This window comes from Streptosporangium sp. NPDC020072 (assembly GCF_040631445.1).
Lineage (GTDB): Bacteria > Actinomycetota > Actinomycetes > Streptosporangiales > Streptosporangiaceae > Streptosporangium.
The window spans coordinates 1-56812 of the sequence record NZ_JBEYAB010000018.1 but is presented as its reverse complement, the minus strand read 5'-3'; the positions used below and the strand labels follow the sequence as shown (position 1 = coordinate 56812).

The following is a 56812-nucleotide window of genomic DNA, read 5'->3' as shown; positions in this document are numbered from 1 at the left end:
GCGGCATGACGGCGTGGACCGGAGACGGGATCCCCTCCGGCGTGCCCGCGCGGATCGCCCGCAGGGTCGCCGACGCCGTGCTGTACCGGGACCGGTCGCCCGCGGCCCCGGGGGAGCGGCCGGGAACGCTGGTGCCGCCGGGACGTCCCGAGGAGGAGGGCACCTCGTGGAGCATGACCGAGTGCCTGCTCGAACGGGCGCAGGACGCCTCGGTCCACCTGTGCCTGCGCTTCCTGCACCTCAGGAGGTGCGGTGTCGAGCGCACCCGGCCGGAGTCCGGGGAGGGGACCTTCCTGTCCTACGACGAGGCGACCGAGCGCGAGATCGGAGTGTCCTTCCCGCTGGCCGTACTGCTCGGCGGGGAGCGGACGACGGAGGTGAACGTCCCCGGGGACCGTTTCACCGAGCAGATCCGCGGCCCCCGCGGCGGACCGGAGGGGCGGGTGGTCTGCGAGCACCTGCCGTTGGACGCTGCCCTCACGATGAGCGCCGAACGCCTGGCCGGGCCGTGCGGGCTCATCCGGTTGCGTGTCGTGGCGCGCAACACCGCGCTCCTGATCGGGCGGGGGGTCTCGGGCGAGTACGCGCTGCGGCGGTCGCTGCTTTCGGCGCACCTGATCGTCGAGACAGACGGCGGAGGCTTCGTCTCGCTCGCCGATCCCCCCGAATGGGCCGGGCCGTTCGCCCGTGCCTGCCGTAACGAGCACACCTGGCCCGCGCTGGTCGGTGAGCCGGGGCACCGTGACGCGGTGCTTTCTTCGCCCGTGGTCCTGCCCGACCACCCGGACGACCCCGCGCAGGCGGGGGATGAGGAGGCCATCGCGTGAGGAGCTTCGCCATGGGAGGAGGACTGCCGCGACGGCCGCTGACCGCGGTGACGACAGCGGCGACAACGGTGGTGACGAGGGCGCTGGTGACGGGAGCCGGCTGGGTGGTCTACCGGGTCCTGCCCCGTCTCGGGCGCCGGGGCGGCCGCCCGGAGAACGGTGGGACGTGACACTCCGCGCGGCGGGAAGCCGCTGAGGAACAGGACAAACCGGGAACGAGGGAATCGGGCATGCACGAGTTCGGGGTCGCGGAGGCGATCCTCATCGCGGTCGAGGAACGCGCGGAGGGCCGGAGGGTGGGCCGGGCCAGGGTGCACGCGGGCGCCCTGCTCCGGGTGACGGAGCCGGAGATCAATCACGCCTTCGCCAAGGTCGCGGAGGGCTCGCTGGCCGAGGGGGCGAAGGTGGAGCTGCTCATCGTCCCCGCCCAGCTCATCTGCCGCAGGTGCGGCCAGACCGCGGCGGCGTTCGTCCCGCGCTCCGTCTGCGTCGAGTGTGACGGCACCGACGTCGAGACCGTGGGCGGCGACGACCTCTTCCTCGACTCCGTCCAGTTCCTGGAGTCCGCCCAGGCCGCCGGGCCCGCGGACGTGCCGGAGCACGCTTGACCACATCAGGGCGTTTTATGGCCTTTTTTGCGACTTCTTGCGTGATGGGGTGATTTATTGGCACGGAGCCCGGGGATGGATCGTCAGGGAATGCGATGATCATGGCCCATTCCGGCTCGCTCTCCGGTAGGCGCATCCGAATGCGGTTGCGGCTGCGAAGTTACCCCCAACAAGACAGAGGAGCGACGCCCATGGCCACCGTCACCCGCGAAACCGATCATCTTCGCGAGCGGATGAGCCGCTACCTGGACGAGTTCCTGGAGCGGGAGACAGCGGAGATGGCCTTCCTGGGTGAGGACCTCGACTTACTACGGCACACCCTGCTCGGTTTCGTCCGCCAGGGCGGCAAACGTCTCAGGCCCGCCTTCGTCCACTGGGGGCACCGGGCGGCGGGCGGCGAACCAGGGGACGAGGCCGTGCTCGCCGCGGGCTGCGCGGTCGAGCTCGTGCACGCGTGCGCGCTGATCCTCGACGACGTGATGGACGAGGCGGAGACCCGGCGGGGGAGGCCCGCCGTACACCTCGCGCTCGCCGAGCACCACGGCGGACGGGGCTGGCGGGGGGACGGGCGGCGTTTCGGGGAGTCGGCCGCGACCCTGTTCGGCATGCTCGCCTACACCTGGGCCGACGCGGCGCTGCTGCGCGCCGGGCCCCACCTCACCGACGCGTTCGAGGTCTTCACCCGGATGAGGACCGAGGTCGTCGGCGGCCAGTATCTCGACCTCGCCTACGCGGCCGGGGGAGCGAGCAGCCCGGTCGAGGCCGCTCGGGTCGCGACGTACAAGTCGGCCAAGTACACCATCGAGCGCCCCCTGCACCTCGGCCACGCCGTCGCGGGCGGCGACCCGAGGCGGCGCGCCCCGCTCAGCGCCTACGCCCTGCCCCTCGGGGAGGCGTTCCAGCTGCGCGACGACGTGCTCGGTGTCTTCGGCGACCCGGAGGTCACCGGCAAACCCGTCGGCGCAGACCTGCGCCAGGGCAAACACACCTGGCTCACCGCGACGGCCAGGGAGCGGGCGGGCCGGTACGACGCCGCGCTGCTCGACGACGTCCACGACGAGGCGGACGTCGCGGCGGCCCGACGGCTGATCGTCACCACGGGAGCCCTGGAGACGGCCGAGGAACGCATCACGGACCTGGTCTCCCTGGCCAGGACGGCCCTGGACGAGGCGGACCTGCCGGCGGAGGTCGTGCGCGGGCTCGGCGAGCTGGCCGACCTGGCGACGCGGAGGAGGGCGTGAGCCCGGTCGTGGTCGTCGGCGCCGGGCTCGGCGGCCTGGCGGCGACGGTCAGGCTGGCCGCGGCGGGCAGGGACGTCACGCTCGTCGAGGCCAGGGACGTGCCTGGAGGCTGCTGCGGCTCCGTGAGCCTGGACGGCTACCGCTTCGACACAGGTCCCTCCGTGCTGACCATGCCGCAGGTGCTGGCCGACGTCTTCGCCGCGGCAGGGCACGACATGGAGAGCCTGCTGCCGCTGCGGCGTCTGGACCCCTACTACCGGCTGCGTTTCCACGACGGTTCCCACCTGGACGTGGTCGCCGGCCGGGACGCCATGGCCGAACGGGTACGCGAGCTGTGCGGAGCGGCCGAGGCCGACAGGTATCTCCGTTTCAGGGCGAGGCTCGGCGAGCTCTTCACCGCGGAGTGGCACGACTTCATCGACCGTGACGTGACACGGTTGCGGAGCCTGCTGCGCCCTCTCGCCCTGGCGAGGCTGGCCTCTCTGGGGGGTCTGCGACGCCTCGACCGGCTCGTCAAGGCCCACCTCACCGACCCCAGGCTGATCAGGGCGCACACCTTCCAGGCTCTGTACGTGGGGTTGTCCCCTCGTCAGGCCCTCGGCATCTACGCCGTGATCGCGCACATGGACACCGTCGGCGGTGTCTTCTTCCCCGCAGACGGCGGCATGCACGCCATCCCGCGGGCACTGGCCGACGTGGCGCGGAAGGCCGGGGCGCGCATCAGGTACGGCACGCGGGCCGTCAGGGTCGAGACCGGCCACGACGGGGTCCGCGCGGTACGGCTCGACACCGGCGAACGTCTGCCCGCCCGGCACGTCGTGGTCGCCTGCGACCTGCCCGGCGCCCATCAGGGGCTGCTGCCGCCCGAGGCGAAGGACTGGCGCCTGCGCCGCCCCCGTTTCTCACCCTCGTGCCTGGTCATGCACTTCGGCCTCGACCGGAGGCTGGCCGACCAGGCTCACCACACGCTGCACTTCGGCAGCGACTGGGACTCCGGCTTCTCCGCCCTGCGCGCGGGCAGGCCACAGCCCGACCCCAGCCTGCTGGTCACCTACCCCGAGTCCGACTCCTCCGCCGCCCCCGAGGGCCACGCGACGCTCACCGTGCTGGAGCCGACCGCGAACCTGCGTGGCGAAGGAGACTGGACCCGTCTGACCCCGTACCTGCGCGAGCGTCTGCTCGGCAGACTGGCCGGCCTCGGCTACGGCGACCTTTCGCAGGACTCCCGGCTGACCTTCGACCCGCCCGCCTGGGCCGGGCTCGGCCACTCGGCGGGCACCCCTTTCGCCCTGGACCACCGCTTCACACAGACGGCCTGGTTCAGACCGGCGGGCGCGGCCGGCCGTGTCCCCGGCCTGCACTTCGCTGGAATGCACACCGCCCCCGGCGTCGGCGTGCCGCCGGTGCTGATCTCCGGCAGGCTGGCCGCGGAACGCATCCTGAGGACATCCCGATGACCCTGGCGCCTCCGGTGACGCTGACCACCAGCTACGAACTCTGCCGCAGACTCAACGCCCGCCACGGCCGCTCCTACTACCTGGCGACCCGGCTGCTGCCGGCCTGGAAACGTCCCCACGTACACGCCCTGTACGGTTTCGCGCGCCGTGCCGACGAGATCGTGGACTCTTTCGCGATGACCGGGGACCGGGCGGCCGCGCTGGACGGGTTCGCCGTACGTACGGCCCACGCCCTCGCGGGTGTCCCCCAGGATGATCCGGTGCTTCCGGCGTTCGCGCAGACCGTGCGCTCGTTCGGCATCGACCACGGCGACATCGAGTCCTTCCTCGCCTCGATGCGGGCCGACCTGACCGTCAGCCGCTACACCACCTACGACGACCTGCTCGGCTACATGGAGGGGTCGGCGGCGGTCGTCGGCACCATGATGCTGCCGGTTCTGGAGGCGCTGCCCGGCATGGTGGAACGGGCCCGCGAACCCGCCAGGCAGCTCGGGTTCGCCTTCCAGCTGACGAACTTCCTGCGTGACGTGTCCGAGGACCTGCGACGTGGCCGGGTCTACCTGCCGCTGGAGGACCTGGAGAGGTTCGGGGTACGGGTCGCAGACCTGGGGCGGCCCACCCCCACCCGCGCCCTGCGCGAGCTGCTGGCCTTCGAGACCGAGCGGGCTCGTGAGCACTACAGACGCGCGGCCGAGGGGATCGACCTGTTGATCCCCTCCTCCCAGCCGTGCGTCCGCGCCGCCCACGAGCTGTACGGCGAGATCCTCAGCCGTATCGAGGCGGCCCGCCACGACGTCCTCGGCGCCAGGGCGGTCGTGTCGCTGGGCCGCAGACTGGCCGTCTTCACCCGGCACCTGTACGCGGCCTGTGTGGCGGACAGGGCCGAACGCCGGGTGGTCACCCGGAGTCCCCAAGGAGGGCGCGATGCCTGATCCGGTGGCCGTCGACGCCATGGGCGGAGACCACGGCCCAGCCGAGACGGTCGGCGGTGCGGTCGTGGCCAGCCGCGAGTACGGCGTCCCCGTCGTGCTCGTCGGCAGATCCGGGGAGATCCGCCGGCACCTGGCGCGACACGGCGCCCTCGGGGAGATCGGCGTGGTGCACGCGGAGGAGGTGATCCCGATGGACGAGCCGGGCGCGGCGGCCACCGAGGCCGCCTCAAGCCTGAGGATCGGCTGTGAACTGGTCGGGCGGGGCGACGCCTCGGCGTTCGTGTCCTCGGGCCCGACCGGGGCCGTCGTGGCGTGCGCTGTCCGCGGCATCGGCAGGGCGCCGGGCGTGCTCAGGCCCGCCCTGGCCGTCGCCCTGCCCTCGGTGACCGGTGGCGCGACCGTGCTGATCGACGCCGGGGCGACCGCCGATCCGGTGCCGGAGATGGTCGCCCAGTTCGCGGTGCTCGGCACCTCCTACGCCCGGCTGGTCCTCGGCGTGCCGGACCCGTCCGTCGGCCTGCTGTCGATCGGCTCGGAACCCGGGAAGGGGAACCGGGTGACCCGTGGGGCGGGGGAGCTGCTGTCCAGCCTGCCCCTGCGCTTCCACGGCAACGTCGAGGGACACGATGTGCTGGCCGGGACCGTGGACGTGATCGTCACCGACGGGTTCACCGGCAACATCGTGCTCAAGAACGTCGAAGGGACGGTGCGCGCGGCGCTCACCCTGGTCGCGGAGGGGGGAATCGCCACCTCCGAGGCGTTGCGTGAGGTCACCCGCCGCTATGACCCCGAAACCCACGGCGGGGCGGCGCTGCTCGGTCTGCGCGGCACCGTCGTCGTCTCGCACGGCGCGTCCGGGGCAGCGACGATCGCACGGGCCTGCGTGCTCGCCCGTGCCCTGGCAGACGGCGGCGTCACCGGCCGCCCCGGGGACTGGCCCGCCGCCGAGTCCGTTCGATGAGCCGGGCGCTCCCCTCAGGCGATGGGGTCGGCGCCGTTCCAGGTCCCCTCACTGGCGTACGGCGCGAACCGGGCGAACAACTCCTCGGAGTACCACCGCTGTGCCCTGGTTCGCTCGATCACCTCCCGATGCGCCCGTCCCCGGTAGGCGAAGTCCCGTACCGCGCCCGTGTCGCGCCACAGCGAGAACGTCGCCTGTCTGGCCAGCGGCCACTCGCCGACGCCGACGCAGGCCAGACAGCCGTCCTGGCCCAGCAGGAGACGGTCGACCCGGGGAACGGACCGGTAGAACGCCACCAGCCGGGACGGCCGGATCGACGCCCGGGTGAGTACGGCCACCGGCCCGCCGCCCGCCGCGTCGTCTCCGCCCGCCTCCGGTATGCCGGAGCCGAACGGTTCGACGCCACCCCACCTCCCACGCGAGGCCAGCGGCCTCAGCCGTACCTGCCATGCCTCCACGGCCCGCCCGCGCCAGCGCGCCACGATCGGGGAGGTCGCGAGGAAGCCGTCGAGGGCGGCCTCGTGCCGCCAGACCGCGAACAGAGCCCAGCGGCGCAGGTCCGCGCCCAGGCTCATCGACGCGCCACGGCCGGTGCCGAGCAGCCGCCAGAACACCAGCCCGTCGGTGCCCGTGAGTGAAGGCCGGTCGAAGGCCATGTGACCGACAGCCCCCAGATCCGCATATCTGACGAGATGGAATGAGGCGATGACTCCCGGACCGCTCTGCGCGCTGGTGGCTCTCATCGGCGGCTACCTCCTGGGATCCGTGCCGGTCGCCGTACTGGTCGGGCGGATCCACGGCTTCGATCCCCGCGAGACGGGGGACCGCAACCCCGGCTTCTGGAACGTCATGCGAAGTCTCGGCCGGCGGGCCGCCGTACCCGTCTTCGCGGGCGACACCCTCAAGGGCACGCTCGCCGCAGGGCTGGCCCTGGCGGTGAGCGGCGCGCACACCACGGGGACCGGCGTGGTCGCCGGCGGCGGCGTCGTGCCGGTGTACCTGGCGGTGGCCGCCGCGATGGCCGGGCACGCATGGCCGGTGTTCGCCGGATTCAGGGGCGGCCGGTCCGTCCTCACCTTCGTCGGCGGCTTCGCCGTGATCTGTCCCCCGGCCTTCCTGCTGGGCGTCGTGGTCCTGGTCCTGGCCGCCCTGACCGCGCGTTCCTTCGCGGTCGGGGCCAGGGTCGCGGTTTTCGGTCTGCCGCTCCTCCAGCTGTTCTTCACCCCGATCGGGCAGGTGGCCGCGACGGGGGCGCTGATGTGTCTCATCGGCCTTCGTTTCGGACAGGCCGCCCGGTCCTCCCACGCGGGCCGGGCGGCGGACGGTACGTGAGAGCGCCCATCTCGGCGGCGGGGTAGCGGCGGCCACGCCACGAGCGCACGGGGCGCAGCGTCGCCTGCGTCAGCCGTACGGCCGTCAGCGGATCCAGCAGCGGAGAAAGCAGCACGCCGGGCCCCGGTACGGCGTAGTTGCCGCGCAACGCGCGGGCCAGCAGTGTCCGCGCGGCCAGCAGTCCCAGATCGAGACGGGTCGGCCTGCCGGAGAGCAGCCGCAGGACGGGCAGGGCGGTCGTCAGCCAGACGACCGCCAGGTCGGCGGCCTGCCAGCCGGGCCCGGTGACGTCGCGCAACGGCAGCGATCTGCCCCACTCACGCCACACCCCGGCGGCGGACTCGTGCATGTCCACCTCCAGCAGCCCGCCCGCGTCCAGGAAGGTGACCGCCCAGCCATCCGCCGCGAGGAGCCTGGCCAGCGCCACGTCGTCGGTCATGTGCCCGCGCACCCTGCCGAACCCGTCCGCCTCCAGCATCGCCGTACGGCGGAAGGCCATGCACTGGCCGTTGGCCACGACCCGGTGGGGAGGCGGTGGCGTTGACGGCCCGATCGGGCCGAACCGGTAGACCAGCGTCGCCAGGAAGGAGGCGTGCAGTGCCTGCTCGGCGACCCCGTCACAGACGAAGCGCGGACCCGCGCTGACCAGGTCGTGGTGCGCCAGGGCGGCGGTGAGCGCCCCGACCAGGCCGGGGGCGGGCCTGGTGTCCGCGTCGAGGGCCACCACGACGTCGTTGACCGCGGCCGTGACCCCCTGCCGCAGCGCCCACTGCTTGCCGACCCAGCCACGGGGCGGCGGCGTGCCCGCGACGACCCTGGCGCCAAGCCCTGCCGCCAGGGCGGCGGTGCCGTCCCGTGACTCGTCGTCCACGACGACGACCTCGGCCACCGCGGGATCGGCCAGGAGCGCCTTCAGGCAGGGACCGATGCGCTCCTCCTCGTCGCGGGCCGGTACGACCACGGAGACCGGCGTATCCGTCGTCGTGGGACTCAGCGGAGGCAGGCGGTCACGGCCGCGGGCGAGCCGCACCGCGGCGGTGACCGCGGCCGCCGCCTGGAGCACGGTCAGTGCCCTCATCGGAGTCCTCATCGGCGCGTCCGGATACGCGGACGGCGGGCGTCCTGCTTCAGGGAGAAGTCCTCCTCCACGAGCGAGGCCACGATGCGACCGCCCAGCGTCACCAGCGGCAGCCCGCCGCCGGGATGCGCGGAACCGCCGACCAGGTAGAGGCCACGTCTGGGCCCTCTGTTGCCCGGACGCCTGAAGGGCGCCAGCGGGCCGTCGTAGGCGCCGCCGTAGATCGCCCCGCCCCATGCGCCGTAACGGTCCCGCAGATCGGCGGGGGTGAACAGGTCGACGAAACGCAGCCTTCCCGACAGGTCGTGGCCACGTGCGGCCAGGCGTTCCAGAACCAGGTCCCGGTAGGCGGACGGCGACATCGGCCACCGCAGCGGATCACGGGCGGGGACGTTGACCAGCATCACCCAGTTCTCCGCGCCGTCCGGTGCCTGCGACGAGTCGTCGACGGCCGAGCAGCCGACGTAGACGGTCGGATCCTCCGCGGGCCTGTGCCGCTCGAAGATGTCGGCGAACTCCCGCCGGTAGTCGGCTGAGAAGACCACCGAGTGGTGCGCCAGGCCTTCGGTCCTGCCCTCGACGCCGGCCAGCAGCAGGAACGCCGAGGACGACCTGCCGAGCCTGGCGATCCGCCGCAGCCGCCGCCGGTCAGGCAGGAGCCGCCCGTACAGCGCCGCCGCGTCGACGTTGGCGATCACCACGTCGGCCCGCTCGCGTTCTCCCGAGGCGAGCCGTACCCCCAGGACCCGCTCCGAGTCGGCGAGCACGTCGGTGACCCCGGTGCGCAGTGTCACCTCGACCCCGGCCTCCTCAAGCCGTGCCCGCAGGGCGTCCGCCAGACGGGGCAGGCCGCCACGCACGTACCAGCCTCCCTGCCCGTGTTCGAGGGCGGGGACGCATCCCAGCGCCGCCGGAGCCCGGTAGGGGTTCGCCCCCGCGTAGGTCGCATACCGTCCCGTGTACTGCCGCAGGCGGGGATCGGTGAAGAAACGCCTGGCCAGACCGTCGAGCGTACGGCCTGGCGCGACCGCGAACAGGTCGGACAGTCGTGCTTGCGCGGGCGGCCGGTCGATCGGGCCCGCGAAGAACGTGCGGTGCGACGCCTCAAGACAGGTCCGTCCCCAGCGGTGGAAAGCCAGCCAGTTCCGGCCCTCCCCGGGCGCGAGCCGGTCGACCTCCGCGGCCATGGCGCCGGGATCACGGCGGGCCGTCAGCACCGAGCCGTCGGCGAAGCGGTAGCGGCACAGTTCCCGGGGTTCGACGAGGTCGAGGCCGAGCCCGGCGAACAGATGCGGCATGGTCAGCAGCGACGGGCCCAGGGAGAAGGCGAAGCCGTCACGCCGGTGCTCGGCCAGCTTGCCGCCGAGGCGGTCAAGCCGCTCGTACAGGCGCACCCGGTGGCCCCGCCCTGCCAGCAGAAGGGCGGAGACCATCCCGCCGACGCCGCCTCCCACCACGATCACGTCTGCCACGCGCGGCTCCTTCTTCTGACGCCCGACCAGGCGGCCACGGCGAAGCACCCCATGCAGACCCCTCCCAGGACGGCCACCAGGGGGTCGGGCGGGGTGAAGACCACCGCGAAGCCGACCGTCTCCATCAGGGCCATCACGGTGTAGAGACCCACGAGCCCCGCGCTCGTCATGGCGCCTGCCGCGGTGATTCCGTCGATCAGGACCATGACCAGCAGCGAGACCAGCAGCCAGCCGGCGAAGTTGCTCAGCGGGACACCGCGGTAGGGCCCGGGGACATGCCAGGTCCACAGGCCGAGCCGCGTCATCTGCGGGTCGAGGAACAGGTCCCAGGCGGTGAGCGCGCAGGCGCCGAGCACGATCCGTGTGACCCGGCCGCCCCTTGAAACCGTGGTGGCGGCCAGTGCCGTCGCGTGCGCGGCCAGTCCCATGCCGCCCCAGGCGAGCGCCACGATCACGGGAACCCCGCCCGGCTGCGGCCAAAGGACGCCGGTGTAGGCGTAGCCGCCGAACGGCAGCCCTGTTCTGACGCCGACCCACTCGGCGGCGTACCCCGCCGCGGCCGCGGCGCAGAGGGCCGCAGAGGCCCTGAACGGACCGTACGTCCCGGCGGCGAAGGCCAGGGCACAGACCGTGAGCAACAGCACGATCAGACCGGTCAGCCGGGCGGGCCGGGAGTCGAGACCGGACACGACCTGCGCCGCGACCATGGCGGTCAGCAGGATCCCGCCCGTCGCATCCGGAAGGGAGGGTCTGGCGCGCGGGGCGCCCCGGGCGTCCGTCGTCGCGCCAGGACCCGGCCGTCCGCTGCTCATCTTCTCGCTGTGCCCCACGAACGGTCATTCGAGCGTTGCCCCATGGTCAGATTCACTTTGGCCTCCCGGAGTCCGTCCCTGTTCCCCACGGTGTTCCCTCCACCCGTGCCGCTCGGTGCCGCTCCGTGCCGTTCCGCGCGGAGCGGCGCACCGGGTGCGGGAGGGGGAACGGCGGGTGTCGCGGCCGAAACTTTTTCGGAAATCCGGGACGAGGTTATCCGCCGCCATGAATACACATCAAAGGTTGGCGCGAAATATTAAGTTAACCAATGGTTTACATGGTTTGCACTGCATGCACCTTATGTCCATTACTTGCTCATGTAAAACCAGAAAGGGTTGTCCGTAAATCCGGTTTGGGGCTGAAAGAATAGATTATTAACTGCGCCCGCAAACCCGGGTTTCTGTCATTGCTTCTATGGGTTGAGGGTGGCCTGCAAAAAATCTGGTCCGCGTCATATTGATTCCGGTTGGTGCCTGTGGTTACGTCTGAATGTCGAACGATGGGGGATGAATTACCGCATTGTCCGAACATGGGAAAATTGTCGCCAGCCCAAATCTGCCCAGGTCAAAGCCATTTTGGAGTACTGTGACGTTGTCCGGACTCTTGATAGAGGGATGTCATGCGCGAGAGCGTCTTCGGGGGAGGGGGGGTGAAGATGACGGGCTTCGGGGGAGCTCTCCCGTTCCGCCGGAGGTCGCCGCCGTGATTTCCGTATCCGCCGTTCCTTTGACCGATTTGCGGTCGTTCGAGTCTTTTTAGGTGGATGCGTGGCATGGGTATTATGTTCGAACAAGTGTCGCAACGGCGGCGAAGGTTAAACAGTTTCACGTTTCCGGCGCGCCGTCTCGTGCGCCGTTGCGCCTACCCCGTCCTTCTCGTCGCCGTCGTTTCGACAGCCGTGGTGGCCATAGGCCGCCACCTGGATTTCGGTCAGGTCAGCGCTCTTTTCCTGGCCGGCACGATCGCATACCTCGCACTGCTCGAACGGGTGGTCCCCTACGAGCGTGGCTGGCATCCCGACCGCCGCGAATGGGGTTGGTACGGTCTCTACCTCGTGCTGACGCTCGCCACCAGCAGCGTGGCGCAGTTCCTGGTGACGACCCTCGTCGGCGTCCTGGCGGTCCGGGTCCCGATGATCCCCCTGTGGGCGGAGATCCCCACGGCCCTTCTCGTCGGCTCGCTGGCCAGTTACGTGGTCCACCGGCTCGCGCACACCCGCCCCCTGTTGTGGCGCCTGCACGGTGTCCATCACGTCCCCGAGAAGGTCAACGTCGCCAACAACGGCGTCAACCACGTCTTCGACGTCCTGTTCGAGCAAGGGATCGTGCAGCTGTCGCTGGCGCTGGCCGGCTTCTCCCAGGAGGCGGTCTTCGCGGTCGGCCTGTTCGTCGTCGCGCAGGGCTACTTCGTACACGTCAACGCCGACATCCGCATCGGCCCGCTCAACTACGTCTTCGCGAGTCCAGAGCAGCACCGTCTCCATCACAGCACCGACCTGTCGGAAGCCGGTCACTACGGCTCCGACCTGTCGATCTGGGATCTCATGTTCGGCAGCTTCACATGGCGTTCCGGCCGCACACCGGTCGCCGTAGGGCTGACGGACCCCGCGTCCTTCCCCAGGACGGACGCAGTCCTTGCCACCTTCTCCCACCCCTGGCGCCGACGCCCCGCGGTTTCGTCGCCGGAGGCCGGTGGCCCGGCCGCCTGACCAGGTCGGGAACGCGCGCCGTACGGGCGCGTCCACTGTTGTCCGCTTTCCCCTCATGCTCGCGCACAGCGCCATCACACAAGGATCAATCGTGACGGACCTCAGTAATGCTACTCTCCGTGACAAGATCGCCATTATCGGTATCGGGTGTAGATTCCCCGGAGGAGCCTCCGATCACCGCACGTTCTGGCAGAACCTGATCGAGGGCAAGGACTGCATCACGCCGACACCCGCCGACCGCTACGACGTCGCGACGCTCGGCAGCCGGGACAAGACGAAGCCGGGAAGGCTCGTCGGCGGCAGGGGCGGTTACATCGACGGCTTCGACGAGTTCGACCCCGCCTTCTTCGGCATCAGTCCCCGCGAGGCCGACCACATGGACCCGCAGCAGCGCAAGCTGCTCGAGGTGGCCTGGGAGGCGCTGGAGGACGGCGGCCAGAAACCCGGCGAACTGGCCGGGACCGACGTCGGAGTGTTCGTCGGGGCCTTCACCCTGGACTACAAGATCCTGCAGTTCGCCGACCTGAGCTTCGAGACCCTGGCGGCGCACACCGCCACCGGGACCATGATGACGATGGTCTCCAACCGCATCTCCTACTGCTTCGACTTCCGCGGCCCCAGTGTCTCCCTCGACACGGCCTGCAGCTCGTCGCTGGTGGCCGTGCACCTGGCGTGCCAGAGCCTGAGCAGGGGCGAGACCAGCCTCGCGCTCGCCGGAGGCACCCTGCTGCACATGACGCCGCAGTACACCGTCGCGGAGACCAAGGGCGGCTTCCTGTCCACCGAGGGGCGCTCGCGCACCTTCGACGCCTCGGCCAACGGCTACGTGCGCGCCGAGGGCGTCGCCGTGGTCGCCCTCAAGCGCCTTGAGGACAGCCTGCGCGACGGCGACCCGATCCACGCGGTGATCGTGGGCAGCGGGGTCAACCAGGACGGCCGTACCAACGGCATCACGGTGCCGAACCCCGACGCCCAGGTCAGGCTGATCGAGCGTGTCTGCGCCGAGGCGGGCGTCGAACCCGGCAGCCTGCAGTACATGGAGGCGCACGGCACATCGACACCGGTCGGCGACCCGATCGAGGCGGGCGCGCTCGGCCGCGCGCTGTCCATCGGCCGCAGACCCGGCGCCAAGTGCTACGTCGGCTCGGTCAAGACGAACATCGGGCACACCGAGTCGGCCGCGGGGATCGCCGGTCTGATCAAGACCACCCTGGCCCTGAAACACAGGAAGATCCCCCCGCACATCAACCTCGAACAGGTCAACCCGGCCATCGACCTGGAGTCGATGCCGTACGAGATCCCGGCGGAGCCGACCGACTGGCCCGAGCACGAGGGACCGGCGCGCGCCGGCGTGAACTCCTTCGGCTTCGGCGGCACGAACGCGCACGTCCTGCTTGAGGAGGCTCCGTCACGCCCGGCCGAGCCCGCCCCCGCGCGCGACACGGGACACGCCATCCTGCCGCTGACCGCGCGCGACCCGCAGGCCCTGCCCGAACTGGTCAGGGGCGTCAGGCAGGAGCTCGCGGCCGGTGTCTCGCCCGGTGACCTCGGCTACACGCTGGCCCGCCGCCGTCAGCACCTCGAATCACGGCTCTCCGTGGTCTACTCCTCACCCGAGTCGCTCGACGAGCGCCTGGCCGACTACCTGCGCGGCGAGCAGGGGCCGTACGTGCTGCAGGACCAGCGGCGCGAGGGACCGCGGCCCGAGCTGGTGTGGGTCTTCACCGGCATGGGCCCCCAGTGGTGGGCCATGGGCCGCCAGCTCCTTGAGAGCGAGCCGGTCTACCGCGAGGTGATCGAAGACTGCGACCGTGAGATCCGCCAGCAGGCGGGCTGGTCGCTGATCGAGGAGATGGGCGCGGCCGAGGCCGACTCCAACATGGCGGAGACCTGGCTGGCGCAGCCCGCCAACTTCGCCGTGCAGATCGGCCTGGCGGCGCTGTGGCGCTCCTACGGCGTGCACCCCGACGCCATCGTCGGGCACAGCACCGGCGAGGTCGCCGCCTTCCACGAGGCGGGCGTCTACGACCTGCGCGAGGCGGTCAGGGTCGTGCTGCACCGCAGCCGCCTGCAGCAGAAGCTGGTCGGCACCGGCACCATGCTCGCCGTGAGCCTGCCGGAGGACGAGGCGCGGAGCCGCGTCGCCCCCTACGGCGACCTGATCTCGGTCGCCGCGGTCAACAGCCCGACCGCGATCACGCTGGCGGGCGAGGAGGAGGCGCTCGGCAGGTTGCAGGCCGAGCTGCAGGCCGAGCAGATCTTCGCCAAGTTCCTCACCGTGCGGGTGCCCTACCACAGCGCGCAGATGGACCTGATCAAGGACGAGCTGCTGTCCTCGCTGGCCGGGCTCGAAGGACACCCCGCACGGGTCCCGCTCTACCTGACGGGCAAGGAGGGCCTCGCGCGCGGCCCCGAGCTGGACGCGGAGTACTGGTGGCACAACGTCCGCGACAGCGTCCGCTTCCGCGCCGCCGTCGACCGCCTCGCCGACGACGGCTACGGCCTGTTCCTTGAGATCGGGCCGCACCCGGTGCTGGGCCACTCGATCAAGGAGTGCCTGGAGGCCAAGGACGTCGAGGGCAGGACGCTGCCCTCCATCCGCCGCCAGGAGGATGAGAACGCGCGCTTCACCATGTCGCTGGCCGCCCTGCACAACCTGGGTGTCGACATCGCCTGGGACAGGCTCTACCCCTCGGGTGAGACGGTGACGCTGCCGCGCTACCCGTGGCGGCGCGACCGCTACTGGACCGAGCCCGAGCAGGTCAGGCAGGTACGGCTCGGCAGGCTCGACCACCCGCTGCTCGGCCGCCGCCTGGCCATGACCGAGCCCACCTGGGAGGTCAAGCTCGACACCGAGGCGCTGCCCTACCTCGACGACCACCGCATCCAGGGCAACGCGCTGTTCCCCGCGGCGGGCTACCTGGAGATGGCGACCCAGGCGGTGCTGGCGATGACCGGCGGCACGGAGGCGACCCTGGCCGACGTCGAGCTGCGCAAGGCGCTGTTCCTGCCCGAGGGCGAGGTCAGGACGGTCCAGCTGTCCTTCTCCTCGGAGGGGGCGTCCTTCACCGTGGCCACGGTGCCCGACGGCTCGGGCGACCGGGTCGTGCACGCGGGCGGCGTCGTGCGCGCGGGCCAGCACCGCAGGCTCAACCCGGCACTCGACATCGAGGGGATCAAGGCGCGCAGCGAACGCCACCTCCGGGGAGAGGGCTGCTACGCGGCGCTGGCGGACATGGGCTACCACTACGGCCCCGCCTTCCAGGGGATCGAGGAGGTCTGGATCGGCGGAGACGAGGCGCTCGCCCGCATCCGCCCGCCCGAGGCGCTCGGCGGCGACGCGGCCAACGCGCACTTCCACCCGGCGCTGCTCGACGCCTGCTTCCAGACCCTGCTGACGCCGCTGGTCCTCAGCCACACCGAGGGGACCGGCATCCGCCTGCCGCTGTCGATCGAGGAGGTGCGCGTCCGCCCCGTCGGCGACCGGCCGCTGTGGGTGCACGCGACCGTCGTACGGCGCGGCGGCGACGAACTGGTCGGCGACATCGCCGTCCACGACGCCGACGGCGCCTCGCTCGGCCGGATCAGCGGCTTCCGCGCCGCCGACGTCGAGAAGGCCTCGACGGCGGTCGGCAGGAGCACCATCGACGGCTGGCTGGCCGAGGTGACCTGGGTCCGCAGGCCGTACGGCGAGCCCGCGGCCGAGAGCGGCGAGGGCGCGGCGGGGAACGCCGGTGAGACAACGCGGGACTGGCTGATCCTCGCCGACTCGCGAGGGGTCGCCGACGAGCTCGCGGGCCTGCTGCGCGCCCGGGGCACCCGCTGCCACCTGGTCCGCCCCTCGGACGTCTACCGTCTTGAGGACGCCGACGGCGAGTCCGCGGTCGTCCCCGGCTCCGCCGACGACCTCGCCCTTCTGTTCGACGGCCTGGAGGCGAGCGGCACGTCGTTCGGCACCGTCGCGCACCTGTGGAACCTCGACCTGCCGTCGATCGAGGAGACCGACCGCGACTCACTCGCCGGGCACAACGGCCTCGGCGCCTACTCGCTGGTCGCGCTGGCCCAGACGCTTCCCGCGGGGCAGGACGACAGCAGGCTGCACGTCGTCACCCGGGGCGCGCAGGCCGTCACCGCGGACGAGGCGGCCGAGCCGCTCGGCGCTCCCGCGTGGGGCGTCACCCGGGTGCTGCGCCACCAGGAGCTGACCACCTGGCGCGGCAAGCTCGTCGACCTCGACCCCGCGGGCGGGGACGTCAAGGCCGAGGCCGAGGCGTTGCTGCGTGAGCTGCTGACCGACGACGAGGAAGAGATCGCCCTGCGCGGCGGCGAACGCCACACCAGCAGGCTCGCGCAGGCCGCGGACCTGACCAGCCCGCTCCCGCTGCGGCTGCGCGCCGACGGCGGCTACCTGGTGACCGGCGCGTTCGGCGCGCTCGGCAGGCTGATGTGCCGCACGCTCGTCGCGCGGGGCGCCCGCAGGCTGATCCTCGTCGGCCGCACCCGGCTGCCGGAACGAGACCGATGGCGCGAGACGGACCCGGACACCACCGCGGGCCGCAACGTGCGCTTCGTCAAGGAGCTTGAGGCGCTCGGCGCCCAGGTGATCCTGGCGCCGCTCGACATCACCGACGAGGCGGCCCTGACCGCCTGGCTCGACGACTACCGGCGCAACGACTCCCCGCCCATCCGCGGCGTGTTCCACCTCGCGGGCCACGTCCGCGACACGCTCGTCCCCGAGATGGACCGGCAGGCCTTCGACGCCGTCCACGGCCCCAAGGTCGCGGGCGCCTTCCTGCTCCACCGCCACCTGCGGGACGAACCGCTTGAGCACTTCGTGCTGTTCGCCTCGATCGCCTCGCTGCTGACGACCGCGGGCCAGACGAACTACGCGGCGGGCAACGCCTTCCTGGACGCGCTGGCGCACCACAGGCGCGCCAAGGGGCTGCCCGCGCTGAGCCTCGACTGGGGCCCCTGGGCCACCGGCATGATCGAGGAACTCGGCCTGATCGACCACTACCGCAACAGCCGGGGGATGAGCTCGCTGCCACCCGACGCGGGCATGGCGGTGCTCGAACGCGTCATCGGCCAGGACAAGGCCCAGCTGCTGGTCGCGACCGTCGTCGACTGGCCGGTCTTCATGGCCTGGTACGACTCGCCGCCGCTGCTGGTGACCGAGCTGGCCGCGGCCGCGGACACCTCCTCACCCGCGGAGAGCGGGGGCTTCCTCGACACCTTCCGCGAGGCCGACGAGGACAAGCGCAGGCTCCTGGTGACCGAGCGGTTCACCGCGCTGGTCGCGGGCGTGCTGCGGGTGCGGGCGGAGCAGGTCGAGCCCGAGGTCAGCCTCAACACCCTGGGACTGGACTCCCTGCTCGCGATGGAGGTGCGGGCCCGGGTCCAGGCCGACCTCAAGGTCGCGCTGCCGGTGGTCGCCCTGCTCAGCGGCACCTCCGTCGGAGACCTGGTCACCCAGCTGCACGACGGCCTGGCCGCCCTGGTCGCCGCGGACGCGGACGACGACGGCGCCGACGCCGCGGTCGAGGTGTACCTGGACGAGAACCAGTACCCCCTGACCCAGAACCAGAAGGCGCTGTGGTTCCTCAAGCAGCTCAACCCCGACGGCTTCGCCTACAACATCGGCGGCGCGGTCGAGGTGCGGGTCGAGCTCGACCCCGAGCTGATGTTCGACGCCGTCCGCGCGCTGATCCGGCGCCACCCCATCCTGCGCGGCAACTTCGTCCTGCAGGACGGGCAGGCGCTGCAGCGGATCTCCGCCGAGGCCAGGGAGGACCTCGCCCTGTTCGACGTGCAGGACGAGGAGTGGGACGACATCTACCAGATGATCATCCGTGAGTACCGCAGGCCGTACGACCTGGAACGGGACCCGCTCGTCCGCTTCCGCCTGTTCAAGCGGGGTGAGGACCGCTGGGTGATCATGAAGGCGGTCCACCACATCATCTCCGACGCCATCTCGACCTTCACCTTCATCGAGGAACTGCTGGCCATCTACGAGGGTCTGCGCCGGGGTGAGCAGGTCGAGCTGCCGCCGCTGACGGCCACCTACCTCGACTTCCTCAACTGGCAGAACCGCTTCCTTGCCAGTCCTGACGCGCGGCGGATGCTCGACTACTGGCGCGGTCACCTGCCGGCCGAGGTGCCGCTGCTCAGCCTGCCCGTCGACAAGCCCCGCCCGGCCGTGCAGACCAACAACGGCGCCTCCGAGTTCTTCGTGCTCGACGCCGACCTCAGCGCCCGCGTCCACGCGCTGGCCCGTGAGAACAAGATGACCGTGTTCATGGTGCTGCTGAGCGCCTACTACCTGCTGCTGCACCGCTACTCGGGACAGGACGACATCATCGTCGGCAGCCCGGTGACGGGCCGCACCCAGGAGGAGTTCGCCTCCCTGTACGGCTACTTCGTCAACCCGCTGCCGCTGCACGTCAGCCTCGCCGGTGAGCCGTCGGTCTCCGAGCTGCTGGCGCAGGTCCACACCACGGTGCTCAACGGCCTGGACAACCAGGAGTACCCGTTCGTGCTGCTGGTGGACAAGCTCGGCCTGCAGCACGACCCCAGCCGCTCGGCGGTGTTCCAGGCGATGTTCATCCTGCTCGCCCACAAGGTCGCCACCGAGAAGTACGGCTACCGCCTGGAGTACATCGAGCTGCCCGAGGAGGAGGGGCAGTTCGACCTGACGCTCTCGGCCTACGAGGACGAGGCCGAGCAGCGCTTCCACTGCGTGTTCAAGTACAACACCGACCTGTTCCTGCCCGAGACGGCACAGCGCCTGGCCTCGCACTACGTCAACCTGCTCGACGCGCTGACCCGCGCCTCCTCGGCGCAGCCCGCGACCCGCCTCGAACTGCTCGCCGCCGACGAGCGCGAGCGGGTCCTGGAGACCTGGAGCGGTGCCAGGCGCAGGACGCTGTACGAGACCCCCGTGCACGAGCTGATCAGCAGGGCCGCCGCCAGGAACCCCGGCGCGGTCGCGGTCACGGCCCCCTCGGAGACGGGTGAGACCGTCCGGCTGACCTACGCCGAGCTTGAGGAGCGGTCCAGGGCGCTGGCGGGCAGGCTGCGCGGCCTGGGTGTGCGTGAGGGCGCGGTGGTCGCGCTGTGCCTGGACAAGTCCCCCGACCTGATCGTCACCCTGCTGGCGGTGCTGCGGGCCGGTGGAGCCTACCTGCCGCTCGACCCCGACTACCCCGCCGAGCGCCTGGCCTACATGGTGCGCAACGCGGGCGCCGCGCTCGCCGTCGTCGACGAGTCGGGCCGGGAGAGCCTGGCCGGGGCGGCGGGGATGACGCTGACCCTGGAGGAACTGCACCGGGACACCGCGGAGGCGCGGGACGACGAGCCGGAGTCCGAGGTCGGGCTCGACGACCTCGCCTACGTCATCTACACCTCGGGATCGACCGGCAGGCCGAAGGCCGTGCAGGTCACCCACCGCAACCTGGCCTCCGTCAACGCCGCCTGGCGGGAGGCCTACCGCCTGGACGAGGACGTCCGGGTGCACCTGCAGATGGCGAGCTTCTCCTTCGACGTCTTCACCGGTGACCTGGTCCGCGCGCTGTGCTCCGGCGGCAACCTGGTCCTGGTCCGCCGTGAGCTGCTGTTCGACACCGCGCGGCTGTACCGGACGATGCTGGAGGAGAAGGTCGACTGCGGCGAGTTCGTGCCCGCGATCGTCCGTGGCCTGACGGCCTACTGCGAGCGGGAGGGCGAGCGCCTGGACTTCATGCGCCTGCTGATCGTCGGCTCCGACGCCTGGAAGGTCGAGGAGTACCGGCGCCTGCGCGCCCTGTGCGGCTCGCGGACCCGCCTGGTCAACTCCTACGGCCTCAGCGAGGCCACCATCGACAGCGCCTACTTCGAGGGCCCGGCCGACGAGCTCGACCCCAGCCAGATGGTGCCGATCGGGCGGCCCTTCCCCAACAGCGCGCTGTACATCCTCGACGAGCACGGCGAGCCGGTGCCGCCCGGCGTCCCCGGTGAGTTGTGGGTCGGCGGCGACGGCGTCGCGACCGGTTACCTCGGCGACCCCGAGCAGACCGCGCAGCGCTTCGTCACCGTGACCCTCGGCCGCGGGGACGGGGCCGAACCGTTACGGCTCTACCGCACCGGCGACCTGGCGAGCTGGGACGCCCACGGCGACGTGCGGCTCCTCGGGCGCGTCGACGCGCAGATCAAGGTGCGCGGCCACCGCATCGAGATCGGCGAGATCGAGACGCGGCTCGCCGCCTGGCCGACGCTGGCGCAGGCGGTGGTCACGGTCGTCGCGGACGCGCGCGGCGAGAACGCGCTGTGCGCCTACTGCGTGCCCGCCCAGGGCGAGTCCCTGGACTGGCGCGAGCTGCGCAGGCACCTGGCCGGGTACCTCCCGACCTTCATGGTCCCGTCGTACTTCGTCGAGCTGCCCGAGCTGCCGCTGACGCCCAACGGCAAGGTCGACGTCGCGGCGCTGCCCGCGCCCGAGGCGGACACCGGGGAGCGGGCCTACGAGGCGCCGGTGACGCTGTACGAGATGCGCATGGCCGAGCACTGGAAGGCGCTCCTCGGCCTTGAGCAGGTCGGCCTGCAGCACGACTTCTTCGAGGTCGGCGGCAGCTCGATCAAGCTGATCGAGCTCATCTACCGGCTCCAGGGCGAGTTCAACATCACGATCCCGGTCAGCCACCTGTTCAAGGTCACGACCCTGCACGGCATGGCCAAGACGGTCGAGCACATCATCACCGGCAGGCTGGGCGGCGCGCAGCCGTACCTGTGGTTCAACCCCGACCAGGACCGGACGATCTTCTGCTTCCCGCCCGCCGGCGGCCACGGCCTGGTCTACCGGCAGCTGGCGGCGCACCTGCCCGAGTACCGGTTCGTCGCGTTCAACTACGTGGCGGGGGACGACAAGGTCACCCACTACGCCGACCTGATCGAGTCCCTGAGGCCCGAGGGCCCCTGCGACCTGTTCGGCTACTCGCTCGGCGGCAACCTCGCCTTCGAGGTGGCCAAGGTGCTCCAGAGCCGGGGGCGCGAGGTGCCGAACGTGGTCATCATGGACTCCTACCGCATCTCCGAGTCCTTCGAGCTCGGGGAGGAGCACCTCGCGATCTTCGAGCGTGAGCTGAGCGAGCACCTGCTCAGGCACACCGGCTCGGAGATCGTGGCCGAGGAGACGCTCGGCCAGGCCAGGGAGTACATCGACTTCTCCAGCCGCACGCCGAACCTCGGAGTGGTCTCCGCCGCGGTCAGCGTGATCTCCGACGAGGAGAAGGTCTCCTTCTACGCCGCCGCCGAGAGCGGCACCTGGCACGGCAGCTCCGAGGTCCGCACCGAGGTCTTCCGCGGTTCGGGCACGCACGCCGAGATGCTCGGCCAGGACCACATCGCACGCAACGCGGACCTGGTCCGCGAGATCCTCGCGGGAGGCGCCACCCATGCCGGCTGAGACCGAACAGGACTGGAGCGTCCGCGAACGACCTCCAGGAGGCAGGCCCCGGGTCCTCGTCATCGGCGGGGGCGTCGCGGGCATGGCCACCGGCTGCTACGCGCAGATGAGCGGGATGGAGACCCGCGTCCTCGAAAGGCACGTCCTGCCGGGGGGCTGCTGCACCGCCTGGGCGCGTGACGGTTACGTCTTCGACTACTGCATCGAATGGCTGATCGGCACCGCCCCGGGCAACAACGCCAACCAGGTGTGGCGGGAGCTCGGCGCGCTCGACGGCAAGACGATCACCAACTTCGAGATGTTCAACAAGGTCACCGACGAGACCGGCAGGTCGGTGACGTTCTACAACGACCCGGACCGCCTGGAGCGGCACCTGCTGGAGGTCTCTCCCGCAGACGCCGCCCTGATCCGGTCGTTCTGCCGTGACCTGCGGCGCTTCGTGAACATCGACCTGTACCCGTTCCTGAAGCCGCCGCCGCTGCAGACGGCGCGGGAGAAGCTCGGCACACTGCGGACGGTCCTGCCCGCCTTCCGGCTGTTCTGGCGCACCGCGGCGACGCAGATGCACACCTTCGCCGACAGGTTCCAGGACCCGCTGCTGCGCCGGGCCTTCCGCAACATCTTCTTCCAGGACCCGGAGAGCTTCCCGGTGCTGCCGTACCTGTTCAACATGGCCAGCGCCCACAACGGCAACGCCGGCTTCCCGCAGGGAGGGTCGCTGGGGCTGGCCCGCTCCATCGAGGAGCGCTACACCTCGCTGGGCGGCACGATCAGCTACCGGGCGAGGGTGGACAGGATCCTGGTCGAGGACGGGCGCGCGGTCGGGGTCGAGATGCGGGGCGGCAAGCGGTACTACGCCGACCACGTCGTCTCGGCCTGCGACGGCCACACCACCGTGTACGGCCTGCTGGAGGGCAAGTACACCAGCCCGAGGATCGAGAAGCTCTACGACGAGATGCTGAACCGCCCCGGCATCCTGTTCCCCGCGGTGGTCTCGGCCTTCGTCGGCATCGACGGCGACTTCGAGCCCGGCGACGCGCACAGCACCACCTACCTGCTGCCCGAGGAGGAGGGGGCCAGGCTGCCCGGCGCGCTGCAGAGCAGCCTGGTCGTACAGCTGCGCTCGCGTTACTCCGAGGGGTTCGCGCCGCAGGGCAAGTCGGTGATCCACTGCACCTACTTCAGTGACTTCGGCTACTGGAGGACGCTGCGCACGGAGAACCGCAAGGAGTACTGGGCGCGTAAGCGGCAGGTCGCCGACTTCGTCCGGGACTTCCTGGAGCGGCGCTATCCGGGGCTCGGTGAGCGCATCGACCTGGTCGACGTGGCCTCGCCCGCGACGACCAGGCGCTACACCGGCAACTTCAACGGAAGCATCCTCGCCTGGAAGGCCTTCTCCGACGCCGACGACCTCGCGACCAAGCTGGTCAACGAGGACCGTATGCGGCTTCCGGGGCTGCGCGGCTTCTCCATGGCCGGTCAGTGGGTCGGCATGGGCGGCCTGATCCGCGCCGCCTCGACCGGGCGTTTCGTCGTGCAGTACCTGTGCGAGGAGCTGGGGATGGAGTTCAAGGCCTGGGAGAGCGACAACGACGAGGCCTGGCATCCGGGGAAGTTCGGCCACATGCCACAGCTCGACAAGCGGCTCGTGCGATAGGTGGCGACAGTGATCACCAAGGAGAACAGGGACGTGTCACGGCCCGGTCAGAACAGAGAGACGATGATCATCATCGGCGCCGGTCTCGGTGGTCTGTCCACCGGCTGCTACGCGCAGATGAACGGGTACAGGACCCAGATCTTCGAGATGCACGAGATCCCCGGCGGCTGCTGTACGGCGTGGGAGCGGGGTGACTTCACCCTCGACTGCTGCATCAGCTGGCTGCTCGGCAACGGGCCGGGCAACCAGATGCACCAGATCTGGCTCGAACTCGGCGCGCTCCAGGGCAAGCAGATGCGTCACTTCGACGTGTTCAACATCGTGCGGGGACGCGACGGCAGGGCGGTGTACTTCTACTCCGACCCCGACCGGCTCCAGGCGCACCTGCTCGACCTCTCGCCTGCCGACGCCAAGCTGATCAAGGACTTCTGCGCGGGGCTGCGGGCGTTCAGGAAGTGCCTGGCCGTCTACCCCTTCCTGAAGCCCGTCGGCCTGATGGGCCGGATCGAACGGCTGCGGATGCTGGCCTCCTTCGTCCCCTACTTCAACGTCATCCGCAAGTCGATGGCGGTGCTGATGACGGAGTACTCGGCGAGGTTCAAGGACCCGCTGCTGCGGGAGGCGTTCAACTTCATCCTCTACGAGAAGCACGCCGCCTTCCCGGTGCTGCCGTTCTACTTCCAGCTGGCCTCGCACGCCAACCTGTCGGCGGGCGTTCCCGAGGGCGGCTCGCTCGGCCTGTCCACCTCGATCGAGCAGCGCTACCTGCGGCTCGGCGGCAAGGTGACCTACAACGCCAAGGTCGAGGAGGTGCTGGTCGAGGACGACCGCGCGGTCGGCGTACGGCTCAGCGACGGCAGCGAACACCGCGCCGACATCGTGGTCTCCGCCTGTGACGGCCACACCACGATGACGAAGTTCCTCAAGGGGCGCTACCTCAACGAGGCCTACCGGAAGCTGTACACCACGACCATCAAGGAGCCGGGCATGGTCTTCCCCGGCTACTTCTGCCTGTTCCTCGGCCTGCGGCGCCCCTTCCCCGAGGGGGACCCCTGTACGACCTATCTGCTCACGGAGGAGGAGGCCGCCGACCTGACCGGCATCCGCCACCCGAGCATCAACGTGCAGTTCCGCAGCATGCACTACCCCGAGCTGTCGCCGGAGGACAGCACCGTGGTCTACGCGACCTACTTCTGTGACATCGCCCCCTGGCGCGCCCTGGCCGAGGGGCCGGAGCAGTCCAGCCGCAAGCACAAGGGAGAGGAGATCCACACCATGCCGGTACGGCGCGGCCGCGAGTACTCCGCGGCCAAGCGCCGGGCACGGCTGGCGCTCATGGAGTTCCTCGAACGGCGCTTTCCCGGCATCACGGACGCGGTGGCCGTACGCGACGTGTCGACGCCGCTCACCCAGGTCCGCTACACCGGCAACTACGACGGGACCGTCCTGGGCTGGCAGCCGTTCGTGGAGAGCGGAGAGACCCTGGAGGAACTGGTCAAGAAGCACGGCCCCGGCCTGCCCGGGCTGGAGAACTTCTACCAGTCGGGCGTGTGGGCCACCACCGGCGGCCTGATCCGCGCCGCCGCGGCGGGCAGGCACGTCATGCAGTTCGTCTGCCGTGACGACGGCAAGGAGTTCACCGCCTCCATCGACGACACGGCTCCGCCGCCGACCCACCTCGTGATACCGGTCGGGCCGCGTCCCGGCCGGGCGGACGCCCCGGCGGAACCCCGCAGGCAGGCCGTGCCCACCGGCCGGTAGTTTCAGGGGGCGGCCGGTTCTCCGGCCGCCCCCATGAGCGTCTCCGCGACGGCCCGGGCCCGCAGGGCGGGGACGGTGGAGCGTTCACGCAGGGCGGTGACGATGGCGCCGTCCATGAGCATGACGAGTTGCGGCGCGAGCGCGGCGGCGCGGGGGTGCCCGGCGGCGGTGAGCAACGACTCGACGTAGCCGGTCACCCGGTCCTTGTGGCCGGCCGCGACCCGGTGCGCGGCGCCCGCGGGGTCGGCGGCCTCCACCATCGTGTTGATGAACGCGCAGCCGCGGAAGTCGGCGCGGGCGAACCGTTCGGCGAGCGCGTCGAAGACCGCCAGCGGCCCGCCGCCGTGCGCGGCGACCCGTTCGGCCAGCCATTCGCGCCACCGCCGGTCACGGCGTTCGAGCACGGCCACGACCAGGTCGTCCTTGCCGGGGAAGTGGCGGTAGAAGGAGGCGCGCCCCACCTTGGAGACGGTCAGGATCTGCTCGACGCCGACCGCGCGCACCCCCTGGGCGTAGAAGAGCTCCTCGGCGGTGTCCAGCAGGCGTTCACGGGCTCGGGTCGGCACGTCGTCGATTCTATCCGCCGTTGACGCAAATGGAACTGATCGGTACCGTCTTCTCAAACGGAACCGACCGGTACCGTTTTGGGTTCTGATCACGGAGGACACCATGCCGAGGCTGCCGCAGCTGACCGAGGATCCCGACGGCCTGCTTGAGGAGACACGACGGCAACTGGGCAGAGTGCCCAACCTGTACGCCGCCCTGGCCAACGGCCCCGCCGCGCTCCGCGGCTATCTGGCCATGCGCGATGCGCTGTCCCGCGGCGTGCTCAGGGCCAGGCTGCGCGAGCAGATCGCCCTGCTGGTCGCCCAGGAGAACCGCTGCGTCTACTGCGTCAGCGCGCACACGCTGCGCGGCGGCCTGATGGGCATGGACGGGCGGCAGCTTGAGCGCACCCGCGACGCCCGCGACGACGACCCGCACACCGAGGCGGTGCTGCGCCTCACCAGGCAGGTCGTCAGGACGGGCGGCAGGGCGGACGACGAGGAGCTCGCCCTGGCCAGGAAGGCCGGGGTGACCGACGCCGAACTCGCCGAGATCGTCGCGCACGTGGCGCTCAACACCCTGTCCAACCACTTCAACCACCTGGCCCGCCCCGACCTGGACTTCCCCGAGGTGACCGTATGACCCTCACCTGGCGCACCGCCTCCGTCGAACTCGTCGAGGGATACCTGCTGACCGGCGAGGACGGCGCGCCCACCACCCGCGTGGGACAGGCCCGCGTCGCCTTCGAAGGGGGGTTCGCGCACGTCGAGGTGCCGGGCAGCGGTCGCGTCGAGGTGCTCTCCGCCCCGGCGATCCGCATGGTCACCTACCGTTCCGAGGACTCCTGCGCCGTGTGACGCCCGCCGTGAACCTTCCGGCGGGGCCGCAGTCCCTCCAGGTGGTCCAGTACGGCTCGCGCCACCTCGCGCTTGGAGGCCGAGGGACGCTGGAAGCGCAGGTCGGCGACCTCTTCGAAGAAGGCGGCCCTGCGCTCGTGCAGCTCGGTCGCCAGGGCCAGCGGCTCCATGCCGAACCGCGGCCGGTACGGCTTGGCGGCGATCTTCTCGGCGACGAACTCGGGGGCGGCGTCCAGCCAGACGACCAGGGCGGGCTTCATCTCGGTCCGGGCGCCGGGGTCGTCGAGCACACTGGAGGCGGCGGCGATGACCGGAGCGGGCCGCTCCGCGAGGCAGGCCCGCAGGTGCTCGACCTCCCTGGCGTGCAGGACCTCCATCCCCTCACGCTCGGCGATCTCCGCGGCCGTGGCGCCGTAGCGTTCCCGGAGATACTCGTCGCTGTCGCGCACGGGCCTGCCGAGGCTCTCGCCGAGCAGGCGCGAAACGCTGGTCTTTCCCGCCCCCATCAGGCCGACCACGACGATCGGGATGTCGTTCGTCATGCTGCCCTCCTCCTGCCGGCGCCCAGGTGATCCCCACCGTCGGCCCCTGCCCGGAAAACACCGTCCCATCCACCCTGGTTTCCCCTCTCCCATCGGCTTCCCGGCCTTGCGGGGGAACAGACCGGTTTGCTGCGTCCTGCCGGAGGACCGGAAAACGGGCACACGCGACGGTCCTCCACGGCGAACCTCTCGATGGAGGGCTGTTACAAAGCCGCAGGAAGACCGAGAAGTTTCCCTCCTACCGTCATCGTTGTGCCGGGCGGGGCGTGCTGAGACGCCCCTCGTCGGGTCCCGGCGCGTACGAGGCCCAAGGGGGAGACGATGAGAAGGATCACAACGGCCGTGGCCGTCACGCTGCTCGGGTTCGTGGTGGTGACCTGCGCGGCGGCCTGCGGGGCCGACGAGGTCAGGCGGCCGCTGGCCCAGACGTTGTCCCCGGAGGACGCGGAGCCGGTCTCCCACGAGGTTCCGCAGGAGAGCGGGGTCTACGTGATCAATCTGTACGGTGCCGAGGAGGGGCAGCCCGCCCGGCGCCCGGCGAACCTGGTCGCCTCCGAGTTCAGCACCCTCAAGGGGATCACCTGGCGGAGCTGGGGCCCCGAGAGGGCCGTCGGCGGCGGCAGGCTGAGCGGGACGTGGTGCCTGCCCGGCTGTCAGGCCAGGCCGTACGAGGCGACGATCACTCTCAGCAAGGCCAGGAAGGTCGGGGAGAGGCGCTACTTCACGAAGTTCGACATCACCGGTGACTTCCCCCGCCCTGACAGCCCCAAGGACACTCTGAGCGGGACGCTCCCGCTGCCGTTCTCCACCCCCTGAACTGCGGGTTTCTGAGCGGAGGGGTCAGCGGGTCGCATACCCTCCACACGATGATGACCGGTGTGAAGCGAGCAGCCCCCCTGAGCGCCGCCGTTCTGACCGCTGTTCTGACGATGATTCCGGTGGTGGCGGGGTGCGGAGCGGACGGCGGGGTGCGGGTGGAGGGGTCGGCGCCGCCCTCCAAGCCCCCCAGAGGGCCCGTCTACGTGATCGCCTACCTGGGAGATCCGCTGCGACGGCCGAGCAGGCTCGCGTTGGACGAGTTCAACAGCGTCACGGGGATTCGCTGGGAGTCCTGGGGAGGAGAGAGCGCCGTGGGAACGGGTGAGCTGAGCGGCACGTGGTGTCTGCCCGGCTGTCAGGAGAGGCCCTACCGGGGGACGATCACGCTCAGCGAGCTGATCTGGCACGAGCGGGCCGGATACTACGGCCGGTTCACGGTGAGGGCCGACGGCCTCCCTCCTGACAAGGCCAAGGAGCTGACCGGCGGGAAACTCACGGTGCCGGAGTCCTGAGACATGATCGACGTGCTCCTGGTCGAGGATGACCCGGTGATCCGCGAGGCCACTGGCATGGCCCTGGAGCTGTACGGCATGCGGGTGCGGACCGCGTCCGACGGACTGGCCGGCCTGGCCGAGTTCCGCGCCCGCCCACCGGATGTCGCGCTGCTGGACGTCATGCTTCCGCACCTGGACGGGGTCAGCCTGGCCAGGCGGATCAGGGAGGGCGGCGAGACCCCGATCATCATGATCTCCGCCAGGTCCGACGCGATCGACGTGATCAACGCCCTGGAGGCAGGGGCCGACGACTACGTCACCAAGCCGTTCGACGCCGCCGTGCTTCACGCAAGAATCCGCGCCGTGCTCCGCCGTGTCGCCATGCCCGGGCAGGCGAACGCGCCACTCGCCTTCGGCGACCTCGCGATCGACGTCGAGTCCATGGAGGTACGGCTGCGCGGCGAGCGGGTGGCGCTGACGCCGACCGAGCTGAAGCTCCTGCTGGAGTTCGCCGCGGAACCGGGGGTCGTGCTGTCGAGGGACACTCTGCTCAACCGGGTCTGGGACTACTCCTGGGACGGGGACACCAGGGTCGTCGACGTCCACGTGCAACGGCTCAGAGCCAAGATCGGTAACGACCGCATCGAGACCGTGCGCGGTTTCGGCTACAAACTGCGGAGATGACGCATGGGTCTGCGCGCGAAGCTCAGCCTGGTCATCGTGGGAATGTCGGTGCTCGTCGCCACGGTCCTGAGTCTTCTGGTCCACACACGTACGGCCGTCGTCACACTCGACTCCGCGCGGCGCGGCCTGGACGCCGAGCTGACGAGCACCCTGATCCGTCACCAGGAGGGGCAGGACACCCCGCTGGCGGCCGGAGACGTTCCCGCGCCGCTGGCCGCGGCCCTCGGCGAGGGGACACGCGCCACCTACCTGCAGGACGGCACCACTCTCTGGGCGGCGACCAGGGCCGACGGGCAGACGCTCTCGCTGCGCCGCTCCTACGAGGCGGAGAACGCGGAGCTTGCCCGGCTCGACCGCATCCTCCTCGGTTCCGGCCTGGCGGCGGCGCTGTTCGCCTCCGGTGTGGGGCTGGTGGTCGCGGGCGGGCTCAGCAGCAGGATCCGCGCGGTGGCGAGAACGGCCGCTCACATCGCCGAGGGGGACCTGTCCGCCCGGGTCGAGGCGCGGGGCCGGGACGAGATCGCAGCCGTCGGGGCGGCGCTCGACCAGATGGCCGACGCGTTGCGGGCCAGGCTCGAAGCGGAGCGGCGGGTCACCGCCGACATCGCCCACGAGCTGCGCACCCCCGTCGCGGGACTGGTCACGGCGGCAGGGCTGTTACCGTCGGGGCGCCCCGCCGAACTGGTCAGGGACAGCGCCGCGACGCTGCGCCGCCTGGTCGAGGACATCCTGGAGGTGGCCCGGCTCGACGCCTCCGCCGAGACGCCGGTCAGGGAGGTCCGCTCCTCGGGGGCGCTGGCCAGGCGGGCGGTCGTGGCCTCGGGGGTGCCGGGCGTCGAGGTGGTCGTCGCAGGTGAGGCCGAGGTGGAGACCGACCCGCGACGGGTCGAGCGGATCCTCGCCAACCTCGTCACCAACGCGGCAAGACACGGAGCCCCGCCCGTTCGGGTCAACGTCACCGGGTTCAGCGTGACGGTCAGGGATCACGGTCCCGGTTTCCCCGAACCGATGCTCGTCATGCTCCGTGAGCACGGCCCACAGCGCTTCGGCACCGGGTCGGCCGCCCGTGAGGACGGCGTCGGCCTCGGGCTGACCATCGCCGCGGGACAGGCCCGTGTCCTCGGGGCGCACCTCAGCTTCGCCAACGCCCCGGACGGCGGTGCGATCGTCCGGCTGGACCTCGCCTGACCCGGTGGTGCCTGCCGGGTCGCCGGGCACCATCTGCGAGACGACGGAACCGGACGCAGGCTCGAACACCGGGGCTGGAGATCGGCCCCGGATATTGTCTGAGCCCCGCGGTAGCGTCCCTGGCGACGCCGACGAGAACGGGGAACCCCATGAGTGACATCGCCACCCGCTATCGAACCCGTGCCGACATCTTCGCGGCCAAGATCGCCGCTGTGGAGCCCGGCCGCTGGTCCGACCCGTCCCCCTGTGAGGAGTGGACCGCGAGAGACGTCGTCGGTCACATCATCGACATGCACGCCGTGATGCTCAGGCCCCTGGGCCGGTCGCTGAGCCCCGCGCCGTCCGTCGCGCAGGACCCGCTCGCCGCCTTCACCGCGGCCCGCGCCGACGTGGAGGCCCTGCTCGACGACCCGGCCACCGCAGAGAGGAAGGTGGACACCCCGACCGGCAACGTGTCCGTCGAGCAGCACATCGACCAGGTCGTCAGCGCCGACATGGTGCTGCACGGCTGGGATCTGTCCCGGGCCACCGGGCAGGACGACACGATCGACCCGGCCGAGGTCGAGGCGATGTGGCCCCATGTCCAGTACATTCCCGATGAGATGCGCATCCCCGGTGCCTTCGGCCCCGGGGTCGTCGTCCTGGGGCCGGAGGTAGAGGTCCCCGACGACGCCCCGCTCCAGCACCGCCTTCTCGGCCTGTTCGGCCGCGACCCGAACTGGTCCGCCTGAACCGGGGAGGGCGGAAGCCCCGGTCCGCGCGTCCGGGCCGGGAGGAGGGCTCGCGGAGGCGTCCTGGGTCACGGTCCGCTTCATGACCCAGGCAGGAGAAAGAAGCACGCACACGGGTGGGAGAGGGGGTCCTCCGGCGGGGCGATCAGCCGGTGACGCCGGTCCTGGGGGTGAGGCCGCGTGAATAGTCCTTCGTCCTGACCTCGTCGTGCAGGCGCAACCCCCTGGCGCCCATGTCGGTCAGGGTGCGGGCGGCGGAGGTGGGGATGTGGTTGATCAGCCACATCCCCCACGTCAGGGTCCGCAGTGCCCCGGGGCTGGCAGGGATGAGCCGCTTGGCCGCGCCGACGGCGAAGGAGCGGCTGCGCCGTACGTAGTCGCCGATCTCCTGCTCGTAGGCGGGGAAGGCGCGGGTGTGGTCGCCGCCTGCCTCGGCCAGCTCGCCCGCCAGGACGTAGGCGCCGACGACGGCCAGACTGGTGCTGCCGCCGACCGCGGGGCCCGGGCAGTAGCCCGCGTCCCCGGCCAGGCTCACCCGCCCCCGTGACCAGGTGTCCATGCGCAGCTGGGTGATCGAGTCGAAGTAGAACGCCGTGGCACGGTCGAGCTCCTCACCCAGCAGGCGAGGGACCTCCCAGCCCATCCCGGCGAACTGCTCCCGCAGCAGTTCCTTCTGCCGGGCGACGTCCCGGTGGTGATAGTCGAGTTCGGCCGGAGGGCGGAACAGGAAGACGGCGCGGGCGTCGTCCAGGTGGGCGCCGCCGTACACGCCGACCATCCTGTTGACGCCGGTGATGCCCGATATGCGGTCGCGCAGCCCCAGATAGTTGGGGATCGACATGACCGCCAGGTAGGCCCCGATCCAGGCCGTGTAGCGCGACTCGGGGCCGAAGACCAGGCGCCGGACGTTGGAGTGCAGCCCGTCGGCGCCGATGACCAGGTCGAACCTGCGGGCCGGTCCCCGTTCGAAGGTGACCTCGACGCCGTCGGCGTCCTCGGTCAGGGAGGCGATGGAGTCGCCGAAGACGTACTCGGCGTCGTGCCGGGTGGCCTCGTACAGGATCTCGCCCAGGTCGTCGCGCATGATCTCGGCGTGCCGGTCGGACACGACGCGCATCAGCCTGCCGACGTCGAGTGTGTGCGGGCGGTCGCCGTTCTCCGCCAGGAAGGAGAGCCACTCGGTGCCGGTCTTCCTCGCCTGGACGGCCCCGGCCAGTCCCATCCTGTCGACGATGTCCATGGCCGGGCGGAACAGGTCGACCGCGTGGCCGCCGGCCTTGCGGGGGGAGGGGGCCCGCTCGACGACGGTGACGGCGAAGCCGTATCTGGTGAGCCAGTAGGCGAGGACGGGCCCGGCGACGCTGGCGCCGGAGATGAGGATCCGCATGCGCCGTCTCCTTACTTAACGGGAGGTAAGTTAATTACTTAACGATAGGTAAGCACGGTTGGCGGCGGGGCGCAAGTCTTACTGAACGATAGGTAAGCGATACTCTTGGCTCATGGCGAGGCCCTCGGACACCAAGATCCGCATCCAGGCGACGGCGCGTGAGCTCTTTCGTGAGCAGGGTGTGCAGAACACCAGCCTCAAGCAGATCTCCGACCGGCTCGGCATCACCAAACCGGCTCTCTACTACCACTTCTCCTCGCGGGAGGAGCTGGTCAGGAGCATCCTGCAGCCCGTCATGGACACCCTGGAGGCGTTCGTCATCGGGCGTGAGCCGGGGGAGGGGCGGCTACTGCTCGAAGACTACTTCGATCTCATCTGGCGCTACCGCGAGGAGATCTCGATGGTGCTGCACGCGCCGACCGTGCTCGCCGAGCTGGAAATGGTCGATCGGATGTGGCGCTGGCGCAAGGAGCTGACCGTGCTCCTGCTCGGCCCCGCTCCCTCGGACGCCGCCCGGATCCGCTCGACCGTGGCGCTGGGCGGCATGGCCGACTGTGTGGTCGAACACGCGGATCTCCCCGCGCAGGAGGTCAAGGCCGCCGCCGTCGAGGCCGCGCTCGCCGCCCTCGGACCGCTCGGCCAGGCGACCCCCTGAGGATCACCGAAAGGCGCTTTTCGGGCACCTAAAGTGACCGTATACCCTCCTTCGTACGAGTATGGGTGGTGTACGGGTGGGGACCGGTATCCGTTCTCCCAGATGGCCGTGTGGAATGTTGTGGGGTTCCTCCATGCGTGACCCGGCACCTCCTGGTGTGGGATCGACCTCATGACAGATGAAGGGAAGACGGTGTCACAGCAGGAAGGGACGGCGGGCTCCTCGTCGGGCCGAGGCTTCTCCACCGGAGATCTGGCCAGGGTCAGCGTGTTCGCCGCGCTGATCGCCGTGCTCGGACTGCCCGGGGCGCTGAACGTCTTCGGCAACGCGGTGCCCATCACCCTGCAGACGTTCGGCGTCATGCTCGCCGGAGCGATCCTGGGCACCTGGCGGGCCGGGCTCGCCGTAGCGGTCCTCATGGCGCTCGTCGCGACGGGACTGCCGTTGCTGGCCGGCGGCCGTGGCGGACTCGGCGTCTTCGTCGCGCCCTCCGCCGGGTTCCTGATCGGCTGGCTGCCCGGCGCGATGCTGACCGGCTGGATCGTCGAGCGCGGCGGGCGCACCCCGGGCATCGTCCGCCTGCTGACCGCCTGCCTCCTCGGCGGAGTCGGGATGGTCTACCTCCTCGGCATTCCCGTGCAGGCGGCCGTCACCGGCGTCTCCCTGGGACAGGCCGCGCTGCTCAGCCTCACCTTCCTGCCCGGCGACCTGATCAAGGTGGTGCTCGCCTCCCTGGTGGTCAGGGGGACGCAGCGGGCCTACCCCGACGCCGTCCCCGCCGTGCGGCAGGAGCGGCTCAAGGCCGCGGGGAGGCGTTGACCCGCCCATGCCGGTGGCCCTTCAGGTGGTGCGACACGCCTCGGAGCACCCGCGCCGGATCGCGCTGCGCGCTCCAGGAGGCGACCTGAGCTACGCCGGGCTCGCGAGGCGGACGGAGGCCGCCGCGGCGGCACTGCGGAGCCGGGGGATCGGCCGGGGCTCGCTGACGGCGCTCAGCCTGGCCGACCCGGCCGAGTTGCTCGTCGCCGTGCTCGCCGCGGACCTGGCCGGTGCCACGCCGCTGGTCTGCGACCACACCTGGGAGCGGGAACGGCGCGAGCGGATCATGGCGACGGTCCCGGCCCACGTCCGCGTCGAGGCCCCGCTGCCCTCGGACCCCGGCCCCGTCCCGGTGGACTCCGGGGCCTCGCCGCAGGACCGGGCGTGGGCCTGCTTCAGTTCGGGCAGCACCGGCAGGCCACGCGCCGTGGTACGAACCCGCGCGTCGTGGACGGGTTCGTTCCCGCACCTGAGCGCGCTCACCGGGATCGGCCCAGGCGACGTCGTGCTGGTCCCCGGTCCCCTGACCTCCTCCCTGTACGGCTTCGCGGCCGTGCACGCCCTGGCGACCGGCGCCACGGCCGTCGTCCCCGGCCGCTGGCCGGCGAGGCCGGCCGCCCACCTGGGCGACGTGACCGCGGTCCACGTGGTGCCGCACCGGCTGCCCGCCGTACTCGACGCGCTGCGGGAGAGCGGCGGTGCACGGGGGCGGCTGCGCACCGCGGTCGTCGGCGGGGCGGCGCTGGGCGCGGGCGTCCGTGACCTGGCGGCGCGAGCAGGGGTGGACGTGGTCGCCTACTACGGCGCGACCGAGCTCTCGTTCGTCGCCGCCGACACCGACGGCCACGGCCTGCGACCCTTCCCCGAGGTGGAGATCCAGGTCAGAACCGATCCGGGCCAGGAACTCGGTGAGGTGTGGGCGCGCTCGCCCTGGCTGGCCGAGGGATACCTGACGGCAGGGGCGGGCCCGCTGCGGATCGACGGCGACGGCTGGGCGACGGTCGGCGACGTGGCGGAGCCGTACCGGGCGGGGGAGGTTCTGCGGCTGCGCGGCCGGGGCGGCGGCGCGATACAGACCGGCGGCGCGACCGTGGTGCCGGAGGACGTCGAGGAGGTCCTCAGACGGGCACCGGGGGTCGACGACGTCGTGGTCGTCGGCTCACCGCACCCGGAGCTCGGCTCCGTGGTCACCGCGATCCTGGAGACGGACGGTCCCCGGCGACCCTCACGCGCCACGCTTGAGGAGGTGGCGCGCGGCGGCCTGGACGCCGCGCAACGGCCAAGGCGCTGGTACGCCGTCCGCAGCCTGCCGCGAACCCCGGCGGGCAAACCGGCGCGCGGCCTGCTCGCCGCCCGCCTGGCCGACGGCGACCCGGACATCAGGCGGCTCACCTGACATGAGACGGGACCCATCCTCACGGCCGGTCGTCGTCGCGGCCCGCCGCGGCCCCATCGGCACCGCCTTCCACGCCTTCAAGGAACTGACGGTCGAGGCGCTCGCCGCCCCTGTCATCGACGCCGTCGCCCGGGACGTCGCCCACCTGGGCCCGCCCGTCGAGGACGTCGTGCTCGGCAACTGCACCGGCCCCGGCGGCAACGTCGCACGGATCTGCGCGCTGGCCGCCGGGCTGGGCCACGGCGTCCCCGGCGTCACCGTGGACAGGCAGTGCGGCAGCGGCCTGGCCGCGATCCTGCTCGCGGGGAACGCGGTCGCCGCGGGGGAGACGGACCTCGTCGTCGCCGGAGGAGTGGAGAGCGCCTCGACCGCTCCGCTGCGGACCCGCCGCGGCACGGCCGTGCCGTACGAGCGGGCGCCGTTCGTCCCCGCGGGATGGCACGACCCCGAGATGGGGCCCGCCGCCGAGGCGCTGGCCGCCGCGCGCGGTGTGACCCGCGAACGTCAGGACGCCTACGCCCTGCTGAGCCACGCCAAGGCACTGGCCGCGCGGGAGGCGGGCCGGTTCGCCCAGGAGATCGTCACGGTCGGCGGCCGGGACGACGACCAGTGGCCGCGCCCGCTGCGCGCCCGGTCGCTGGCCCGGTTGCCCGCCGCGTTCGTGCCCGGCGGCACGGTGACCGCGGGCAACTCCTCCCCGGTCAGCGACGGGGTGGCGGCCGTCGCCCTCGTGCCGGAGTCGCTGCGGGCCGAGCTCGGGCTTGCGGGACTGCGGCTGCGGGCCGGAGCCGTCGTCGGCTGCGACCCCGCACTTCCCGGACTCGGACCGGTGCCCGCCGTACGGCGGGTGCTCGAACGCGCGGGGGCCGGCCTCGGGGAGGTCGCCGCGGTGGAGATCGTGGAGGCGTTCGCGGCGCAGGTGCTCGCGGTGACCGACGAACTCGGCCTCGACCCCCTCGGCGCGGACGCGGAGCGGGTCTGCGCGGACGGCGGCGCGCTCGCCCTCGGCCACCCGTGGGGCGCGACCGGCGCCGTGGTGGTCACCAGACTGTTCAGCAGGCTCGTACGGCAGGGCGCCCCAGCCGGGACACTGGGACTGGCGACGGCCGCGGTCGGCGGCGGCCTGGGCGTCGCCGCGTTGTTCGAGGTGGTGTAGATGATCGAGATGAACGACGTCGGGGTGCGGTTCGGGCGGCGTGAGGTGCTGCGCGGCATCACGGCCTCGCTGACCGAACGCAGGATCGGCGTGGTCGGGGCCAACGGCTCGGGCAAGAGCACCCTCGCCCGCCTGGTCAACGGCCTGGCCCTGCCGACCTCGGGCGGCGTCACCGTCTTCGGGCTCGACACCCGCCGTGACGCGGCCAGGATCAGGCGCCGGGTCGGGTTCCTGTTCAGCGACCCCGACGCGCAGATCGTCATGCCGACGGTCGCCGAGGACGTCGCCTTCTCCCTCAGGCGTGGAGGGCTGACACGGCAGGAGATCGACCTGCGGGTGCGGGAGGTCCTGGACAGGTACGGCCTGGCCGATCACGCCGACCATCCCGCGCACCACCTGTCCGGAGGCCAGAAGCAACTGCTCGCCCTGTGCTCGGTCATGGTGCTCGACCCGGAGGTCCTGGTCATGGACGAGCCGACGACGCTGCTCGACCTGCGCCACTCCCGCCAGGTCGCCGGCCTGCTGCGCGAGCTGCCGCAGCAGGTCGTGGTGGTCACCCACGACCTGCCGCTGCTGGCGGGTTTCGACCGCGTGCTGGTGCTGGACGAGGGACGGATCGTCGCCGACGACGAGCCGGAGGCGGCCATCGGCCACTACCGGAAGCTCATGGCGTGAACGCGCTCACCGGCGCCTACGTCCCCGGGAACTCGTTCCTGCACCGCCTGCCCGCCGGGGTCAAACTCCTTGGCCTGGCCCTGTCGTGCACCGTGCTCCTGCTGCTGCGCCCGCCCGTGGCGCTGGCGGGGGCGGCGTTCGCCGTGGCGCTGCTGTACGCGCTCTCCGGGGTCGGCGCCGCGGCGGCCTGGGCGCAGATCAGACCGGTCCGCTGGTTCGCCGTGGTCCTGTTCGCCATGCAGTACCTGCTGGACGGCTGGGCGGGGGCGCTGTCGTCCGTGCTTCGTGTCCTGCTCGCCGTCGCGCTGGCCGGGCTGGTCACGCTCACCACGCGTACCGCGGTCATGATGGCCACCCTGGAACGGCTGCTGGCCCCCGTCAGGTTCGTCGGCGCCGACCCCTTCCGCCTGTCGCTGCTGCTCTCCCTCACCCTGCGCAGCGTGCCCGTCGTCGCCGGGCTGGCCACCCGGGTCAGGGAGGCGCAGCGCGCCAGGGGCACCGAGTGGAGCGTGCGGGCCTTCGCCGTACCGCTGGTGGTGAGCGCCCTGCGGCACGCCGACACCCTGGGCGAGGCCCTCAGCGCCCGCGGCCTGGACGACTGACCACAGATCTCCATAAAAGCGGAAAAATCCAGATCCTCCTCGGTTATCGTGTGGACGATCTTGGCGGCGACCGTCACCACGCGTCCGGAGGGAAATGTGGCCGAGGGCTTTCCTGACCGTGGGTTCAAGGCCTACTGGTCGGCGATCGGGGTCTCGCAGTTCGGCACCGCCGTCAGCATGGTCACCATCCCGATGGTCGCCGTGCTGACCATCGGGGCCACGCCGGGGCAGATGACCTGGCTGGTGGTGATGGAGCTCGCGCCCGCGATGCTCGCCGGGGTTCCCGCCGCGGCCTGGGCCGACACGCTGCACCGGCGGTTGCCGCCGCTCATCGGCTGCAACGTCGTCCAGGCGCTGGTCGTGGGGGCGATTCCGCTGCTGTGGTGGCTGGGCTCGCTGAACTATCCGGCGCTGCTGGCCCTGGTCGGGGTCTCCTCACTGGTCCGCGGCCTGCAGTCGGCGCTGTCCAGCCCGATCCTGGTGCAGATCGTCCCCAGGGAACACCTCGTCGACGCCAACGGGAAGACGAACGCGACCCGCAGCGTCGCCGACATCGGCGGCCCCGCGGCCGGCGGGATGCTGATGGCGGTCCTCGCCGCCCCCCTGGTCGTCCTGGCCGACGCGTTGTCGTTCCTGCTCTCCGCGGCGCTGCTCACCCGGGTCAGGACGCCGCCACCCTCCGGGCGGGCCCCGAGGGAGAGATCACGCGGCACCCTCGGCGAGGTCGTACGGCTGGCCCGCGCTCTGGGCCGCCGCTCCGGAGTGCAGGCACTGGCCACCCTGTGCGTCGCCCAGGGGATCATGCAGCCGATCCTCGTCCTGTTCCTGGTGCGGGAACTCGGCCTGGGGCCGGCACCGATCGGGCTGCTGCTCGGTCTGGGCGCGGTCGGCGGCGTCGGCGGGGGACTCCTGCTGGGCAGGGTCATCGGGCGGCACGGCCCGGGACGGACGCTGGCGCTCGGCACCGCCGTCTCCATGTGCTCGCTGCTCGCACTGCCCTTCTCCGCCCCCGGCGTCTCCGGAGCCGCCGCGGTCGTCCTGTTCGAACTCGCGGGCAGCCTCGGCGGCACCGTCATGGCCGCCACGGTCTACGGAACCCTCCAGAGCGCGGCCAAGGACGGTGAGGTGGCCAAGGTGATGGCGCTGGCGGGCACCTTCCTGCAGGTCGGCGGCCTGGTGGGCTCCTTCGCCGGGGGAGCGCTGGCCACGGCGTTCGGGCTGCGCGCCGCCGCAGGAACGGCCGCCGCCCTGATGCCGCTGCTCCTGCTGCCCCAGCTCGTCCGCTGGTACACGGCCCGGTGGCGGATCGACACGGCCACCATCGGGTGAGTCCACGGTCGAATCCACGGTCCCGCCCCGGGGCGCTGCGGGACCGTGGATGTGTCACCTGGTCTCGACGGGCATGACCGAGGAGAGGCTCCGCTCGACGCGCTCGGCGTCGCCGAGCAGCACCGCCGTGGCCCGGCCCGGTCCCATGTAGGTCGAGGCCACGCGGTGCACGTCCTCGACCGTGGCCGCGGTGAGCCGTTCGACACGCCGCGCCAGGTGGTCCAGCCGCAGGCCGAACCCCGCCAGCGTCCCGGCGAACCTGGCCAGCCCCGCCTGGGTGGCCGTGGCGACCTGCAACGTGCCGATGGCGTACCGCCGGGCCTGCTCGACCTCCTCCGGCTCCGGCGGCAGCGTGGCGATCCTGCCCAGCTCGTAGAGGGTCTCGACCAGCGCGGGAGCCGTCACCTCGGTGGAGACGTCGACGGAGAGTATGACGGCGGAACCGCCGAGCGAGTGGTCGACGATCGAAGCGGGACCGTAGGAGTACCCCTTGTCCTCGCGGATGTTCTCCGTCCAGCGGGAGGAGAAGTAGCCACCGAAGATCAGGTTGGCCAGCTGCATGGCGGCGCTGTCCGGGTGGTCACGGCCGGGGGCGGGCAACGCGAACCGTATCGACGACTGGAGCGTGCCCGGCCGGTCGACCAGCAGCAGCGGCCCCGGCACCGGTGACGGTGCGGGCGGCATCGTCACCTTGTGCCCGCTCCCGGCCCACCCCCCGAGCCTGCGCCCGGCCAGTTCGATCGCCTCGCCGGGGTCCAGGTCGCCGACCAGCACCAGGACGGCGCCGTCGGGACGCATCCGCCGCTCGTGCAGGGCGCGTACCCGCCCGGCCTCGACCGCGCCGACCCGCTCGGGATCGGGCGTCTCCACCGCGTACGGGTGCGTGCCGTAGACCCGCTTCAGCAGTTCGGCCCTGGCCAGCGCGGGCGGCTGGCTCAGCGTCACCCGGAACCGGTCGGCGAGCCTGTCCCGTTCGACGGAGAACTCATGGTCGGGGTACCGGGCGTCGCAGAGCGCGTCCGCGAGCACCTCCAGCAGCCGGTCGAGACCGGAGGCCAGGCAGTCTCCGCTGACCAGCCACCGGTCGGGGCTCGCCCCGCAGTCGAGACTGCCGCCGATGGCCTGCGTCTCCTCGGCGATCACGGCGGCCGAGCGGGTCCCCGTACCGGAGAACAGCGTCTGCGCCAGCAGGGCGCCCTCGGCGATGTCCACCTCCGCCATCGGCACCCACAGCCGCGCCTCGACCAGCGGCGTGGTACGGCGGGCGATCGCCACCACCGTCAGCCCCGAGGGCAGCACCGCCTCCGCCTGCGGTGGCAGGACCAGAGGAACGGCGGGCTCCAGATCGGGCAGGGGCCGTACGGTCTGGGCGTTCATCGGCCCCTCCCCGCCACGACCTCGACCGAGGCCCGCCGGTCCGGGACCAGCCTGGCCGCGGCCGCTCCGACCTGCTCGGCCGTCACCGAGGACAGCAGCGCGGGCAGCTCGTTGAGCAGCGCCGGATTTCCTCGTTGCAGCTCCAGCACGGCCAGCCGTGTCGCCCGGTCGATCATCGTGTCCCCCTCGCGCAGCAGCAGAGCGGTCATCCGCGCCTGGACGCGCGACAGTTCCTCGGGAGCCGGGCCCTCGGTGGCCAGCCGCTCGGTCTCCTCGCCGATGACGTCGAGCACGTGCCCGGCGGACCCGCCCGCGGGCAGGTTGGCCTGCAGCAGCAGCGCCGTGGGGTCGAGGACGTCGAAGGGGTCGCCCATGAAACCCACGTAGCCGCTGACGCCGGTGGCCAGACGGTCCCCGAGCACGAGCCGGGAGACCAGACGCGAGGAGGCGCCGTCGGTGAGCACCTCCGACAGCACCACGTACGGCAGATAGCCCGCCAGGTCGGAAACCGGGTCGGGCACCCGCCACGCCGCCGCGACCGCGGGGGTCGGCGCCGCCGCGTCCACGTAGGAGTGGTGCCGGGCCGCGGTGAGATCGGGCTCCGCCAGGACGGGCGCGGGCGGCGCCGGGCGCGCGGGCACGTCGCCGAAGTGCCGCCGGACGAGCACCTCGGCCTGTTCCACGGAGAAACCACCGGTGACGCACAACACGGCGTTCCCGCAGGCGTAGTACCGGTCGAAGAACTCCTCGGCCTCGTCGACCCCGGCCGCGTCGAGGTCGGTGAAGGAGCCGTAGCCGTCGTGCGCGTTGGGGAAGGTGTCGAACATCACCGGGGGGAGCCGCAGCCACGGGAAACCGCCGAAGGGACGGTTGAGGACGTTGACCCGGATCTCCTCCTTGACCACGTCCACCTGGTTGCGCAGGGTCTCCGGGGTGATCCGCGGCGCGCGCATGCGGTCGGCCTCAAGGAACAGCACCCGTTCGAGGGCGTTGGCGGGAACCGTCTGGATGTATCTGGTGTAGTCCAGATGGGTCGAGCCGTTGAAGGTGCCTCCGGCTCCCTGGATGTGCCGGAAGTGTGCGAGTTTCTCCAGGTTCTCCGACCCCTGGAACATGAGGTGCTCGAACAGGTGGGCGAATCCGGTACGGCCCTGCGGCTCGGACCGGATGCCGGCGCCGTACACGACGGCGACCCCGGTCACGGGGCAGTCCGGCTCGGGGGCGAGCACGACCCGCAGCCCGTTGTCCAGGGTGAGGCGCTCGACCCGGTAACCGGTGCGCGGCCGGATGAGGTTTGACGTCGGCATTCGCGGCTACCCCCCGACCTGGGGCGCGTGCCCGAAGAGGGGGATCAAGCCGTCCTGGCCGATCGGTTCTCCCACTGCCATGGTGTCCTTTCGTGATCGCCGGGCAGATGCCTCCCCAGTCTTCCCAGTCGGAGCCCGGGGCGGAAGTGGGTCCCTGATCACGTCTGGATTGTCCGTTTCCTGGACAGTCGTGCGAGACTTTCGAGAGCGAGGTCCGCCAGCTGCTGGGCGGCACGTGAGGAAAGAAGGTCCGGGATGGTCAGGAAGGCTCCGCGAGAGGACGTCAACGAGGACGGGCTGGAGGTCGGCCCGCCCAAGGAGTGGGCGGCGGGCATCCCCGGGGTGACCCGGTCGCTGCTGACGTCCTACGCCCAGATGGGCGCGGGCCGTACGTTCCTGACCCTGGCCCGGGTCAACCAGAAGGACGGCTTCGACTGCCCCGGCTGCGCCTGGCCGGAGGGCGGGCACCGCAGCCCGGCGGAGTTCTGCGAGAACGGCGCCAAGGCGGTCGCCGAGGAGGCCACGACCCGCAGGGTCACCCGTGACTTCTTCACCGCCCACACGATCGGCGACCTGGCCCGCCACACCGACTACTGGCTGGGCCAGCAGGGGCGGCTCACCGAGCCGATGTACAAGCCGGAGGGCGCCGACCACTACGAACCGATCACCTGGGAGCGGGCCTTCGGCGTCGTCGCCGAGGAACTGCGCGCGCTCGGCGGCCCCGACGAGGCGGTCTTCTACACCTCGGGCCGCACCTCGAACGAGGCGGCGTTCGTCTACCAGCTCCTCGTGCGGCGCTTCGGCACCAACAACCTGCCCGACTGCTCCAACATGTGCCACGAGTCGAGCGGTTCGGCCCTCACCCAGACCCTGGGCATCGGCAAGGGCACGGTCTCACTGGAGGACCTGCACCGCGCCGACCTCGTCTTCGTGGTCGGCCAGAACCCCGGCACCAACCATCCGCGCATGCTGTCGGCGCTGGAACGGGCCAAGCGCAACGGGGCGCGGATCGTCGCGGTCAACCCGCTGCCCGAGGCGGGACTGCTGCGCTTCAAGAACCCGCAGCGCCCCTCGGGGCTGGCCGGGCGCGGCACGACACTGGCCGACCGGTTCCTGCAGATCCGCCTCAACGGCGACCTGGCGCTGTTCAAGGCGCTGTCCCGGCTGCTGCTGGAGGCCGAGGACGCCGCCCCCGGCACCGTGGTCGACCACGCCTTCGTCCAGGAGCACACCCACGGCTTCGAGGAGTGGGCGGCCGACACCCGTGCCCTGGACTGGGCGGAGGTCGAGGAGGCGACCGGGCTCGACCGCGGGGCCGTCGAGGAGACCGCCCGCGACGTGCTCGGCGCGAAGTCGGTGATCGTCTGCTGGGCGATGGGTCTCACCCAGCACAGGAACTCCGTCGCCACCATCAGGGAGGTGGTCAACTTCCTGCTGCTGCGCGGCAACGTCGGCCGCCCCGGGGCGGGGGTCTGCCCGGTCAGGGGCCACTCCAACGTCCAGGGCGACCGGACGATGGGCATCTACGAGAAGCCCTCCGCGGCCTTCCTCGACGCGCTCCGTGACGAGTTCGGCTTCGAGCCGCCCCGCGAGCACGGCCTGGACACCGTCGAGGCGATCAGGGCGCTGCGCTCGGGCGCGGCGAAGGTGTTCTTCGCGATGGGCGGCAACTTCGTGGCCGCGACGCCGGACACCGAGGTGACCGAGGCGGCGCTGCGCCGCGCCAGGCTGACCGTGCAGGTCTCCACCAAGCTGAACCGCTCCCACGCCGTCTGCGGCGAGCGGGCGCTGATCCTGCCGACGCTGGGCCGTACCGAACGCGACAACGACCGGTTCGTCACGGTCGAGGACTCCATGGGCATGGTCCACGCCTCCCGGGGCAGGCTCAGGCCCGCCTCGCCGGACCTGCTGCCCGAGGTGGCGATCGTCTGCGGCCTGGCCCGCGAGCTCTTCGAGGACGACCCGCATGTGCCCTGGAAGGAGTTCGAGGCCGACTACGACGCGATCAGGGAGCGCATCGCGCGGGTCGTGCCCGGCTTCGGCGACTTCAACACCCGGGTCCGCGCTCCCGGCGGATTCGCGCTGCCCAACGCGCCCCGCGACGAGCGGCGTTTCCCCACGGCGACGGGCCGGGCGACCTTCACCGTCAACCCGCTTGAGGTGCTGCGGGTCCCCGAGGGACGGCTGCTGCTGCAGACGGTCCGCAGCCACGACCAGTACAACACCACGATCTACGGCATGGACGACCGCTACCGGGGCGTGAGCGGCGGGCGCAGGGTCGTCTTCGTCAACCCGGACGACCTGGCCGAACGCGGCCTGGCGGACGGTGAGACGGTGGACCTGGTGAGCGAGTGGCCGGACGGCGAACGCAGGGCGGAGCGGTTCCGCGTCATCGCCTATCCGACCGCTCGGGGGTGCTGCGCGGCCTACTTCCCCGAGACCAACGTGCTCGTGCCGCTGGACTCCGTCGCGGAGACCTCCAACACCCCGACCTCGAAGAGTGTGGTCGTCAGGCTCGTCCGGCCCAACTGAGCACCGGGCGGCGGACGTGGACCGGCTCCCCGGGGCGGAGCATGCGAAACAGCGGTATGGCGTTGTGCAGCGGCACCCGCACGCACCCGTGGGAGGCGGGACGGCGCGGTACGAGCGTGGAGCCGTGCACGGCGATGCCGCCGTTGAAGTAGACCGGGTAGTACATCGCCCCCAGGGGGCCGGTCGACCAGCCGCGCACCCGCTCGCCGACCGTGAAGTCGCCGGGCGGCGTGTCGGCGAACCCGCAGTGTCCCCGGTCGCAGTAGGACTTGCGCGCGCCGGTCGAGACATGGCTGACGAGTACGGCCTTGCCGTCCCGCCACATCGTGAGCAGCTGGCGGGTCAGGTCGATCTCGACCCGTGAGGGGCTTCCCCCGGGCACCAGCGGCCTGATCCGCGCGGGCCTGGCCATCGCCCGCCGGGTGGCCGTGTCCACCCGGTCGAGGGCGGGCAGCCCGTTGGCCTTCTGGAAGGCCCACACGGCCATGCGCAGGGCGGAGTCGTACTCGGGGCCGGGAGCGCCGGGGGCGAACCCCAGCTCGCGCAGGCGCCTCTTCACCTGGCGGACCTCCTGCAGCCGGACGCCGAAGCGCAGGGTCTGCGGTGGCTGCCCGGCCGCCGAAGGAGGCGTGGCGTCCGCGTGGGCGGGCCCCGTGGACACGAGCGCGGCCGGGGTGAGAGCGGTGAGCACGACCAGAAGACAGCGGCCGACGGTACGCATGGTTCACGCCTGTCCGTTGCCGGGAGCGGATGTTCCCGGTGATCTTCCCGCAACGGCATGGAGTTGACGGGCTTTCCAGTGGTGTTCGTGCCGGGAGGGACGTGGCCCGGCGGGGAACGCCCGCCGGGCCCGTGGACCTCTACGACAGGAAGCGGGAGGTCATCATGCGAAGGAGCGGACGCTTCTCATGGATCGCCCCGGGACCCCGGCCGTGGCACCCCGGCCGGTGGCAGCCGAACCAGTGACGGCCGCCGTCGAGGTGGTGCCGGCTGTGGGTCCACACCTTCCCGGCCTGCCCTCCCGTTCCGCCCTCCACCGGAGGCTTGGGTGGACGCGGGGTCCGGGTGGGACTGGGTGTCGGGGTTGGTGTGGGAGTCGGGGTTGGTGTGGGTGTGGGTGTGGGAGTCGGGGTTGGTGTGGGTGTGGGTGTGGGTGTGGGTGTGGGTGTGGGTGTGGGTGTGGGTGTGGGTGTCGGGGTTGGTGTGGGTGTCGGGGTTGGTGTGGGCGTCGGTGCCCCGCAGTCGGGAAGGTCCCCGTTGAAGGGGTAGGCGTGGATCTCGTATCCGCCGTTCCCCGTGTGCGTGAGAGAGCCGTTGACGAACAGCCGCCCGTTGAAGCCCGGCATGCTCAGCGTCGTGGTGCTGGCCGGGTCGGCCACCAGGACGCTGCCCTGGAAGTTGCCGCCGCCCTGCAGGTTCACCGTGGTCGCGTCGGGGAAGTTCCACAGCGACCGCTCACGCAGCGCGTTCCACGGGTCGGCGTCGGCGATGTCGCCGCTGAAGGTGTTGATCGTACGGCTGGTGCCCAGCATGTTGATCAGGACGGTCGCGTTCGCGGGGATGCCCTCGAACACGATGCCCTGCGTGGAGCCCCCGGGGCCGGTCAGGTCGAAGTCGACGTTGAAGACCTGGAGCGCGGAGGTGCCGTCACCGGTGAACAGGGTCTGGGCGCCCTGGTTCACCGCGGTCCCCGTCGGCGTGCTCGGAGGGTTGCCGGTCGAGTCGGCGTAGCACCGGCTGGCCTGCTGCAGCGCGGGCACCAGGTCCAGATAGGGGGTCGCCGCGTCCGGGTCCTCGACGAGGGTTCCGGTGACCGTGCCCGTCAGGGGACCCGCGTGCCGTACCACCCCGCCTTCGGCCAGGAGGCGCTGGCCCGGAGCGACGGTGACCGATCCGCCGGTGGTCAGGAAGTCGGCCCCCTCGGGAGGCGGCACCCGTGAGCCGACCCCCGCGATGCCCACGTTGTAGGCGGGGGAGGCGGCGGCGTCCTTGTTCTGGTCGAAGTCGCCCAGCACGACCGCCCGGCCCTCGGCCTCGGCCGCGAAGCCCCGGACCAGGAAGTCGCCGCCGACGAAGGTGTTGATGGCGTTGTCACGGCCCGCGAAAGGCCTGTTGTTCACCGGAGGGAAGGGGGAGGGGCAGCTGCCCGGTACGCAGGGGCCCAGGCCGAAGGGCAGTGTCGCGGCCATGACGGCGGGAAGGGCGATGACGCCTCCCACCACGACGGCGAGGACCCCGGCACCTCCCGTCAGCAGCGAAGGGCGGCTGAAAACCCGGTATTTTCCGGGCCGTCGCATCTTTTGGAGCATGATCGATTCCTTTTTCCGAACGAGTCCTCCTCATCCTGAGCGGGAACATGATCATTTCCGTGATGGAAGCCCCCTGGTTGGTCACTGTTTGCGATCTACGGGGAAAAGCAAGGCGAAGATCAGTGCGGGACCGTGGCGAGCAGGTGCCGCAGGTGGTCCCGCAGGACCACGGCGTTGTTGTGCTCGGTGTCCCGTGCCGAGTACAGCAGGGTGACCGGCCCCTTCCTGGCGGCGTCGAGCAACGGCCGTACGGCCTCCGGGTTGGCCTCGAGCTCCCGCAGGTAGCGGTCACGGAACTCGGCGAACCGCTCGGGGCGATGCCCGAACCATGTCCTCAGCTCCGGCGAGGGCGCGACGTCGCGTGTCCAGCCGTCGAGCCTGAGGTCCTCCTTGCGCACGCCCCTCGGCCACATCCCGTCCACGAGGAAGACCGCCCCCGTGGTGGGTTCGGGATCGTACGCCCTGCTGATCGTGATACTCCCCATCCTCCGGACCTACCCGTCGACGGTGCCGTGAAGCCGTACGAGAGGTTATGAGGATTTTGTGAGGGATCTGCCAGAGGAGGTTCCTAGATTCGTCCTCGCCTCACCGAAACGCCTCACCGAGACAAGAAAGACGAGGACGAATGGACATGACCATGTGTGCCGTCACGCGGGGACCGTCGGACCCGGCGCGGACGTTCGCCGGGCGCGGGGGCGCCGGCCACGGGGACGCGGTGCGGGACGACGGCGTCCGCATCACCCGTGGCGTTCGCATCACCTGATCCGGGCCGGGGAGGGGTGGACGGGGGTGTGCGCCCCTCCCCGGTTCTCAGCCTCGGCCAGGCGCAGCCGTACGGCCGCCGCCCGGTCGTCGTCGAGCTCGGCGAAGATCTCCGCGGCCTCCCGCCAGTGCGCCCGCGCCGCCTCGTGGTCGCCGCAGTCGCGCAGGACCTCGCCGAGCAGGTCCAGGATCTCGGCCTCGTCCAGACGGTCGTCGAACTCCCGCATCACCCGCAGCGCCTGCGACAGCAGGACGCAGGCCTCCTCGTGCCGGCCGAGCCCGGCGTTGGCCGTGCCCAGCACGCGCAACGCCTCACCCACGCGATAACGGTCACCGAGCTCGGTGTAGCCGTCGAGCGCCGCCCGCGCGCCTGCCAGCGCCTCGTGATGGCGGCCGAGTTCGTTGTCGTTCCTGGCCAGGTCGTTGAGCGCCTCGGCCTCAAGACGCCGGTCACCGCTCAGCCTGGCGATCTCCAGCGCCCGGCCGTAGCACGACGCCGAGTCGGCGAACCTGCCGAGCCTGAAGTAGGTGGCGCCCATGTTGACCAGGACGTCCCCCTCAAGCCCCGGCTCCCCGATCCGTCGGGCCACCGCCAGTGCCTCCTCGTAGTGCGCGACGGCCTCCTCCGGCCTGCCGAGCAGCGCGCTGACCCAGGCCAGGTGGTTGAGGGCGAACCCCTCCTCGTACGGCTCACCCGCCCGTCCGCTCGCCTCGGCCGCGACGCGGAAGACGGTGGCCCAGGCCTCTCCGGGCACGTGCAGGTCGAGGAAGGAGGCCAGCAGCCGGGGAATCCGCCAGGCGGCCTCGTGCCGGTCGAGCGACGCCGCGCGCCGGGCGGCGGCCATCAGGTTGGGCAGTTCCTCCTCGTACCAGTCGACCGCCTCCTCGGGACCGCCGAAGCTCGGCAGGCTGAGCCCGGGCGGAACCGGCCCGTGTCCCGAGTCCCACACGGTCGGCGGCAGGTGTTCGGCGGCGGCGCGGGCCGCGTGCAGGTACCAGTCGAGCACCCGGCCGAGCGCGGCCTCCCGCTCCCGCCGATCCTCTCCCTCCCCGGCCCGTTCGGCGGCGTAGTCGCGCAGCAGGTCGTGGAAGTCGTACCGGCCGGGGAAACGGGACCTGAGCAGATGGTCGGCGGTGAGCCGGTCGAGCAGCGGGGTGACCTCCGCGAGGCCCGCGCCCATCAGCGCGGCCGCGGCCCCGGCGCTCACCTCGGGTCCGGGGTGCAGGCCGAGGAGCCGGAACAGCCGTGCCGCGTCCTCCTCAAGGGCGCCGTAGGTCCACGAGAAGACCGTGCGCAGGTCGGTGTGCCCGCCGTCCCCGGCGTCGAGCGCCGACAGCCGGGTCGCCTCGTCCCGCAGGTCGGCGACGAGCCTGCCGAGCGGCACGGCGGGGAAACGCGCCGCGCGCTCGGCGAAGATGCGCAGCGCCAGCGGGAGACGGGCGCACCGTTCGACGGCCTCCGCGACCGCCTCCGGCGCGGCGGCGACCCGGTCCCGGCCGAGGACCCCGGCCAGCAGTTCCGTCGCCTCCCGCTCGGACATCTGGTCGAGTACGACGCGCCGCGCGCCGTACTCGACGACGAGGCCGCGCAACTGGTTGCGGCTGGTGACGACGACCACCCCGCCGGAACCGGGGATCAGCGGGCGGACCTGCTCGCTGCTGCCCGCGTTGTCGAGCATCAGCAGCGTCCGCCTGCCGCTCAGCAGCGTCCTGAACAGGGCGGAGCGCTCGTCGAGACCGGCGGGAATCCGGCCCGCCGGGGTGCCGAGGGCCCGGAGCAGCGTCTCCAGGGCCTTGGCAGGGTCGACGGGCGGTTCGGGGCCGTAGCCGTGCAGGTCGAGGTAGAGCTGCCCGTCGGGGAAACGGTCGGAGATCCGGTGCGCCCAGTGGACGGCCAGCGCCGTCTTGCCGGACCCCGCGGTCCCCTGGAGGGAGACGATTCTCGGCCCCGTCGTGGGAACGTCCTTCCCGAGCAGCAGGTCGAGCGCGGCCAGCTCGGTCCTGCGGCCGGCGAAACCCGGCGTGTCGGGCCGCAGCTGCCGGGGGACGGGAACGGGGGCCTCCTCACGCGGCGCGGCGGCGGGCGCCCGCGGAGACCGGTCGGGCGACTCACCGGTCAGGATCGCCTGGTAGGCGGCGCGCAGCGAGGGGGCGGGATCGACACCGAGCTCCTCGGCCAGCAGCTCACGCAGTGAGTGGTAGGCCTGGATCGCCTCCGCGTGACGCCCGCAGCGGTGCAGCGCGAGCATCAGCAACTCCCAGAACGGCTCCCGCAGCGGGTGGGCACGGGTCAGCTCGCGCAGCGTGGTGACCAGCTCGGCGTGCCCGCCGGTGCGCAGCCCGATCTCCAGGCGTTCCTCCTGCAGGCGCAGCCACTCCTCGGTGAGCGGCCCGACCTCCTGGTCGTGGAGCACGGCCGAGTCCACGTTGGACAGCGCCGGGCCCCGCCACAGCCCCGCCGCCTCGGACAACGCCCGCGAGGCCGCGGCCAGGTCGCCCGCGGCGGCGGACCGCCGCCCGCTCTCCGCCAGGGAGCGCAGCCGCAGCAGGTCCAGCGACCCGGCGTCGACCTCGGCCCGGTAACCGTCGGGAAGGGTACGGATGACCTCACCGGGTTCCAGTTGCCGCCGCAGCCGGTTGACGTAGCTGTGCACGGTCGCCCGGGCCCTGGCGGGGTCGTCCGCCTCCTCCTCCCACAGCCAGGAGACAAGCCGGGAGACCGGGACGGTCTCACCGGGGCGCAGCAGCAGACCGGCCAGCACGACACGCAGTTTGTTGCCGCCGACCGGCACCTCCCGGCCCTGGGAGATTACGGTCAGCGGGCCGAGTACACGAAATCTCACACCATCACCTGTGACGCGGAACCGACGAGCCCGCCGTCCGGTCCTGGGACGGCGGAGGCGGCGCGCCACACGCTACCGCCGCTCGGCCCCACATGCCTCCTCGTACGGCGGAGGCGGGCGGCTCAGGCGTCCCGGGCGAGCAGTTCCTTGAGCGCGTCGTCGATGAAGGCGGTGTCCACCGGGTTGAGGCCGCCACCCGCGAAGTGCCCCCACGAGCCCGGGATCACCCGCAGTTCGGCCGAGGGCATGTGGGAGACCTCCCACTCGTTGTCCTCCGGCGGGAAGTAGAGGTCCTGCCGGCCGGGCATGATGATCGCGGGCATCCTGATCGAGGACAGCGCCTGCTCGGTGCCGCCGGCCCCGGGGGTCTTGCCGATGTCGGCGTTCTGCCAGGTCCACAGCATCGTGAGCAGGTTGTTCGCGTCGCGTTTGACGAACAGCCCCTCCCAGAAGCCGACGAGGAAGTCCTCAAGCGAGCCGTAGTCGAACGGGTCCCGCTCGTAGGTCCTCTCCCGGTAGAACTGCTGGGAGAAGCCCCAGCCCGCGTAGACCCGCGCCAGCGCCCGCAGGCCGGTCCAGGGCTCCTCGGTGTACCAGCCGTGCTTCCAGGCGGAGTCGGCGGTGAGCGCGGCCTTGACCCCCTCAAGGAAGACGATGTTGTGCAGGCTGGTCCTGGCCGAGCCGCAGAAGGGCAGGATGCGCCGCACCATCTCGGGATGGCTGACCGCCCACTGGTAGGTCTGGCCCGCTCCCATCGACCAGCCGGTGACCAGCGCGAGACGCTCGATGCCGAACACCTCGGTGACCAGGCGGTACTGCGCCTCGACGTTGTCGTACATCGTCACGTCGGGGAAGCGCGCCCTGTCGTGCGGCGGCGGGGTGTTGCTCGGCGACGACGACAGGCCGTTGCCGAACATGTTCGGGATGATGATGAAGTATCTCGACGGGTCCAGGGCCATGCCCTCGCCGATCAGCCACTCGTTGTCGTAGTGCTGGCCCGAGTACCACGTGGGGTAGACGATCGCGTTGCCCTTGTCGGCGTCGAGCTCGCCGTAGGTCTTGTAGGCGAGCTTCGCGCCGGGTAGCGTCGCGCCGTTCTGCAGCCGCACGTCCCCGAGTTCGAACACGTCGTAGTCCATCGTGGCCTCCCTCGCCGACCACCGGTCCCGGCCGTCCCAACCCCCTCATGGTAACCGGGACACTTCGGACAATCAGGAGGTAGGCAGGGATCTGACCTGCCCTTTCCTCCCGCCGTACCCGCCCCCGCGCCCACCGCGCCACAAGCCCACGGCGCGGTCCGGGGTCACCTGGGGCGGAGCCCGTCGAAGACGACGGCGAGGGTACGGCGCCGCAGGTCGGCGTCCCAGCCCGCGTGCAGCGCGCCCTGGCAGAGGGCGGTGAGCAGGGCGAGCACCTCGTCCGGGCGGGCGTCGGCGCGCACCGCCCCGGCCCGCTGCGCGCCGGTGAGGAGCCTGCCGACCTCCTCGCCGAGGAGCCGCACCGAGTCGGCGATCCCGACGGCGGTCCCGGACTCGGCCAGGAGGGCGACGACCGTCCTCTTGCCCGCGGCCTGCTCGACGATCCCCGTGACGAAGGAGAACAGCGCCGTCGCGGGGTCGGCGCGCTCGGCGAGTTCCCCGGCCTCCGCCGAGAGCCGTGACAACAGGTCCTTCATGATGGCCGCGAGCAGGTCACGTTTGGCGGGGAAGTGCTTGAAGACCGTGCCGACCGCGACCCCGGCACGGGCGGCGACCTCCTCGGTCGAGGCCGAGGGCCCCTTCTCGGCGAAGACCTGCTCGGCGGCGGCCAGGATCCTGGCCCGGTTGCGGCGGGCGTCGGCGCGCAGCCCCCTGGCGTCCCCCGGTGGTTTCGGCGTGTTCATCGGGTCGGTGTCCCTCCGGCGTCTCCGGCGTCTCCGGCGTTGACAAAGTGAGTCTCGACTCACCATATTGAAAGTGAGTAGAGACTCATCTTATCCGCCGTAACGGAGGGAGAACCGTCATGTCCGGTCCCCACGAGCTGTTCGAGCGCATGCGGGCACACTGGTTCGGCCTCGCGGAGGGGGAAGCGGAGGGGGACCTCCTGGCGGACGACGTCGTGCTGGAGATGCCCTTCGCGCCGCCCGGCACCCCGGGGCGCGTCCAGGGGCGTGAGGAGGTGCTGGCCTTCGTCACCCCTCGCAGGGCGGCCCTGCCCGCGCGGCTCGACGGCTTCCGTCTGCTGGCCGTCCACGAGACCGCCGACCCCGAGGTCATCGTCGTCGAGTACGAGCTCACCGGGGTCGCCACCCGTACCGGGCGCCGCGCGAGTCTTCCCTTCGTGGGGGTTCTCGGGGCGCGCGACGGCCGGGTGGCGTTCTGGCGGGAGTATCAGGACACCGCGGGCATCGCGCGGGCCCTCGGAGCGGGCTGACCCCGCGCGGGGAAGGGCGCGCTCAGTGCGCCCGAGGCAGGACGGGGAGCAGGTGGACCTCGGCGGCCGGGGGGAGGGCGCAGGCGAGCCCGCCGAGCCCCCTGGCGTTCTCGCCGCAGACGAACACGCTGATGTGACGGCGCATCCGCCCGTGGTCGTCGCGGAGCCTGCGCTCAAGCGACGGATGGGTACGGCAGAGCGTGTCGAGGGCGGCCCCCAGGGTGGGGCGGCCGCCGTCGCGGTCGGCGACCGCGAAGACGCGAAGCTCGACCATGTCGCCCGCCCAGCGCCCCAGGGCTGAGGGGAACACGAAGGTGACGAGTGTGGCGGACCTGGTCAACGTTCTTCCTTTCCGATGCGGCCTCATGCTGTCACGGCGCGGGACGCCGCGTCCCGCGCTCAGCCGGTCAGGTATGGCAGTGGGCACCCCGGCGCCGTCCCTCCTGGGGACGGTCCCGGTGGATGTCCGCGGGCGGGACCCCACCGCGCTGGAGCCTGAGGATCGTCTCCTCGACCATGTCGTCGGGTCCGCAGACGTAGACCTCGTGCCCGGCCCACGGCCGCAGGCGGTCGACGACCTCGGGCAGCCGCCCCCGTTCACCGCCGTAGCGGGGCTCGTCGGAGACCACGGGCACCACTTCGAGCCTGGGCACGCGTGAGCGCATCCTCATCAGGTCGGGCAGGTCGTAGAGCTCGCGCGAGGTGCGGGCGCCGTACAGCAGGCGGACGCGGGGCGGGGTGGGGTCCGAGGTGATCACGTGCTCCACGATGGCCTTCAGCGGGGCCAGGCCGGTGCCCCCGGCGACGCACAGGATGTCACGTCCGCGCTCGGGCGGCGTCATCGTGCCGCCCGGCGCGCCGAGCGTCACCGTGTCCCCGATCCGGGTGTGCCCGACAAGGGCGGAGGAGACCCAGCCGCCGGGGACGGCCCTGACGTGCAGGCGGACGGTGTTGTCCCGCCTGGGCGCGTTGGCGATGGAGAACGGGCGCCACACCCGCGGCCAGCGCGCGGTCTGCACGTCGACGTGCTGGCCCGGCAGGTACGGCAGCGGCTCGCCGGGCCGCAGGGTTATCACCGCGATGTCCGGGGCGCGCAGTTCGTGACCGATCACCTCGGCGGTCCACCAGGCGGGCGAGGTCCGGGCGTCCTCCTCGGCGGAGGTGATCATGATGTCGGCGGCGGCGGTGTAGGCGGCCAGCCACGCGGCCTCCATCTCGGGGCTCCACACCTCGGCGGCGAAGCGCCGCACCGTGGCCAGCAGGGCGTTGCCGAGCGTGGTGTAGTGCTCGGGGAGCACGCCGTACCTGCGGTGGCCCCGGCCGAGCTCGCCGAGGAACGACGACAGGCCGTCGAGGCTGTCGAGGCTCCACACGATCCTGGTCAGCGCGCCGAACAGGCGGTCGCGCTGGGTGTCCATCGCCGGGGGGAACATGGCCCGCATGTGCGGGTTCTCCGCGAACAGACGGCCGTAGAAATACGCGGCGGCCTTGTCCGCGACGGGTTCGATGACGGCGAAGCTTTCCTTCACGAGACGCGGATTCAAGGACATGGACGGAACCCACCCTAATTGACCGGATCGAATGTCCGATCACGCAGACCTACCTCCTGACGAATCCGGGTGATGAGCGTCCTGCGGCCCCGGCGCACCAGAGCGCTCGCATTTGAGTCTTCCATCACCATGTGAGGCTCACAACGTGTTCTCAGCAATATGGCGGGAATTCAAACTATCTGTAATTGCGAGACTATTTTTGGCGATCGTGCTATAGGAGTGACCTGGGTGGTCACAAATCGTATTTATCCGAACTTTGTTATTTATCCCTTGTGTGGGTGTTTGCCGTGTCGCCTGGTGCGGCTCGTCCCGTCCCTGCGTGGCGACGGCGCGGTGAGACGACACTGAGACCTTCAAAAGCGTGACATAACCGAAATAGGGTGCGCCATGATAGGGAAGTTGCTGAAGACGGGACGGGTGCCGCCCGGAACGGGGACGCCGCCGTCGCATGGCCCCCTTGGAGTTCCACATGCCCCGACCCCTGATCGGTGTCACCGCTTACCTTGAGGCCGCCCGCTGGGGCGACTGGGTCCGCGAGGCCGTCCTGTCGCCCCCCTCCTACGTGCGCGCGATCGAGAAGGCGGGCGGGATCGCCGTACTGGTCCCGCCGACGAACCCGGCCGCGGCCGGCGACCACGTGCGGCGTCTGTCCGGGCTGGTCCTCGCGGGCGGTGGCGCGCTCGACCCCTCCCTGTACGGCGCGTCCCCCGAGGGCCGCGCGGGCGCGCCCCAGCCCCACCGCGACCGGTTCGAGCTCGCCCTCGCCCGCGCCGCCGTACGGGAGGGTCTGCCGTTGCTGGCCGTGGCCAGGGGCATGCACGTCCTCAACGTCGCCCAGGGCGGCTCGCTGATCCCGTGGCTCTCCGACGAGGTCGGTCACGACCGTCACTCCGCCGCGGGCCGGGAGCACCTGATCCAGATCAGCGTCTCAAGCGGCCTGGGCAAGGCGGTCGGCGACCACGCGGAGGTGACCGCGCCGCACCACCAGGCCGTCAAGAGGCTGGGTGAGGGGCTGCTCGCCGTCGCGTGGGCCGACGACCAGATCGTCGAGGGGGTCGAGCTTCAGGGGCACCCCTTCTGCGTCGGCGTCCAGTGGCATCCGGAGCGCGCCGGCGACAACCGGCTGTTCGAGGCGCTGGTCCAGGCGGCGCGCTGAGGTGCCCCCGAGGTGTCACAGGTCGCAGGCGCCTGCGGTGTCGAGGGTCCGGGGCCTGCGCACGTGGTAGACGAAGGCGGGGGGAAGGTTGCCCCAGACGGTCCTGCCGACGACGACCTCCTCGAAGGTCTCGTGCAGACGGCGCCGGAAGCGCTGCGCGGGCCGCATGCGCTTGGCGAAGCTGTAGGCGAAGGTCGTGAAGGCCGTGTGCGGGCTCATGGTGGCCACGACGGCGTCCAGCAGGCGCGTCTGGGTGTCGGCGGAGAAGGCCGCCCAGGGCAGGCCGCTGATGACGGCGTCGGCCTTCTCAAGACCGCGCTCACGCAGCATCTCGGGCAGCCGCGCCGCGTCGCCGACCACCACGTCCACCTTCGGGTGCCGCTCCGACAGGAACGAGGCCAGCGCGGGATTGATCTCCACGGCCAGGTGGTGCCCCCTGCCGTTCAGCCGCCGCTGGATCTCCGCGGTGAACGCCCCCGTCCCCGGGCCCAGCTCGACGATCACGGGATCGCCCCGCTGGGGGACCGGGGTGGTCACCGTCTCGGCCAGCCGCCGTGAGCTCGGCGCCACCGCCCCAACGGTTCCCGGGGAGCGTAGCCACTGCCCCAGAAAGAGCGTGGTGTCTTTGGTCATGCTGTGAAGGGTAGAGGCTGAAGCGGGCGGAATGGCCCCGTAATCCGATTGATTTTCCTTCCGCCATGAGGAGGAGAGGGCCGACCTACCTCAGGAGGAGAGGCGCGGGCGCCGCGAACGGGTTCCGTCCCGGCGCCGTCCCCGGAGCACGGCGAATCCGCCACGCGGCGGATCGGCGGGTACCCCTGGAGGCTGACGACCCGGCGGATCCGCGCGGCCACGATGTGTCCCTGAACAGTCATTGCAGGAAGGACACATCTCATGCAGGAGGGCATCACCCGGCCGCTCTCGGCACCGGAGCGCTCCGTCTCCGCGGGCCTGCTGTACGGCCTGCGCGTTCTGGTGATCGCGCAGGCCGTCGGTCTGATCGTCGCGGCCTCCTTCGCGGGCCAGGCCGTACAGGGCGGAGCCGATCTGGCCGAGACCCACGTCATGGTCGGGATGGTGGTGCACCTGATCGCACTGCTGCAGACCGTCGCGGCCGTGCTGTTCTGGCGGCCGGGCCGAGGCGCGGGATGGCCCGCGGCGGCCAGCGCTGGCCTGCTCCTGATCGGCATGGGGCAGCACTTCACCTGGAACCTGCTCGGCACACACGTGCCCAGCGGGCTCACCCTGTTCGGGCTGACCGTGGCCCTGCTCGTCTGGGTCTGGTCGCCCCGCGCCGCGGTCCGCGGCCGCTGAGGCGCGGCGCGGGCGGTCTCCCGGCCCGCGCCTCGCCCGACCCCCGGAACCTCGGAAGGCCCGGGACGCACGAGACGGATCCGTCTC

The 56812-nt window shown here is 71.5% G+C and carries 48 protein-coding genes; 30 read left to right on the top strand and 18 right to left on the bottom strand.

Translation table 11 applies throughout. The features are described from left to right. Positions 1 to 5: 5 nt before the first annotated feature. From ABZ470_RS35420 to plsX, 7 genes are all read left to right on the top strand, one after another. On the top strand, positions 6 to 827 hold the full coding sequence (locus ABZ470_RS35420; RefSeq protein WP_352012605.1) for a hypothetical protein: 822 nt from the start codon (positions 6 to 8) through the stop codon (positions 825 to 827). Then, positions 824 to 997 (top strand): hypothetical protein, encoded by a 174-nt coding sequence (locus ABZ470_RS35415; RefSeq protein WP_352012604.1) that lies wholly within the window; start codon positions 824 to 826, stop codon positions 995 to 997. Before ABZ470_RS35420 ends, ABZ470_RS35415 begins: the two co-directional genes overlap by 4 nt. 60 nt (positions 998 to 1057) lie before the next feature. Further along, a complete protein-coding gene (locus ABZ470_RS35410; RefSeq protein ID WP_362916939.1) occupies positions 1058 to 1435 on the top strand; it encodes a hydrogenase maturation nickel metallochaperone HypA in 378 nt (125 codons plus the stop codon). A gap of 191 nt (positions 1436 to 1626) precedes the next feature. Next, positions 1627 to 2676: a polyprenyl synthetase family protein gene (locus ABZ470_RS35405; protein ID WP_362916937.1), complete on the top strand. Its 1050-nt coding sequence runs from the start codon at positions 1627 to 1629 to the stop codon at positions 2674 to 2676. Next, positions 2673 to 4133: a phytoene desaturase family protein gene (gene crtI, locus ABZ470_RS35400; RefSeq protein ID WP_362916935.1), complete on the top strand. Its 1461-nt coding sequence runs from the start codon at positions 2673 to 2675 to the stop codon at positions 4131 to 4133. The genes ABZ470_RS35405 and crtI (ABZ470_RS35400) overlap by 4 nt, the downstream gene beginning before the upstream one ends. Beyond that, the gene (locus ABZ470_RS35395) at positions 4130 to 5065 is read left to right on the top strand and encodes a phytoene/squalene synthase family protein (RefSeq protein ID WP_362916933.1); all 936 of its coding nucleotides are present in this window, start codon (positions 4130 to 4132) and stop codon (positions 5063 to 5065) included. The genes crtI (ABZ470_RS35400) and ABZ470_RS35395 overlap by 4 nt, the downstream gene beginning before the upstream one ends. Continuing rightward, positions 5058 to 6026, top strand: a complete 969-nt coding sequence (gene plsX, locus ABZ470_RS35390) for a phosphate acyltransferase PlsX (protein ID WP_362916931.1) — start codon at positions 5058 to 5060, stop codon at positions 6024 to 6026. The genes ABZ470_RS35395 and plsX overlap by 8 nt, the downstream gene beginning before the upstream one ends. A gap of 14 nt (positions 6027 to 6040) precedes the next feature. On the opposite strand, the gene ABZ470_RS35385 is transcribed toward plsX, so the two are convergent. After that, positions 6041 to 6682 carry a spheroidene monooxygenase gene (locus ABZ470_RS35385; RefSeq protein WP_352012598.1) on the bottom strand — a complete coding sequence of 214 codons (642 nt, stop codon included), beginning with the start codon at positions 6680 to 6682 and terminating at the stop codon, positions 6041 to 6043. Between the two features lie 49 nt (positions 6683 to 6731). Here ABZ470_RS35385 and ABZ470_RS35380 point away from each other — a divergent pair, with 49 nt between their 5' ends. Then, positions 6732 to 7358 carry a glycerol-3-phosphate acyltransferase gene (locus ABZ470_RS35380; protein ID WP_362916929.1) on the top strand — a complete coding sequence of 209 codons (627 nt, stop codon included), beginning with the start codon at positions 6732 to 6734 and terminating at the stop codon, positions 7356 to 7358. On the opposite strand, the gene ABZ470_RS35375 is transcribed toward ABZ470_RS35380, so the two are convergent. From ABZ470_RS35375 to ABZ470_RS35365, 3 genes are read right to left on the bottom strand one after another with little or no spacing between them, the layout of a single operon-like run. Next, a complete protein-coding gene (locus ABZ470_RS35375) occupies positions 7291 to 8436 on the bottom strand; it encodes a glycosyltransferase family 2 protein (protein WP_362916927.1) in 1146 nt (381 codons plus the stop codon). The genes ABZ470_RS35380 and ABZ470_RS35375 overlap by 68 nt on opposite strands. Before the next feature lie 8 nt (positions 8437 to 8444). Then, positions 8445 to 9908: a phytoene desaturase family protein gene (crtI, locus tag ABZ470_RS35370; RefSeq protein WP_362772178.1), complete on the bottom strand. Its 1464-nt coding sequence runs from the start codon at positions 9906 to 9908 to the stop codon at positions 8445 to 8447. Then, positions 9896 to 10738 carry a carotenoid biosynthesis protein gene (locus ABZ470_RS35365; RefSeq protein ID WP_362916925.1) on the bottom strand — a complete coding sequence of 281 codons (843 nt, stop codon included), beginning with the start codon at positions 10736 to 10738 and terminating at the stop codon, positions 9896 to 9898. The genes crtI (ABZ470_RS35370) and ABZ470_RS35365 overlap by 13 nt, the downstream gene beginning before the upstream one ends. Before the next feature lie 881 nt (positions 10739 to 11619). Here ABZ470_RS35365 and ABZ470_RS35360 point away from each other — a divergent pair. The 4 genes from ABZ470_RS35360 to ABZ470_RS35345 all read left to right on the top strand — a co-directional run bounded on the left by ABZ470_RS35360 (position 11620) and on the right by ABZ470_RS35345 (position 25283). Next, the gene (locus ABZ470_RS35360) at positions 11620 to 12429 is read left to right on the top strand and encodes a sterol desaturase family protein (protein WP_362916923.1); all 810 of its coding nucleotides are present in this window, start codon (positions 11620 to 11622) and stop codon (positions 12427 to 12429) included. Between the two features lie 91 nt (positions 12430 to 12520). After that, positions 12521 to 21865: an amino acid adenylation domain-containing protein gene (locus tag ABZ470_RS35355; protein WP_362916921.1), complete on the top strand. Its 9345-nt coding sequence runs from the start codon at positions 12521 to 12523 to the stop codon at positions 21863 to 21865. Beyond that, a complete protein-coding gene (locus ABZ470_RS35350; RefSeq protein ID WP_352012591.1) occupies positions 21855 to 23522 on the top strand; it encodes an NAD(P)/FAD-dependent oxidoreductase in 1668 nt (555 codons plus the stop codon). The genes ABZ470_RS35355 and ABZ470_RS35350 overlap by 11 nt, the downstream gene beginning before the upstream one ends. Beyond that, positions 23523 to 25283 (top strand): NAD(P)/FAD-dependent oxidoreductase, encoded by a 1761-nt coding sequence (locus ABZ470_RS35345; protein WP_362916919.1) that lies wholly within the window; start codon positions 23523 to 23525, stop codon positions 25281 to 25283. A gap of 2 nt (positions 25284 to 25285) precedes the next feature. Here the strand turns inward: ABZ470_RS35345 and ABZ470_RS35340 are convergent, their stop codons facing one another. Then, positions 25286 to 25849 (bottom strand): helix-turn-helix domain-containing protein, encoded by a 564-nt coding sequence (locus ABZ470_RS35340; RefSeq protein WP_362916917.1) that lies wholly within the window; start codon positions 25847 to 25849, stop codon positions 25286 to 25288. Positions 25850 to 25952: 103 nt separating this feature from the next. Between ABZ470_RS35340 and ABZ470_RS35335 the strand changes: the two genes are divergently transcribed. Continuing rightward, positions 25953 to 26471, top strand: a complete 519-nt coding sequence (locus ABZ470_RS35335; RefSeq protein WP_362916915.1) for a carboxymuconolactone decarboxylase family protein — start codon at positions 25953 to 25955, stop codon at positions 26469 to 26471. Beyond that, positions 26468 to 26686 (top strand): hypothetical protein, encoded by a 219-nt coding sequence (locus ABZ470_RS35330; protein ID WP_362916913.1) that lies wholly within the window; start codon positions 26468 to 26470, stop codon positions 26684 to 26686. Before ABZ470_RS35335 ends, ABZ470_RS35330 begins: the two co-directional genes overlap by 4 nt. Here ABZ470_RS35330 and ABZ470_RS35325 read toward each other — a convergent pair. Then, a complete protein-coding gene (locus tag ABZ470_RS35325) occupies positions 26656 to 27228 on the bottom strand; it encodes a shikimate kinase (protein ID WP_362772193.1) in 573 nt (190 codons plus the stop codon). The genes ABZ470_RS35330 and ABZ470_RS35325 overlap by 31 nt on opposite strands. A 321-nt stretch (positions 27229 to 27549) precedes the next feature. Here ABZ470_RS35325 and ABZ470_RS35320 point away from each other — a divergent pair, with 321 nt between their 5' ends. From ABZ470_RS35320 to ABZ470_RS35300, 5 genes are all read left to right on the top strand, one after another. Then, positions 27550 to 28044, top strand: coding sequence for a hypothetical protein (locus ABZ470_RS35320; protein ID WP_362916911.1), 495 nt, complete (start codon positions 27550 to 27552; stop codon positions 28042 to 28044). A gap of 62 nt (positions 28045 to 28106) precedes the next feature. Then, positions 28107 to 28559, top strand: a complete 453-nt coding sequence (locus ABZ470_RS35315) for a hypothetical protein (protein WP_352012584.1) — start codon at positions 28107 to 28109, stop codon at positions 28557 to 28559. Between the two features lie 3 nt (positions 28560 to 28562). Further along, on the top strand, positions 28563 to 29225 hold the full coding sequence (cseB, locus tag ABZ470_RS35310; RefSeq protein ID WP_362916909.1) for a two-component system response regulator CseB: 663 nt from the start codon (positions 28563 to 28565) through the stop codon (positions 29223 to 29225). Between the two features lie 3 nt (positions 29226 to 29228). Beyond that, positions 29229 to 30413 (top strand): HAMP domain-containing sensor histidine kinase, encoded by a 1185-nt coding sequence (locus tag ABZ470_RS35305; RefSeq protein ID WP_352012582.1) that lies wholly within the window; start codon positions 29229 to 29231, stop codon positions 30411 to 30413. A 149-nt stretch (positions 30414 to 30562) separates the two neighbouring features. Continuing rightward, positions 30563 to 31144 (top strand): TIGR03086 family metal-binding protein, encoded by a 582-nt coding sequence (locus tag ABZ470_RS35300; RefSeq protein WP_352012581.1) that lies wholly within the window; start codon positions 30563 to 30565, stop codon positions 31142 to 31144. 145 nt (positions 31145 to 31289) lie between these two features. On the opposite strand, the gene ABZ470_RS35295 is transcribed toward ABZ470_RS35300, so the two are convergent. Beyond that, the gene (locus tag ABZ470_RS35295) at positions 31290 to 32531 is read right to left on the bottom strand and encodes an FAD-dependent monooxygenase (protein WP_362916906.1); all 1242 of its coding nucleotides are present in this window, start codon (positions 32529 to 32531) and stop codon (positions 31290 to 31292) included. A gap of 112 nt (positions 32532 to 32643) precedes the next feature. Between ABZ470_RS35295 and ABZ470_RS35290 the strand changes: the two genes are divergently transcribed. The 7 genes from ABZ470_RS35290 (at position 32644) to ABZ470_RS35260 (ending at position 39163) form a co-directional block, all read left to right on the top strand. Further along, positions 32644 to 33186 (top strand): TetR/AcrR family transcriptional regulator, encoded by a 543-nt coding sequence (locus tag ABZ470_RS35290; protein ID WP_352012579.1) that lies wholly within the window; start codon positions 32644 to 32646, stop codon positions 33184 to 33186. Between the two features lie 192 nt (positions 33187 to 33378). Beyond that, positions 33379 to 34005, top strand: a complete 627-nt coding sequence (locus ABZ470_RS35285) for a biotin transporter BioY (protein WP_362916903.1) — start codon at positions 33379 to 33381, stop codon at positions 34003 to 34005. Positions 34006 to 34012: 7 nt separating this feature from the next. Next, positions 34013 to 35401, top strand: a complete 1389-nt coding sequence (locus ABZ470_RS35280; RefSeq protein WP_362916901.1) for an AMP-binding protein — start codon at positions 34013 to 34015, stop codon at positions 35399 to 35401. A 1-nt stretch (position 35402) separates the two neighbouring features. Continuing rightward, entirely contained in the window at positions 35403 to 36557 is a 1155-nt protein-coding gene (locus tag ABZ470_RS35275; protein WP_362916899.1) for a thiolase family protein, read from the top strand. Further along, a complete protein-coding gene (locus ABZ470_RS35270) occupies positions 36558 to 37232 on the top strand; it encodes an ABC transporter ATP-binding protein (RefSeq protein WP_362781306.1) in 675 nt (224 codons plus the stop codon). Next, positions 37229 to 37834, top strand: a complete 606-nt coding sequence (locus ABZ470_RS35265) for an energy-coupling factor transporter transmembrane protein EcfT (RefSeq protein ID WP_362916897.1) — start codon at positions 37229 to 37231, stop codon at positions 37832 to 37834. Before ABZ470_RS35270 ends, ABZ470_RS35265 begins: the two co-directional genes overlap by 4 nt. 48 nt (positions 37835 to 37882) lie before the next feature. Continuing rightward, a complete protein-coding gene (locus ABZ470_RS35260) occupies positions 37883 to 39163 on the top strand; it encodes an MFS transporter (RefSeq protein WP_362916895.1) in 1281 nt (426 codons plus the stop codon). A gap of 54 nt (positions 39164 to 39217) precedes the next feature. Here ABZ470_RS35260 and ABZ470_RS35255 read toward each other — a convergent pair whose 3' ends face one another. Both ABZ470_RS35255 and ABZ470_RS35250 read right to left on the bottom strand, forming a co-directional pair. Then, positions 39218 to 40540 carry a pitrilysin family protein gene (locus ABZ470_RS35255; RefSeq protein ID WP_362916893.1) on the bottom strand — a complete coding sequence of 441 codons (1323 nt, stop codon included), beginning with the start codon at positions 40538 to 40540 and terminating at the stop codon, positions 39218 to 39220. Further along, positions 40537 to 41847, bottom strand: coding sequence for a pitrilysin family protein (locus ABZ470_RS35250; RefSeq protein ID WP_362916891.1), 1311 nt, complete (start codon positions 41845 to 41847; stop codon positions 40537 to 40539). The genes ABZ470_RS35255 and ABZ470_RS35250 overlap by 4 nt, the downstream gene beginning before the upstream one ends. Before the next feature lie 255 nt (positions 41848 to 42102). Between ABZ470_RS35250 and ABZ470_RS35245 the strand changes: the two genes are divergently transcribed. Continuing rightward, on the top strand, positions 42103 to 44379 hold the full coding sequence (locus ABZ470_RS35245; RefSeq protein ID WP_362916889.1) for an FdhF/YdeP family oxidoreductase: 2277 nt from the start codon (positions 42103 to 42105) through the stop codon (positions 44377 to 44379). On the opposite strand, the gene ABZ470_RS35240 is transcribed toward ABZ470_RS35245, so the two are convergent. From ABZ470_RS35240 to ABZ470_RS35215, 6 genes are all read right to left on the bottom strand, one after another. After that, positions 44357 to 45100 (bottom strand): L,D-transpeptidase family protein, encoded by a 744-nt coding sequence (locus tag ABZ470_RS35240; protein ID WP_362916887.1) that lies wholly within the window; start codon positions 45098 to 45100, stop codon positions 44357 to 44359. The two genes, ABZ470_RS35245 and ABZ470_RS35240, sit on opposite strands and share 23 nt — an antisense overlap. Before the next feature lie 139 nt (positions 45101 to 45239). Beyond that, positions 45240 to 46688 (bottom strand): choice-of-anchor A family protein, encoded by a 1449-nt coding sequence (locus ABZ470_RS35235; RefSeq protein ID WP_362916885.1) that lies wholly within the window; start codon positions 46686 to 46688, stop codon positions 45240 to 45242. A gap of 119 nt (positions 46689 to 46807) precedes the next feature. After that, positions 46808 to 47173 (bottom strand): DUF488 family protein, encoded by a 366-nt coding sequence (locus tag ABZ470_RS35230; protein WP_362916883.1) that lies wholly within the window; start codon positions 47171 to 47173, stop codon positions 46808 to 46810. 270 nt (positions 47174 to 47443) lie between these two features. Continuing rightward, positions 47444 to 50293 (bottom strand): BTAD domain-containing putative transcriptional regulator, encoded by a 2850-nt coding sequence (locus ABZ470_RS35225; protein WP_362916881.1) that lies wholly within the window; start codon positions 50291 to 50293, stop codon positions 47444 to 47446. Positions 50294 to 50415: 122 nt separating this feature from the next. After that, entirely contained in the window at positions 50416 to 51432 is a 1017-nt protein-coding gene (locus ABZ470_RS35220; RefSeq protein ID WP_362916879.1) for an alpha/beta fold hydrolase, read from the bottom strand. Between the two features lie 164 nt (positions 51433 to 51596). Continuing rightward, a complete protein-coding gene (locus ABZ470_RS35215; RefSeq protein WP_362916877.1) occupies positions 51597 to 52175 on the bottom strand; it encodes a helix-turn-helix domain-containing protein in 579 nt (192 codons plus the stop codon). Positions 52176 to 52294: 119 nt separating this feature from the next. On the opposite strand from ABZ470_RS35215, the gene ABZ470_RS35210 reads away from it, so the two are divergent. Continuing rightward, entirely contained in the window at positions 52295 to 52705 is a 411-nt protein-coding gene (locus ABZ470_RS35210) for a nuclear transport factor 2 family protein (RefSeq protein WP_362916875.1), read from the top strand. Between the two features lie 22 nt (positions 52706 to 52727). Here ABZ470_RS35210 and ABZ470_RS35205 read toward each other — a convergent pair whose 3' ends face one another. Together ABZ470_RS35205 and ABZ470_RS35200 are read right to left on the bottom strand one after the other, a co-directional pair. Beyond that, on the bottom strand, positions 52728 to 53045 hold the full coding sequence (locus tag ABZ470_RS35205) for a molybdopterin synthase sulfur carrier subunit (RefSeq protein ID WP_362916873.1): 318 nt from the start codon (positions 53043 to 53045) through the stop codon (positions 52728 to 52730). Positions 53046 to 53112: 67 nt separating this feature from the next. Then, positions 53113 to 54255 carry a globin domain-containing protein gene (locus ABZ470_RS35200; protein ID WP_362916871.1) on the bottom strand — a complete coding sequence of 381 codons (1143 nt, stop codon included), beginning with the start codon at positions 54253 to 54255 and terminating at the stop codon, positions 53113 to 53115. A gap of 469 nt (positions 54256 to 54724) precedes the next feature. Here ABZ470_RS35200 and ABZ470_RS35195 point away from each other — a divergent pair, with 469 nt between their 5' ends. Next, a complete protein-coding gene (locus ABZ470_RS35195; RefSeq protein WP_352012562.1) occupies positions 54725 to 55411 on the top strand; it encodes a gamma-glutamyl-gamma-aminobutyrate hydrolase family protein in 687 nt (228 codons plus the stop codon). Between the two features lie 15 nt (positions 55412 to 55426). On the opposite strand, the gene ABZ470_RS35190 is transcribed toward ABZ470_RS35195, so the two are convergent. Then, complete coding sequence (locus tag ABZ470_RS35190; RefSeq protein ID WP_352012561.1) at positions 55427 to 56044, bottom strand: methyltransferase domain-containing protein; 618 nt, start codon at positions 56042 to 56044, stop codon at positions 55427 to 55429. Between the two features lie 261 nt (positions 56045 to 56305). Between ABZ470_RS35190 and ABZ470_RS35185 the strand changes: the two genes are divergently transcribed. Further along, a complete protein-coding gene (locus tag ABZ470_RS35185) occupies positions 56306 to 56725 on the top strand; it encodes a hypothetical protein (RefSeq protein ID WP_362916869.1) in 420 nt (139 codons plus the stop codon). The last annotated feature ends 87 nt before the right edge of the window (positions 56726 to 56812 follow it).

What these genes read in the sequence shown, in the direction of transcription:
- ABZ470_RS35420 (WP_352012605.1), top strand. Translation starts at nt 6, where the DNA reads ATGACGGCGTGGACCGGAGACGGGATCCCCTCCGGCGTGCCCGCGCGG.
- ABZ470_RS35410 (WP_362916939.1), top strand. Translation starts at nt 1,058, where the DNA reads ATGCACGAGTTCGGGGTCGCGGAGGCGATCCTCATCGCGGTCGAGGAA.
- ABZ470_RS35405 (WP_362916937.1), top strand. Translation starts at nt 1,627, where the DNA reads ATGGCCACCGTCACCCGCGAAACCGATCATCTTCGCGAGCGGATGAGC.
- ABZ470_RS35395 (WP_362916933.1), top strand. Translation starts at nt 4,130, where the DNA reads ATGACCCTGGCGCCTCCGGTGACGCTGACCACCAGCTACGAACTCTGC.
- plsX (WP_362916931.1), top strand. Translation starts at nt 5,058, where the DNA reads ATGCCTGATCCGGTGGCCGTCGACGCCATGGGCGGAGACCACGGCCCA.
- ABZ470_RS35385 (WP_352012598.1), bottom strand. Translation starts at nt 6,682, where the DNA reads ATGGCCTTCGACCGGCCTTCACTCACGGGCACCGACGGGCTGGTGTTC.
- ABZ470_RS35380 (WP_362916929.1), top strand. Translation starts at nt 6,732, where the DNA reads ATGACTCCCGGACCGCTCTGCGCGCTGGTGGCTCTCATCGGCGGCTAC.
- ABZ470_RS35375 (WP_362916927.1), bottom strand. Translation starts at nt 8,436, where the DNA reads ATGAGGGCACTGACCGTGCTCCAGGCGGCGGCCGCGGTCACCGCCGCG.
- ABZ470_RS35350 (WP_352012591.1), top strand. Translation starts at nt 21,855, where the DNA reads ATGCCGGCTGAGACCGAACAGGACTGGAGCGTCCGCGAACGACCTCCA.
- ABZ470_RS35335 (WP_362916915.1), top strand. Translation starts at nt 25,953, where the DNA reads ATGCCGAGGCTGCCGCAGCTGACCGAGGATCCCGACGGCCTGCTTGAG.
- ABZ470_RS35330 (WP_362916913.1), top strand. Translation starts at nt 26,468, where the DNA reads ATGACCCTCACCTGGCGCACCGCCTCCGTCGAACTCGTCGAGGGATAC.
- ABZ470_RS35325 (WP_362772193.1), bottom strand. Translation starts at nt 27,228, where the DNA reads ATGACGAACGACATCCCGATCGTCGTGGTCGGCCTGATGGGGGCGGGA.
- ABZ470_RS35320 (WP_362916911.1), top strand. Translation starts at nt 27,550, where the DNA reads ATGAGAAGGATCACAACGGCCGTGGCCGTCACGCTGCTCGGGTTCGTG.
- cseB (WP_362916909.1), top strand. Translation starts at nt 28,563, where the DNA reads ATGATCGACGTGCTCCTGGTCGAGGATGACCCGGTGATCCGCGAGGCC.
- ABZ470_RS35305 (WP_352012582.1), top strand. Translation starts at nt 29,229, where the DNA reads ATGGGTCTGCGCGCGAAGCTCAGCCTGGTCATCGTGGGAATGTCGGTG.
- ABZ470_RS35300 (WP_352012581.1), top strand. Translation starts at nt 30,563, where the DNA reads ATGAGTGACATCGCCACCCGCTATCGAACCCGTGCCGACATCTTCGCG.
- ABZ470_RS35295 (WP_362916906.1), bottom strand. Translation starts at nt 32,531, where the DNA reads ATGCGGATCCTCATCTCCGGCGCCAGCGTCGCCGGGCCCGTCCTCGCC.
- ABZ470_RS35290 (WP_352012579.1), top strand. Translation starts at nt 32,644, where the DNA reads ATGGCGAGGCCCTCGGACACCAAGATCCGCATCCAGGCGACGGCGCGT.
- ABZ470_RS35280 (WP_362916901.1), top strand. Translation starts at nt 34,013, where the DNA reads ATGCCGGTGGCCCTTCAGGTGGTGCGACACGCCTCGGAGCACCCGCGC.
- ABZ470_RS35275 (WP_362916899.1), top strand. Translation starts at nt 35,403, where the DNA reads ATGAGACGGGACCCATCCTCACGGCCGGTCGTCGTCGCGGCCCGCCGC.
- ABZ470_RS35270 (WP_362781306.1), top strand. Translation starts at nt 36,558, where the DNA reads ATGATCGAGATGAACGACGTCGGGGTGCGGTTCGGGCGGCGTGAGGTG.
- ABZ470_RS35255 (WP_362916893.1), bottom strand. Translation starts at nt 40,540, where the DNA reads ATGAACGCCCAGACCGTACGGCCCCTGCCCGATCTGGAGCCCGCCGTT.
- ABZ470_RS35250 (WP_362916891.1), bottom strand. Translation starts at nt 41,847, where the DNA reads ATGCCGACGTCAAACCTCATCCGGCCGCGCACCGGTTACCGGGTCGAG.
- ABZ470_RS35245 (WP_362916889.1), top strand. Translation starts at nt 42,103, where the DNA reads ATGGTCAGGAAGGCTCCGCGAGAGGACGTCAACGAGGACGGGCTGGAG.
- ABZ470_RS35240 (WP_362916887.1), bottom strand. Translation starts at nt 45,100, where the DNA reads ATGCGTACCGTCGGCCGCTGTCTTCTGGTCGTGCTCACCGCTCTCACC.
- ABZ470_RS35235 (WP_362916885.1), bottom strand. Translation starts at nt 46,688, where the DNA reads ATGCTCCAAAAGATGCGACGGCCCGGAAAATACCGGGTTTTCAGCCGC.
- ABZ470_RS35230 (WP_362916883.1), bottom strand. Translation starts at nt 47,173, where the DNA reads ATGGGGAGTATCACGATCAGCAGGGCGTACGATCCCGAACCCACCACG.
- ABZ470_RS35220 (WP_362916879.1), bottom strand. Translation starts at nt 51,432, where the DNA reads ATGGACTACGACGTGTTCGAACTCGGGGACGTGCGGCTGCAGAACGGC.
- ABZ470_RS35215 (WP_362916877.1), bottom strand. Translation starts at nt 52,175, where the DNA reads ATGAACACGCCGAAACCACCGGGGGACGCCAGGGGGCTGCGCGCCGAC.
- ABZ470_RS35210 (WP_362916875.1), top strand. Translation starts at nt 52,295, where the DNA reads ATGTCCGGTCCCCACGAGCTGTTCGAGCGCATGCGGGCACACTGGTTC.
- ABZ470_RS35200 (WP_362916871.1), bottom strand. Translation starts at nt 54,255, where the DNA reads ATGTCCTTGAATCCGCGTCTCGTGAAGGAAAGCTTCGCCGTCATCGAA.
- ABZ470_RS35195 (WP_352012562.1), top strand. Translation starts at nt 54,725, where the DNA reads ATGCCCCGACCCCTGATCGGTGTCACCGCTTACCTTGAGGCCGCCCGC.
- ABZ470_RS35190 (WP_352012561.1), bottom strand. Translation starts at nt 56,044, where the DNA reads ATGACCAAAGACACCACGCTCTTTCTGGGGCAGTGGCTACGCTCCCCG.
- ABZ470_RS35185 (WP_362916869.1), top strand. Translation starts at nt 56,306, where the DNA reads ATGCAGGAGGGCATCACCCGGCCGCTCTCGGCACCGGAGCGCTCCGTC.